Annotated in this window: 34 protein-coding genes and 1 pseudogene; 17 read left to right on the forward strand and 18 right to left on the reverse strand. The window is 70.9% G+C overall.

Annotation, left to right across the window (positions count from 1 at the left end; all coding sequences use genetic code 11):
- Nucleotides 1–547: 547 nt before the first annotated feature.
- The 3 genes from ACH5AC_RS13285 to ACH5AC_RS13295 all read left to right on the forward strand — a co-directional run bounded on the left by ACH5AC_RS13285 (nt 548) and on the right by ACH5AC_RS13295 (nt 5,240).
- Entirely contained in the window at nt 548–3,370 is a 2,823-nt protein-coding gene (locus ACH5AC_RS13285; RefSeq protein ID WP_398861860.1) for an ATP-binding protein, read from the forward strand.
- A gap of 256 nt (nt 3,371–3,626) precedes the next feature.
- The gene (locus ACH5AC_RS13290) at nt 3,627–4,418 is read left to right on the forward strand and encodes a S1 family peptidase (RefSeq protein ID WP_398861861.1); all 792 of its coding nucleotides are present in this window, start codon (nt 3,627–3,629) and stop codon (nt 4,416–4,418) included.
- Nucleotides 4,419–4,589: 171 nt separating this feature from the next.
- Nucleotides 4,590–5,240: a LysE family translocator gene (locus tag ACH5AC_RS13295; RefSeq protein WP_398862210.1), complete on the forward strand. Its 651-nt coding sequence runs from the start codon at nt 4,590–4,592 to the stop codon at nt 5,238–5,240.
- A 10-nt stretch (nt 5,241–5,250) separates the two neighbouring features.
- Here the strand turns inward: ACH5AC_RS13295 and ACH5AC_RS13300 are convergent, their stop codons facing one another.
- Nucleotides 5,251–6,363 (reverse strand): winged helix DNA-binding domain-containing protein, encoded by a 1,113-nt coding sequence (locus ACH5AC_RS13300; RefSeq protein ID WP_398861862.1) that lies wholly within the window; start codon nt 6,361–6,363, stop codon nt 5,251–5,253.
- Nucleotides 6,364–6,532: 169 nt separating this feature from the next.
- Between ACH5AC_RS13300 and ACH5AC_RS13305 the strand changes: the two genes are divergently transcribed.
- The 4 genes from ACH5AC_RS13305 (at nt 6,533) to ACH5AC_RS13320 (ending at nt 11,544) form a co-directional block, all read left to right on the forward strand.
- On the forward strand, nt 6,533–7,693 hold the full coding sequence (locus tag ACH5AC_RS13305; protein WP_398861863.1) for a magnesium and cobalt transport protein CorA: 1,161 nt from the start codon (nt 6,533–6,535) through the stop codon (nt 7,691–7,693).
- A gap of 351 nt (nt 7,694–8,044) precedes the next feature.
- Complete coding sequence (locus tag ACH5AC_RS13310; RefSeq protein WP_398861864.1) at nt 8,045–8,542, forward strand: hypothetical protein; 498 nt, start codon at nt 8,045–8,047, stop codon at nt 8,540–8,542.
- A 19-nt stretch (nt 8,543–8,561) separates the two neighbouring features.
- Nucleotides 8,562–8,774, forward strand: coding sequence for a response regulator transcription factor (locus ACH5AC_RS13315; RefSeq protein ID WP_398861865.1), 213 nt, complete (start codon nt 8,562–8,564; stop codon nt 8,772–8,774).
- A gap of 217 nt (nt 8,775–8,991) precedes the next feature.
- Nucleotides 8,992–11,544, forward strand: a complete 2,553-nt coding sequence (locus tag ACH5AC_RS13320) for a SpoIIE family protein phosphatase (protein ID WP_398861866.1) — start codon at nt 8,992–8,994, stop codon at nt 11,542–11,544.
- A gap of 15 nt (nt 11,545–11,559) precedes the next feature.
- Here the strand turns inward: ACH5AC_RS13320 and ACH5AC_RS13325 are convergent, their stop codons facing one another.
- From ACH5AC_RS13325 to ACH5AC_RS13345, 5 genes are all read right to left on the reverse strand, one after another.
- A complete protein-coding gene (locus ACH5AC_RS13325) occupies nt 11,560–12,723 on the reverse strand; it encodes a substrate-binding domain-containing protein (protein WP_398861867.1) in 1,164 nt (387 codons plus the stop codon).
- A 74-nt stretch (nt 12,724–12,797) separates the two neighbouring features.
- Entirely contained in the window at nt 12,798–13,934 is a 1,137-nt protein-coding gene (locus ACH5AC_RS13330; RefSeq protein WP_398861868.1) for an ABC transporter permease, read from the reverse strand.
- The gene (locus ACH5AC_RS13335) at nt 13,931–15,478 is read right to left on the reverse strand and encodes a sugar ABC transporter ATP-binding protein (protein WP_398861869.1); all 1,548 of its coding nucleotides are present in this window, start codon (nt 15,476–15,478) and stop codon (nt 13,931–13,933) included. The genes ACH5AC_RS13330 and ACH5AC_RS13335 overlap by 4 nt, the downstream gene beginning before the upstream one ends.
- Nucleotides 15,479–15,617: 139 nt before the next feature.
- Nucleotides 15,618–18,554 (reverse strand): SpoIIE family protein phosphatase, encoded by a 2,937-nt coding sequence (locus tag ACH5AC_RS13340; protein WP_398861870.1) that lies wholly within the window; start codon nt 18,552–18,554, stop codon nt 15,618–15,620.
- Nucleotides 18,555–18,639: 85 nt separating this feature from the next.
- Entirely contained in the window at nt 18,640–19,608 is a 969-nt protein-coding gene (locus ACH5AC_RS13345) for a cyclase family protein (RefSeq protein WP_398861871.1), read from the reverse strand.
- Between the two features lie 411 nt (nt 19,609–20,019).
- On the opposite strand from ACH5AC_RS13345, the pseudogene ACH5AC_RS13350 reads away from it, so the two are divergent.
- Nucleotides 20,020–20,235, forward strand: a pseudogene (locus tag ACH5AC_RS13350) (CorA family divalent cation transporter); the annotation flags it as partial.
- A gap of 14 nt (nt 20,236–20,249) precedes the next feature.
- Here the strand turns inward: ACH5AC_RS13350 and ACH5AC_RS13355 are convergent.
- From ACH5AC_RS13355 to ACH5AC_RS13385, 7 genes are all read right to left on the reverse strand, one after another.
- Nucleotides 20,250–23,186, reverse strand: a complete 2,937-nt coding sequence (locus ACH5AC_RS13355) for a discoidin domain-containing protein (protein WP_398861872.1) — start codon at nt 23,184–23,186, stop codon at nt 20,250–20,252.
- Entirely contained in the window at nt 23,183–24,652 is a 1,470-nt protein-coding gene (locus tag ACH5AC_RS13360; protein ID WP_398861873.1) for a glycoside hydrolase family 32 protein, read from the reverse strand. The genes ACH5AC_RS13355 and ACH5AC_RS13360 overlap by 4 nt, the downstream gene beginning before the upstream one ends.
- A gap of 52 nt (nt 24,653–24,704) precedes the next feature.
- A complete protein-coding gene (locus ACH5AC_RS13365; protein ID WP_398862211.1) occupies nt 24,705–27,002 on the reverse strand; it encodes a glycoside hydrolase family 3 N-terminal domain-containing protein in 2,298 nt (765 codons plus the stop codon).
- 88 nt (nt 27,003–27,090) lie between these two features.
- Complete coding sequence (locus ACH5AC_RS13370) at nt 27,091–27,978, reverse strand: carbohydrate ABC transporter permease (protein WP_398861874.1); 888 nt, start codon at nt 27,976–27,978, stop codon at nt 27,091–27,093.
- Between the two features lie 6 nt (nt 27,979–27,984).
- Nucleotides 27,985–28,962: a carbohydrate ABC transporter permease gene (locus ACH5AC_RS13375; protein ID WP_398861875.1), complete on the reverse strand. Its 978-nt coding sequence runs from the start codon at nt 28,960–28,962 to the stop codon at nt 27,985–27,987.
- Between the two features lie 42 nt (nt 28,963–29,004).
- Nucleotides 29,005–30,303, reverse strand: coding sequence for an extracellular solute-binding protein (locus ACH5AC_RS13380; protein WP_398861876.1), 1,299 nt, complete (start codon nt 30,301–30,303; stop codon nt 29,005–29,007).
- A gap of 309 nt (nt 30,304–30,612) precedes the next feature.
- A complete protein-coding gene (locus ACH5AC_RS13385; RefSeq protein WP_398861877.1) occupies nt 30,613–31,620 on the reverse strand; it encodes a LacI family DNA-binding transcriptional regulator in 1,008 nt (335 codons plus the stop codon).
- 444 nt (nt 31,621–32,064) lie between these two features.
- Between ACH5AC_RS13385 and ACH5AC_RS13390 the strand changes: the two genes are divergently transcribed.
- Nucleotides 32,065–34,626, forward strand: coding sequence for a GH32 C-terminal domain-containing protein (locus tag ACH5AC_RS13390; protein WP_398861878.1), 2,562 nt, complete (start codon nt 32,065–32,067; stop codon nt 34,624–34,626).
- A 7-nt stretch (nt 34,627–34,633) separates the two neighbouring features.
- Here ACH5AC_RS13390 and ACH5AC_RS13395 read toward each other — a convergent pair whose 3' ends face one another.
- Nucleotides 34,634–34,936 (reverse strand): putative quinol monooxygenase, encoded by a 303-nt coding sequence (locus ACH5AC_RS13395; protein ID WP_398861879.1) that lies wholly within the window; start codon nt 34,934–34,936, stop codon nt 34,634–34,636.
- A gap of 247 nt (nt 34,937–35,183) precedes the next feature.
- Here ACH5AC_RS13395 and ACH5AC_RS13400 point away from each other — a divergent pair, with 247 nt between their 5' ends.
- The 5 genes from ACH5AC_RS13400 to ACH5AC_RS13420 all read left to right on the forward strand — a co-directional run bounded on the left by ACH5AC_RS13400 (nt 35,184) and on the right by ACH5AC_RS13420 (nt 39,527).
- A complete protein-coding gene (locus tag ACH5AC_RS13400; RefSeq protein WP_398861880.1) occupies nt 35,184–36,200 on the forward strand; it encodes a sugar ABC transporter substrate-binding protein in 1,017 nt (338 codons plus the stop codon).
- Nucleotides 36,201–36,291: 91 nt separating this feature from the next.
- Nucleotides 36,292–37,305 (forward strand): ABC transporter permease, encoded by a 1,014-nt coding sequence (locus ACH5AC_RS13405; RefSeq protein ID WP_398861881.1) that lies wholly within the window; start codon nt 36,292–36,294, stop codon nt 37,303–37,305.
- Nucleotides 37,302–38,135, forward strand: a complete 834-nt coding sequence (locus ACH5AC_RS13410) for an ATP-binding cassette domain-containing protein (RefSeq protein WP_398861882.1) — start codon at nt 37,302–37,304, stop codon at nt 38,133–38,135. Before ACH5AC_RS13405 ends, ACH5AC_RS13410 begins: the two co-directional genes overlap by 4 nt.
- Nucleotides 38,136–38,213: 78 nt before the next feature.
- Nucleotides 38,214–39,236, forward strand: a complete 1,023-nt coding sequence (locus ACH5AC_RS13415; RefSeq protein WP_398861883.1) for a LacI family DNA-binding transcriptional regulator — start codon at nt 38,214–38,216, stop codon at nt 39,234–39,236.
- 63 nt (nt 39,237–39,299) lie between these two features.
- Nucleotides 39,300–39,527, forward strand: coding sequence for a DUF4333 domain-containing protein (locus ACH5AC_RS13420; protein ID WP_398861884.1), 228 nt, complete (start codon nt 39,300–39,302; stop codon nt 39,525–39,527).
- A 35-nt stretch (nt 39,528–39,562) separates the two neighbouring features.
- Here the strand turns inward: ACH5AC_RS13420 and ACH5AC_RS13425 are convergent, their stop codons facing one another.
- Nucleotides 39,563–40,789: an alpha/beta hydrolase gene (locus ACH5AC_RS13425; RefSeq protein ID WP_398861885.1), complete on the reverse strand. Its 1,227-nt coding sequence runs from the start codon at nt 40,787–40,789 to the stop codon at nt 39,563–39,565.
- 354 nt (nt 40,790–41,143) lie between these two features.
- Here ACH5AC_RS13425 and ACH5AC_RS13430 point away from each other — a divergent pair, with 354 nt between their 5' ends.
- The 3 genes from ACH5AC_RS13430 (at nt 41,144) to ACH5AC_RS13440 (ending at nt 43,194) form a co-directional block, all read left to right on the forward strand.
- Complete coding sequence (locus tag ACH5AC_RS13430; protein WP_398861886.1) at nt 41,144–42,046, forward strand: polysaccharide pyruvyl transferase family protein; 903 nt, start codon at nt 41,144–41,146, stop codon at nt 42,044–42,046.
- A 567-nt stretch (nt 42,047–42,613) separates the two neighbouring features.
- Complete coding sequence (locus ACH5AC_RS13435) at nt 42,614–42,940, forward strand: DUF3040 domain-containing protein (RefSeq protein ID WP_398861887.1); 327 nt, start codon at nt 42,614–42,616, stop codon at nt 42,938–42,940.
- A 50-nt stretch (nt 42,941–42,990) separates the two neighbouring features.
- Nucleotides 42,991–43,194: a hypothetical protein gene (locus ACH5AC_RS13440; RefSeq protein WP_398861888.1), complete on the forward strand. Its 204-nt coding sequence runs from the start codon at nt 42,991–42,993 to the stop codon at nt 43,192–43,194.
- A gap of 52 nt (nt 43,195–43,246) precedes the next feature.
- Here ACH5AC_RS13440 and ACH5AC_RS13445 read toward each other — a convergent pair whose 3' ends face one another.
- Genes ACH5AC_RS13445 through ACH5AC_RS13455 form a run of 3 tightly spaced genes read right to left on the reverse strand, consistent with a single transcriptional unit; the run spans nt 43,247 to nt 45,973 of the window.
- The gene (locus ACH5AC_RS13445) at nt 43,247–44,143 is read right to left on the reverse strand and encodes a glycosyltransferase family 2 protein (protein ID WP_398861889.1); all 897 of its coding nucleotides are present in this window, start codon (nt 44,141–44,143) and stop codon (nt 43,247–43,249) included.
- On the reverse strand, nt 44,140–45,006 hold the full coding sequence (locus tag ACH5AC_RS13450) for a glycosyltransferase family 2 protein (RefSeq protein ID WP_398861890.1): 867 nt from the start codon (nt 45,004–45,006) through the stop codon (nt 44,140–44,142). The genes ACH5AC_RS13445 and ACH5AC_RS13450 overlap by 4 nt, the downstream gene beginning before the upstream one ends.
- A 43-nt stretch (nt 45,007–45,049) precedes the next feature.
- Nucleotides 45,050–45,973, reverse strand: coding sequence for a glycosyltransferase family 9 protein (locus ACH5AC_RS13455; protein WP_398861891.1), 924 nt, complete (start codon nt 45,971–45,973; stop codon nt 45,050–45,052).
- Nucleotides 45,974–46,348 lie beyond the last annotated feature (375 nt).

Here is a 46,348-nt window from a genome sequence, read left to right on the forward strand (position 1 = left end):
CGACGGCGGCCAGGTCTTGCGGCGGTCGGGGTCGGACTGCTCGGGCGCCTGCGGGCGGATCTCCACAGCGCCCGCCACGGACTGGCTGTTCGCGTGGCGGCGGCGGGCGAACGAGCTGTATGGGAAGCCGCTGGTACATGCGCTGTGGCAGCCACGGGGCGGACTGCTCGGCGGCGGCCGAGGGGTCCCCGCACGGGGGCCCACGGTCGGGCCGTTCGTGGGGCGGCTGACGGTTCTCCCGACGCGGGTGCCATGGGCGGGACTGCTCGGGCGGCTGCGGGCGGGGCTGGGTGGGTGGAAGGTGCCGGCGCGTTCGTCGGGGTTGCCGGGGGTGGTGAGTTTTGGGTGGTTATGAGGGGATTCGGTGCAGGCGGTGCCGGTGGGTCGGCGGGGTCGTCACGGCGGGCGTCTCATTCATTGGACGGCGCCATGAATTGCTATATGCGGTCCCTCCTGTCACTTGTAATATCCCTCACCACGCCGCGTCGCCGAATTTCAAGTGACGTTGCCTAGAATTTGGCCCGGACACGACACACGGAGGGGAGCGGTGACCGTGCGACGGGACTTCCAGGAGCCTGCGAGAAGCCGCCCCGACCTGGTCATCGGCAGGGACGAGCTGTTCACGGCCGCGCGGGAGCAGCTCGTACGGGGCGGCAGTGTGCTCCTGCACGGCCCCGCCGGAATAGGAAAGTCGACGGTCCTGCGCGCTTTGGCCGCGGATTACGGCGACGCCGCCCGCACCGTGTTGCGCTGCTCGGCGACCGAGTCCGAATCCCACCTGCCCTTCCTGGCCCTCGCCGACCTGCTCGGCCTGGTCCTCGACGAGGTCTCCGGCAAGCTCCCCTCGGCCCAGCGCACCGCCCTGGAGTCGGCCCTCACCGGCCGCGGCGAGTCCACCCTCCAGCGAGACGGCCTCGCCCTGCGCCTGGCCGTGCTGTCGGCGCTGCGCGCGCTCGCCGCCGAAGGGCCCGTCCTCGTCGTCGCCGACGACCTGCAGTGGCTGGATCCGGCCAGCGCGGAACTCCTCGGCTTCGCCGCCCGCCGCCTCGGCGACACCCCGGTGCAACTGCTGTGCGCGGTCCGGGCCGAGGGTCAGGAGTACGACCGCCATCTACGCGCGTCCCCGCCGGACACCCTCGCCGCCCGCCTCACCCCCCTGTCCCGCGCCCAGGTCTCCGCGCTGCTCGACCGGCGCGGCTACACCGACCTGCCCCGCTCCACGGTCCGCGACATCCACCGCACAAGCGGCGGCAACCCCCTGTTCGCCCTGGAGCTGGGCCGCGCCCTCGGCGAGAATCCCACCCCGCCGCGCCCCGGCGAGCCGCTGCCGGTGCCGACCTCGCTGCGCGCCCTGGTGCTCAGCCGCCTCGACATGCTCTCGGCCGAAGCCCGCCGCACCCTGCTGGTGGCGAGCGCGGGCGCCCGCCCCACGCTGGCCCTGCTGCACGCGGCCGGCCGTGAGAACGCCGAGGCCGAGACCGCGCAGGCGGCCGCGCTGGGCCTGCTCGCGACCGAGCCCGAGGGTCCGGCCGTACGCTTCGCGCATCCGCTGATCTCCGCCGCCCTGTACGCCGAGGCTCCCGCGCAGGAGCGCCGGGCCGCGCACGCGGCGCTGTCCACCGCCGCCTCCGACCCCATCGAACGGGCCCGCCATCTGGCCCTGGCCACCACCGGCACCGACCCGGAGGTGGCCGCCCGGCTCGCCGAGGCCGCCGCGCTGGCCCGCGACCGCGGGGCCCCCTCGGTGGCGGCCACGCTCGGGCTGCTCGCGGCCCGGCACACCCCCGCCGACCACGCCCCCCGCCCGGACGAGCGGCGGCTGGAGGCCGCGGAGGACGCGATCACCGCCGGCGAGACCGACCTCGCCCGGGACATCGCCCACGACGTGCTGACCCGGGCGACCGCGCCGGCCGAGCGGGTGCGGGCGTGGATGGTGGTCGTCGAGTCGGCCGGGCAGGCGCTCGGCGACGTGGACACCGCCTTTCCCCAGATGCTCGCCGACGCCGGCGACGACCCCGAACTGCTCGGCCTGGTCCACTACCAGCTGTCCTGGCGCGCGCTGATCATGGAGGGCGACTTCGCCGTGGCCCGCCAGGAGGCCGCGCACGCCGCGGAGCTGGCCGCACGCGGCGGCGACCGCCGCACCGAGCTGATGGCGCTGTCCTTCCAGGCGTCCACCGAGACCCTGATGGGCCACCCGGACGCGCCCGCGACCATCAAGAAGGCCCTGAAGGAACCGCAGGACCCCTACGTGGCCTGCCACCACAACGGCGCCGGCATGGCCCGCTTCCGCTGGCTGCTGATGAGCGACCAGCTGCCCGAGGCGCGCACCACCATCACCGCGCTGCTGCGCGAGGTGCGCCGACGCGGCATGGTCGAGAGCGAGGTGCACTTCCAGCGCTTCCTCGCCGACATCGAGCTGCGCTCCGGGCACTGCGGCCGCGCCCTGGACCTCGCCCGCGAGAGCCTGCGCCTGGCCCGCGACTCCGGTATCGGCATGGGCGCCTCCGCCATGCTCACCTCCCTCGCCGAGGCGTCCGGCGGCGATGTCGACCGGGCGCTGGCGCTGGCCCGGGAGGCGGCCGAGCGCGCCGAGGAGGACGGCGACCAGATGTATCTCTCGCGGGCGCTGGCCTCCCTGGGCTACGCCCAGTTGGTGGCCGGGGACGCCGCGGGCGCGGTCGCCTCCCTGCGCCGGGTGCGGGAGCTGGAGCGGGGCCTGGGCATCACCGACCCGGCGCGCGGCCGCTGGCAGGGCGACCTCGCCGAGGCCCTGGTCCTGATCGGTGAGCCGGGCGAGGCGCAGGACGTCATCGACGTCACCCGCGAGCACGCGCTGCGGCTGGGCCGGGAGAGCGTGCTCGCCGTGCTCGACCGGTCGGAGGCGCTGGTGCGCGCGGCGCGCGGTGAGCACGAGGCGGCACTGGCCCAGCTGACGTCCGTGCAGGACCGGCTGGCCAAGCTGGGTTACGGCCTGGAGGAGGCGCGGGCCGCGTTCGCGCTGGCCCGGCTGCGCACCACCCGGCGGCCGGGGCCGACGTCGTACGACGAGGCGGCCCGGCTGTTCCGGCGCGGCCGCGCCCTGCCGTGGCTGCGGCACGTCGAGCGGGCCGCCGCGACGCCCCCGCCTAAGACCCCGTCCGTGCCGGTCGCGCCGGCGCCCGCCACGGACGCCCTGGAGGGGCTGGCGTCGATGGAGCGTCAGGTGGCCTCGCTGGTCATGGAGGGCGCCACCAACCGGGAGATAGCCGCCCGTCTGTTCATCAGCGTCAAGACGGTCGAGGCGACGCTGACCCGGGTCTACCGCAAGCTGGGCATCCGCTCCCGGGTGGACATCGTCCGCCTGGCGGCGGGGCGCCACGCGAAGTGAAGGTTCCGCGGGTTTACTGCCTTCACGGGTTTGCCTACGGGTCACCGAGGGTTTTCCCTGCCCAACTCCCCTAGGGGGTTCCCTCATTGGGAGGGCGGTGTACCGGGTCCTAGCGTTTGGGGCGTGCCGCTTCGCCCGGGCACACGGGTTCGGTAGGCCCTCGCCGGCTCGACGGAGAGCCGGAGGTCCCCGTCCCCGTGCCTCACCCCCACACCCGCGCGACCCCCCACCGGCAGATCCCCCCACGAGGAGACTGATGTTCGGGCTCACCCGTGCCAGAAAGACCGCCGCAGCAGTTGTCGCGACCGCCGCGGCAGCCACCACCGCGCTGCTCGGCGCGCCCTCGGCGACGGCCGCACCCCAGCCGATCGTCGGCGGCACGACGACCACCACGACGTCGTACCCGTTCATGATGCAGATCACGGACGCCTCGCAGAACCAGTTCTGCGGCGGCACGCTCGTGTCGCCGACCAAGGTGGTCACGGCCGCGCACTGCATGGTCGGCGAGACCACCAGCAGCATCCGCGTCGTCGGCGGCCGGACCTACCGCAACGGCACCAACGGCACGGTCAGCCGGGTGAGCAAGATCTGGATCCACCCGAACTACACGACCGCCACCAGGGGCGAGGACGTGGCCGTCCTGACCCTGTCGACGTCGATGCCGTACACCCCGGTGTCGTACGTCTCCTCCTCGGACACCTCGGTGTACGCGGCCGGCACCACGGCCCGCATCATCGGCTGGGGCACCACCTCCTCGGGTGGCAGCTCCTCCAACCAGCTGCGGACCGCGACCGTCCCGACCGTGTCCGACACGAGCTGCCGCAGCTCGTACGGCTCGTCCTACGTGGCGAGCGAGATGGTGTGCGCCGGATACACGTCCGGCGGCGTGGACACCTGCCAGGGCGACAGCGGCGGTCCCCTGCTCATCGGGGGCGTCCTGGCAGGGATCACTTCCTGGGGCGAGGGCTGCGCGTCGGCCGGTTATCCGGGGGTCTACACCCGGCTGACCACCTTCTCCAGCCTCGTCACGGCGCAGGTCGACTCGTAGACGTACGAGTGGCCCGGCGAAACTCCTGAGCACCCCTCAGGTGAAATACCAGGGGGCGCTGCGAGCCTCCACGAGCGGCCCGCAGCGCCCCCTCTCCATGTCCGTGCCCCCCCGATGCCTGCCCCGTTGTCGGTGGGACCTGTTTGAATGGCGGTGGAGGGGGTGATGGGCATGGTGTCCACCGACCGTTTTCTGGCGTTCGCGGCGATGTCCCTGCTGGTGATCGTGGTTCCGGGCCCGAGCGTGCTGTTCATCATCGGCCGTGCGCTCGCCCACGGCCGGCGGACCGCCGTGGCCACCGCGCTCGGCAATGTCCTCGGCTCGTATCTGCAGGTGGTGGCGGTCGCCGTCGGCATCGGCTCGCTGGTGGAGCGGTCGGCGACCGCGTTCCTGGTGGTCAAACTGGCCGGCGCGGGCTATCTGGTGTACCTGGGCGTGCAGGCGTACCGGCACCGCGGGGAGTTGAAGGCGTCCGCGATACGGACGCGGCCGGAGGGCAAGGGGCCGCGCGGCGACGGGCGGACGGCGCTCGACGGGGCCCTCGTCGGCATCACCAACCCCAAGGGCATCGTGTTCTTCGCGGCCGTGCTCCCCCAGTTCGTGGACCAGGCGGCGGGCCAGGTGCCGCTGCAGATGCTGCTGCTCGGCCTGGTCCCGATCTCCATCGGCCTGGTCACGGACACCCTGTGGGGCCTGACCGCGTCGGCGGCCCGCACCTGGTTCGCCGGCTCGGACCGACGGCTGTCGCTGATAGGCGGGGCGGGCGGCTTCACGATGATCGGGCTGGGCCTGACCGTGGCGGTGACGGGCCGCGCGGACTGAGCGGGATGCGCTAGTCCGTCCGTACGACGGCCCCGAACCGGATGTCGTACGTGTGGCCGGGGTGCAGGACGGCGAGCATGTGCTCGGCCTCGGCGGTGAGGTCGGACCGCTGGGCCTTGGTCAGCGAGGCGAAGGGCTCGATGACCAGGGCGTCGTCGGTCAGCTTCCACACGCCCGCGAGGAAACCGTCGAGCAGGAAGGTGCGGTGGACCTGGTTGCCCTGCCAGGCGCGGCCCCAGTGCTCGGCGGGGACGACGCGGGTGCGGTCGGCGTGGGAGAGGAGCAGGTTGTCGAACTCGGGGAGGAAGCGGGGCGGGGCCGGGGTGTCGGGGTCGGGGCGGGGCGCGTCCGGCAGGTCGAAGAGCTCGACTCCCTTGTCGTCGCGGAAGGTGACGAGCCGTGGGCGGAGCCGTTCGAAGGCGTCGCGCAGCCGGGTGAGACCGGCCCAGGTCTGCATGTCCTTGACGGAGGCGGGGCCGAAGGCGGCGAGGTAGCGCAGCACGACGGCGTCCGGCCGCGCGGCGGGTTCGGCGGGCCGGCCCAGCCAGTGCTCGGCGGTGGTGAGGGCGACCTGGCCGCTGCGGCCCCACAGTCCGCGCGGGGTGACCTGGACCAGGGGCAGCAGACAGCGTGCGGCGATTCCCAGGGCCTGGGGGTCGGCGTCCGGCCACTCGGCGAGGAGGGCCTCGCGGAGCTGCTTCATCGTGCGCGGCTGGGCCTCCACCAGGTCGCGGGCGAGGGCGGCGAGCCGGTCGAGGTCGACGCCGGCCAGGCCCTTGCGGAAGAGGCCGAGTTCGCGTTCCCGGGCGGGCTGGACGAACGGCCGCAGGGTGAGGCAGTCGTCGGCGGTGTGGGTGTGCAGGGTGGAGCGCAGGGTGACGAGACGGGCGACCTGGCGGTCGGCCATGAGCGCCGACAGCTGCTCGGGCGCGAAGCCGTCGAGGCGGGCGGCGAGGGCGACATACGGCGGCCTGACGTTCTGCGCCTGGAGACCGACGAGATGTGCCACCGCGTCCCGGGCGGACATCGGGGCGCGGCGCAGCAGCAGCTGGCGGTCGAGGGTGGCGCGGTTGAGGGCGCGGGCGGAGAGCACCGGGGCGGAGGCGGCCGTCTTCGTCTTCATGTCAGGCACGCTAGCGAGGCTTGCGGACAGTTCCGGTCCGCGACTCTCCCCGGCGTCGGGGCCGACGCGTACCCCCGATGCCCTTTGTCCGCTATATCCTGCCCATGCATCCCGTCCGATGATCACGTGGACGATCAGCCGGACGCCGTACCGACCCGGAGGAGCCGTGATGTCCGACCGGCGCGCTCGCCCCTCCTCGAAGAACTCCAGGCGCTCCGTCTGGCGCCGCGCCCTGACCCCGCCGCAGCCGCCCCGTACGGCGCCCCCTCCCCCGGCCGCTCCGCCGCCCACCGGGCCGGCGTCCGAGCCGGTGAGTGTGATCCAGGCGGCGCTGTACCGCGACGGTGTGCGCGTCTCCTCCCCCGCGACGCTCGCCGAGACCTTCCGTGAGCTGCGCGACCAGCCGTCCGGCATGGCGTGGATCGGCCTGGCACGCCCGACAGAGGCCGAACTGCTGTCGCTGGCCGTGGAGTTCGACCTGCATCCGCTGGCGGTCGAGGACGCGAAGGAGGCCCACCAGCGGCCCAAGCTGGAGCGCTACGGCGACACCCTGTTCGTCGTCCTGCGCGCCGCCCGCTATCTGGACGCACCGGAGGAGATCGACTTCGCCGAGCTGCACGTCTTCGTGGGCCCCGACTTCGTGATCACGGTCCGGCACGGGGCGGCCCCCGACCTGTCTGCCGTCCGCCACCGCATGGAGGAGTCACCGGAGCTGCTGAAGCTGGGCCCGGAGGCGGTCCTGTACGCGATCCTGGACGCGGTGGTCGACGGCTACGCGCCGGTGGTCGCGGGCGTCCAGAACGACATCGACGAGATCGAGACGGAAGTCTTCCGCGGCGACCCGGCCGTCTCCCGCCGCATCTACGAACTCTCCCGCGAGATGGTCGAGTTCCAGCGCGCCACCCGCCCCCTCGTGGGCATGCTGCACGGCCTGATGGCCGGCTTCTCCAAGTACGGCACCGACGAGGAACTCCAGCGCTACCTGCGCGACGTCGCCGACCACGTCACCCACACCAGCGAACGCGTCGACGGCTTCCGCCAGGCCCTCACCGAGATCCTCACCGTCAACGCGACCCTCGTCACGCAGCAGCAGAACGCGGAGATGCGGGCCCTGGCGGAGGCCGGCTTCGAGCAGAACGAGGAGATCAAGAAGATCTCGGCGTGGGCGGCGATCCTGTTCGCCCCGACGCTCGTGGGGACGATCTACGGGATGAACTTCGCACACATGCCGGAGCTGAACTGGAGCTTCGGATACCCCTTCGCGATCGGCTTGATGGGGGTCGTGTGCGTCAGTCTGTACGTGATCTTCAAGCGGCGGGACTGGCTCTGATTCCCCCCTTACCGAGCTCAGTTCTTCTGCGGCATTTGCTCTCGCACCGGTCACGGACCGGGCCAGAGTCGGCCCTGGGGAGCCCCTGGGGAGAAGTGATGCCGGTGATCTCGTCCACCTGCCTCCAGTAAGGCACTGACCAGGACTGTTACCCGCCTGCAGGCACCGGGGAGAATCCGGGGAGATCGGCTGACGACGCAGCTTCTGCGTCGTCGGCTTCGTCCCTACCCCGCTTCCTGCTCAACATCTCGCCGGTCACCTTTGTCGCTCCCTAACAATCACAGACAGTGACATTGGCTTCTGAGCGGAGCCGCACCACGTCCGTCCGCTCTGTGCGGCCTGTTGATTGTGGTGACGAGCGGTGTTCTGGTCAGCCGGGCGTCCACGCGTACCAGGTCTCATGCGCCAGCGGGCGACAACCCGGCCTCCTTCTCAGGGCAGGAACGGGCTGCGACAGCCGGCGCACCGCCGGGTTCACCCCTGCTCACTCCGGGCGCGGGCTCGCACATCACGGCCCGCTCCCGCTTCTGCGGCGCACCCGCGCCGAGGGACCTCTCGGGCGCGGACGCCCAGGACCTCGCGCTGTACCGGGAGAAGTTCCGGCGCGCATGGGCCTGTACCGCACCGTCCTGCACGAGGGCCTGCGCGACGATCTGCGTGTTCGCGGGCGCGGGCGGGGTCATGGTACGGATGGCCGACGACGGCGTGGGGCTTCCGGCCGCCGGGAGCACTTCGGAAGGACTGGGTATGCAGGCCATGTCCGAACGACTGGCACGCGTGGGCGGACGCCTGAGCGTGGGCAGCAACGAGGACGGCGGCGTCACGGTACAGGCGCGGGTCCCCGCATGAGCCAGGAGGAGTCGGGCGCATGGGCCAGGAAAGACCGGACCAGGAGAAGGTGAGCGTCCTGGTGGTCGACGACCACCCCATCGTCCTGGACGGCGTCACCGTGGCGCTCAGCAACACCCCCTGGATCACCGTCGCGGGATTCGCCCGCTCCGGGCGAGAAGCCGTCACCGCGGTCGGGCTCCTGCGCCCGGACATCGTCCTCCTCGACCTGCGCCTGCCGGACGCGGCCTGACCGCCGCGAGGCGGAATCCTCTAGATCTTGTCGTCACTCACCGTGCCGACTGCAGTGACGATTCCAAGCACCGCGTGCCACAAGTCGGTTCACTCACCTGTCCGGCAACCTGAACAGCCGGCGCCCATGCCGCTCGGTCCGTGGGTGCGGGACGGCCTTCCTGGCCCGCCACCTGCCCACAGGGGGCCATAAACCATCCTAAAATGGAAAATTATCCATGGTGATCGAGGGCAACGTGTCGGCCAACGGTGTGGCTTCGAGCTCGTACCCGTTCGGCGCCGCGAGTGTCGGCGAAGCGCCCGAGCGCGACGACGCGCTGGTCAGTGCCGTGGTCAGTGCCGTGGAGGTGACCGGAGCGCATGCCGGAAGCGTGTTTCTGCTCTCCGGTGACCATCGCTCGCTCGTAGTGGCCGCGTCGTGCGGGACGCCGCCCACCCTGGTCAGCGGATGGCGTCGGATCCCGGTGAACAGCGGTCTGCCGGTGGCGGAGGCGTACCGCTCCGGGCGCATGGTCCACCTGGCCGACGCGGAGGAGACGATGCGACGCTTCCCCCAGCTCGCGGTCGCCCTGCCCTACCCGTTCGGCTCTGCCTCGGTCCCCGTACGAGCGGGCGGGCGGACCTTCGGTGCCATAGCCGTGGTGTGGACGCCCAGGCCGGACGGGACCGGGCTGTCCAGGGCGCAGCGCCGGCAGCTGCGCTCCGTCGCCGACCGGCTGGGCACCACCCTCGCCGGACTGCGAGCCCTCGGCGCGCTCGGTGAGTACGACGAGCGGGCCGCTCCGATCGTGGTCCCGCTGCCCTCCGCTCCGGTGATCCGGGTGGGCCTCTTCGACTGGAACCTCGACAGCGGAGCACTCACGGCCGACGACGAGCTGTGCGCGATCTTCGGAATCCCGCCCCGCGAGTTCGACGGACGGGCCGCCACCCTCGCGGACATGATCGAGCCCGCCGATCTGCCCGGCTTCCGGTCCGCCGCCCGTGCCGCGGTCGCGGAAGGCCACGTACTGGCGCACTGCCTGCGCATCCGGGACGGCCGCGGGGGCCACCGCGCCGTCGAGCTGTGGGGCCGGGTGCCCGAGAGCCCCGACGGGCCGGACGCCTCGTCCCATCTGGTCGGCGCCGTACTCGACTCCGGAAGCGGCATGGCCGCCGTGGCAGCGATCGAGCGGCTCACGGACGGCTTCTTCGCCCTCTCGCCCGACGGACGCCTCTCCTACGCCAACCACAGCCTGGAGAATCTGCTGCGGGTCCGCCAGGACGAACTGCTCGGCCGGCGCCCCTGGGACGTCCTGCCCTGGCTGGCCGATCCCGTGTACGAGGACCGCTACCGGGCCGCCCTGATCTCCCAGCAACCGGTCTCCTTCCTGGTCCGCCGCCCACCGGACGAATGGCTGGTCTTCTCCCTCCACCCGGGCGCGCAGGGCATGACGGGGTGGGCGGCACCCGTGCGACAGCCCGTACCGGCCGGCACCGACCCCGGGGCACCCGTCGCCGAAGGCGGGCCGCCCGCACCCTTGTCGCCTCCGCCCGCGGCCCCGCGCGTGGGTTCCCTCTACCGGGTGCTCACGCTGGGCAGTGCGCTCACCGAGGCGGTCACCGCACACGAGGTGTTCGAGGCCGTCGCCGACCAGCTTCTGCCCGCTTTCGGCGGCCAGAAGCTGGCGATCTCCGTGGTGGAGGAGCGGCGCCTGCACCTGCTCGCTCAGCGCGGCTACTCGAAGCGCTTTCTCGCCCGGTTCGAAGGCACTCCGCTGCATGCCCGGCTGCCCGTGACGGACGCGCTGGCCTCCGGGGCCCCGCTGTTCGTCGAGTCCCGTGAGTCGCTCCTCGCGACCTACCCCGGGATCACGGTCAGTCACTCCAACTCCTGGGCGTTCCTGCCCTTGATCGCCTCGAATCGCCCGGTCGGCGTCTGCATGCTCGCCTTCGACGACGTCCACCGATTTCCCGACGAGGAGCGCGGAGTCCTCACCGCGCTGGGCGGCCTGATCGCCCAGGCCCTGGAACGCGCCAGGCTCTACGACGCCGAGTTCGCCCTCGCCCGCGGCCTGCAGAACGCGCTGCTGCCGCACCGGCTGCCCACATTGCCGGGCCTGCGTGTCGCCGGGCGCTATCTTCCGGGCACCAGAGGGATGGACATCGGCGGCGACTGGTACGACGTCATCCCCACCGGCGACGAGGTCGCGCTGATCGTCGGGGACGTCGAGGGGCACAACGTCGCCGCCGCGGCCGCCATGGGCCAGCTACGCAGCGCGGTGCGGGCCTTCGTCACCGCCGGCCACCGGCCGAGCGACGTCGTCGCCGGCACCAACCGGCTCCACATGGACCTCGATCCGGCGCTGCTCGCCAGCTGCTGCTACGCGCGCTTCCATCCTCGCTCGGGGGTCGTCCGCATCGTCCGTGCCGGCCACCTCCCGCCCTTGCTGCGCCTGCCCGACGGGCAGGCCGAAGTCCTGGATGTGCCCGGCGGCCCTCTGCTCGGCATCGACGCAGCGGCACGCTTCCCGGAGTCGGAGCTGCGCCTCGTACCCGGATCGGTCCTGGCCCTGTACACGGACGGGCTGATCGAGAGGCGCGACTCGGACATCGGTTCCGACGTCGACCGACTCCGGGCCGCGCTGGCGCGCAAGGGCGGGGGCCGACTGGAGGACCTGGCCGACGAGCTGCTGAGGGATGCCTGCCAGTCCTCCCCCGACAGGGCGGACGACATCGTGCTCCTGCTCACCGAGTACGCCCCGCCGCAGACGGCCGCAAAGGGAGCCGCTTAGCCCTCGACACCGCTGTCATTTACCCCAGATCTTCCGGTACGCCTCCTGGTAACCCGAGGGGTCCCAGGCCGTGGCACCGTCGCTGTTGTCGGCCGTGGTGATGTGGACGGGGGACACATATCCGCTGGCCGGACGACCGGAGAAGGCTCGGTTGAACTCGTCGACGATCTGCCAGCCCTGCTGGGACAGCGGCTCGGGCACGGTGGCCGACTGGTACTGCTCGCTGTTGATGCGCTGGAAGGCGGAGGGGTCACCGTCGCCGGCGCCGATGTTGAACGGCGGGCCGGAACCCTTCCTGCCGGCCGCACGGAATGCAGGGGCGGCATCGGCGAAGTAGAGGTCGTTGATGGCGACGGAGTACGTCCACCGGTCCTGGAAGCGGGAGAGAAGTGAGGAGACCTCCCGGGGCGTGCGGCTGCTCGCGTCCGGAATCGGGATGTTCTGGTACGCCAGCAGCTTCACGCCGGAGCAGGTGGCGAGTTCCTTCCGGATCAGCTCGGACTTGTTCTTGGCGAAGGGGATCGAGGCGTCGGTGAAGACCACGACCCCGGCGGTGCCGTTGGAGCGCGAGATGACCCATTGCGCGCTGACTCTGGCCACGTCCTCGACTTTGGTGGTGACGTTGGTGAAGAGCTCGGGCCGCCGGCTGGGGCCGGGGGCGGCGACCGCGTGCCAGCCGATGAGTGGGATACGTGCCGCGTTCGCCCGGGCCACCTGCCGCGAGGTCGAGTGGGGGTCGAAGCCTCCGATGACGATGCCCGCGGGCCTGAGGGCCACGGCATCGCTCATCGCCGCCTGGATGCCGGCGGGGGTACCACCGCCGTCGATCACCCGGACGTTCCAGCCGATGACCCGCGCGGCTCTCCGCACGCCGTCGGCGGCGCCCGCGACTCCGGGGTTGGTCATGGTCTGGGCGACGTAGACGATGGTCTTGCCGGCCACCGCCGTGGGGCCGCTGGTCGGTCCGTTCCAGGGGACGTCCGTCCGCTCCGCCCGCTGCACGGCCGCCTGGGCCCTGGCCTGGACCGAGGGGCAGCCGCTCGGGCCCGTGGTGGAGTCCCCGGGGTCATTCGACGAGCCGCGTTCGCACCCGGCCAGGAGGGTTGCCGCGGCCAGCAGGGCGGTGGCGGCGGACCTCGCCCTGAAGCCGCCGGGCGCGGCCTTGCGGTGGTCGTGCACGGAAGCTCCTCGCGCAGGGACGAGCAGTAGGGAGGATGGGGCCGGGTGCGGTCGTGACGGCCGCCGCGGCATGGTCATGGAGTGCTGCCCGACGTGCCGTCGTCCCGCGTCGGGGAGGACGGCGGCTGCGGCGTCACGGCGGGCGCGTCGCGGGCCGCGACGACACCGGTGCGCAGCCGGCGGCGAGCGGCGTAACCGGCCAGGCCGACGGCGACGAGCAGGGTGCCACCGTGGAACAAGGGGATCGTCCAGAAATCGGCGCCCATCTGCCCGATGCCGGTGAGGCCGACGGCGAGGACGGCCACAGCGACCACGGTCCCCATGGCGTTGGGGCGGCCGGGCTTGATCGCGGTGGAGCCGAGGAGGGCGCCGACGAAGGCGGGCAGCAGGTAGTCGAGGCCGACGCTCGGATTGCCGATCTGCTGCTGGGCCGCGAGCAGCACGCCGGCGAAGCCGACGATCAGCCCCGATGCGGCGAAGGCGTAGACGGTGTACTTGCGGATCGGGATGCCGACGAGGTCGGCGGCGCGCGGGTTGGACCCGACGACGTACAGGTACCGGCCGAGCGGCAGCCGCTCCAGCACCAGCCAGAGGGCGACCGCGAGCGCGAGCACGTAGAAGGCGGGGACCGGAAGGCCGAGGAACGTGGAGTCGTAGATGTCGGTGAAAGCGGCCGGGAGGCCCTGCGGGCCGGGAACGATCCGGCCGCCCGCGGTGATCCAGCCGGTCAGCGCGTACAGCATGCTGCCGGTCCCGAGCGTGGCGATGAACGAGTCGATCCGCCCGAACTCGACGATGACACCGTTGAGGACGCCCACGACGCCCCCTCCGACGATCACCGCGAGGCAGGCGAGCGGCCAGGGCCACCCGCTGTCCGCGACGAGTTGCATCACCATGACGTGCGCCAGGCCGAGGCCGTAGCCGATGGAGAGGTCGAACGCGCCGGTCACGATGGGGACCATGGCGGCGAGCGCGAGGATGGCCGGGATCGACTGGTTGGACAGGATCGAGTCGACGGTGTCCAGGGTGGGAAAGGTACGCGGCAGAGTGAGGGAGAAGATCAGGAAGAGCAGGGCGGTGAGGGCCAGGAGGCCGTATGCGCCGATGAGGTGCCCGCCGGGTCGGCCCGGCCCGGCCCGTCGGCCGAGTCGGCTCAGCAGGCCCGGTCCACGTGGTTGCCTCCGGGGCGAGGGCGGGGAGGGCGGGGTCACGGGTTCGTCGCGGTTCCGGAGGGGGGCATGGCCGAGGCCGCCCGGGTGAGCCCCGCAACCGTGAGGGCCGGACCGCTCAGCTCGGCCGTCACGGACCCGCGGACGAAGACGAGGGCACGTGGGCACACGCCCGCGACCTCCTCGAAGTCGGTGGAGATGAGGAGGACGGCGAGACCCGCGGCCAGCGCCTCGTCGAGCAGGCGGTGGATCGCGGCCTTGGCACCGATGTCCACGCTCGCCGTCGGTTCCTCGAGGATCAGCAGGCGCAGTTCCACCCGGAGCCACCGGCCGAGCATGACCTTCTGCTGGTTTCCGCCCGACAGGGTGGCGATGGGCGCCTCGCTGTCGCGGGGACGCACCGAGAACCGTTCGATCAAGGTGGCGGCCTCGCCGCGTTCGCGGCGGGGACTGATCCAGCGCGGCGCCGACCGGCCTCCCGCGCGGGGGTTGGCCAGGAGGTTCTCCCGTACGGTCAGCTCGGCGAGGCAGCCCTCACGCTGCCTGTCACCGGGCACGAAGGCGACACCGAGCCCGACGGCGTCGGCGACCGTACGCGGACGGTACGGGCGGTCGCCGAGGACGGCACGTCCGCCGATAAGGGGCCGGCAACCCGCGAGGGCTCGCCCCAGGTCCATGTGTCCGGCGCCGGAGAGGCCGACCAGACCGAGGACTTCTCCGACCCTGAGCTCCAGGTCCACCGGTCCGGCACCCGCTGTCCGTACGCCGTCGAGGGTCAGGACGGCCGGGCCGCCGGCCGGGGCCGTGGCGGGGCGGTGGTCGGGCAGTTCCTCGCCGATGATGTCGTGCACCAGGCGGGCCGGCGTGTGCTCGGTCAGCGAGCCGTGGCTGACGAGGTGGCCGTCGCGCAGGACGGCGAAGGTGTCGGCGACCTCGTACACCTCGTCCAGGCGGTGGCTGACGTAGAGGATGCCGTGCCCCCGGTCGCGCAGGGCGTGCAGGACGCGGAACAGCCGGGCGCAGTCGGCGGCCGGGAGGCGGGCGGTCGGTTCGTCGAGGACGATGAGCTGCGCCCGTGCCGCCAGGGCTCGTGCGATCGCGATCAGGGAACGCTCGGCCGGGGGAAGGCCGGCGATCGGGGCGTCGGGATCGAGATGTCCGGCGACGATCCGCAGTGCCTCGGTGGCCCGCTCTCGGGTCCGTCGCCAGGAGATCAGTCCGGCGCGGCGCGGATACCCTGTGCTCAGGGCGATGTTCTCGGCGACCGTCATCCATTCCACGAGGCCGAGGTCCTGGTGGATGAAGGACATGCTCGCGGAGGCGGCATGGCTGCCCAGCGGCTGCCCGGCCACGGTGATCTGCCCGGCGTCGGCGTGGTGGACGCCGGCGAGGACCTTGATGAGCGTGGACTTTCCGGCTCCGTTGGGACCGAGGAGGGCGAGGACGCCAGCGGTGTGGATGTCGAGGTCGACCCCGGCCAGCGCGAGGGTCCCGCCGAACCGCTTGGAGAGCCCGCGGATACGGACCAGGGGCTCCGCCCCGTTGGGTGGGACCGCCTGCGCAGAGGTGTCGTGAGCGTCGTGCACGGACATCTCCGGGGGTCGGACTGGTGAGTTACTCCCGACTTGCGTCAGCGATCCTAACCGGGCACATCACAGCATTTCAGGCATTTTGCCGCTCTCTGTGACTCCAACGGGTCAGTGGGCCACCCTGCTCTTCCGCCCCTCAGGCGGCGTCGAGCCCGCATTCGGCCCAGATGACCTTGCCCTCCGGGGTGTAGCGCGTGCCCCAGCTCTCTGCCAGCTGGGCGACGAGGAACAGGCCGCGACCGCCCTCATCGGTGGTGGCTGCCCTGCGCAGATGTGGGGCGGTGTTGCTGGTGTCGGAGACCTCGCAGACCAGGGTGCGGTCGTGGAGCAGCCGTACCCGGATGGGCCCGGCGCCGTGACGGATGGCGTTCGTGACCAGCTCGCTGAGCATCAGTTCAGCGGCGAACGCGACCTCGTCAAGCCCCCAGTCGGCCAGTTTCCGGGTGGCCGAGGAGCGGACCTCGCTGACGAGGGCCGGATCCGCGGGCAGATCCCAGGTGGCGATCCGCCCCGGGTCCAGGGCGTGGGTGCGGGCCACGAGCAGGGCTATGTCGTCGTAGGGGTGGGCCGGCGCCACGGTGTCGAGGACCGCCCGGCAGGTCTCGTCGGGTCCGCGCTCCGGGTGGGCCAGGACCCCGCGCAGCTGATCGAGGACCATGTCGACGTCGCGGTGCCGGTCCTCGATGAGTCCGTCGGTGTAGAGGACCAGCTGACTGCCTTCGGGGAGGTGGATCTCGACGGCTTCGAAGGGCAGACCTCCGAGGCCGAGCGGGGGCCCGGCGGGCAGGTCGGGGAACGACACGGTGCCGTCGGGGCGGACCAGGGCGGGCGGGGGGTGGCCGGCGCGGGCCATGGTGCACTGCTGCGAGGTCGGGTCGTAGATCGCGTACAGACAGGTCGCGCCGATGATGCCGGCGCCCTCGGCGGCGGACTCCTCCCGGTCCAGGCGTCCCACGAGGTTGTCGAGGTGGGTGAGGACCTCGTCCGGGGGGAAGTCGAGCTCGGCGAAGCTGCGTGCGGCGGTTCGCACCCGGCCCATGGTGGCGGCGGACAACAGACCGTGGCCGACGACGTCACCGACGAAGAGGCCGACGCGGGTGCCGGACAGGGGGATGACGTCGTACCAGTCTCCCCCGACGTCGGATTCGGCGGGCAGGTAACGATGGGCGACCTCGACGGCGTCCTGGTCGGGCAGGCCGCGCGGGAGCAGGCTGCGCTGCAGGGCCAGGACCATGGCGCGTTCGCGCGTGTAGCGGCGGGCGTTGTCGATGGACAGCGCGGCGCGGGTGGCGAGCTCTTGCGCCAGTGAGCGGTCGTCGTCTCCGAATGGGGCGGGATCCTCCGCCCGATAGAAACCGGCGACCCCCAGCACGACGCCGCGGGCGACCAGGGGCACCGCGATGAGGGAGTGGACGTGGCTCAGCAGCTGTTCGGAGTGCTCGGGGTCCTGTGCGAGCCAGCCCGCGGCGCTCTGCAGGTCCGGTTCCAGCACTGCCTGCCCACTGGTCAGACACCGCATCTGCGGCGTCGTCGGGCCGTAGTCGATGCGCTTGTCCACCGGGCTGAAGGGACAGCCGTCGCGAATGCCGTGAACCACCGCACGGCGCAGGTCACTGCGGGGATCGGCGGACTCCTCGCCGCGCAGTACGGCCTCGGGCAGGTCGATGGTGACGAAGTCGGCCAGTCGCGGCACCGCAGTCTCGGCGAGTTCCCGGGCCGTGCGGCGCACGTCCAGGGTGGTGCCTATGCGGGCGCTTGCCTCGGACAGCAACTCCAGACGGCGTCGCGCGGCCAGGGCGTACGTCCCCACGTGCGGCTCCCCCACCATCACGAGCCCTCCGGCGGAGGGCGGGGAGTCGGGGTGCTCGTCCGTCACGTCGTCGATGCCGGCGGTCGCGATGCCCTCGCCGCCCACGGCGAGCCGGCCGGGTGCCGTCCCGGGAGGATGCTGCCCGGACGGTGGGATGAGGGACAGATGCCCGGGTGCCACGGTGACGGGAACGGCCCCGGAGAGCGGAAGGAGAGAGGCGACAGCAGGCTCGGCGGGGAAGCCCAGCGGCTCGCCGACCTGATGCGGGATGGCGAGAGGCTCGCGCGGTGCGGGGCCGGGGACAACGGCCTCGACGGCGATGCCCTCCACTCCGGAGACACTCGTCATCGGGCGGCTCACGAGCGTGACCCGTCGGCCGTCGGACAGGGGCACGTCGACGGCGGCCCGCTGTGCGTGGGAGATCAACTCGGCGGCCTTCTCCATGAGGATCGCCCGGTCGCGGGGGTGCAGCTCCAGGGCCAGTTCCTCCACCCCGATGCGGTGCTGAAGGCTTGCATCGGCCTCGGCTCCGGTGGCCAGGTAGGCCCGCAGCAGAGCGCGCTCTCGTGCGGAATTCTGCCCCAGCAGCCGCCGCTCGATGGCCTCGGCCGCCTTGCGTATCACGGCGTCCAGTGCCGGATTCTCGGCGCTGCGGGGATAGCCGAAGCACAGAACGCCCTCGATGCGGCCACTGAGGGGATCGCGGACGGGAAGCGCGCGACAGGCGCTGTGTTGGGAGCGCTCGGCGAAGTGCTCAGCACCGTAGACCCGGATGAGCTGCCGCTCCGCCAGGGCGAGACCGATGCCGTTGGTACCGGCGACCTGCTCGGCGAACACGAACCCTGGGACGCTCTGAATGGCGGGGAGAGTTCTGGCCAGCGACGCTTCTCCGAAACGGCGCAGGAGCACCGTCCCGCTCGCATCGGCGACGGAGATGTTCATCGCGCTGCCGGCGAATGTGGACTGCAGGCGGTCGAGGACCGGCACGGCTGCGTGGACCATCCGTCCGTCTGGATCGAAATCCTCCCGGTAGGGAAGGTCGGACTGGTCCGGCGACAACCCCAGGGTCCGGCAACGCTGCCAGGAACTCAGGATCGACGTTCGCACACCCGCCCCGACCGGATCACCCTGCAGAAACCGCTCGCGGAAACGGGCGGGCCCCGTGCCGCCTGCCGCACGCCCCGTCGGTATCGGTTCGCCGCCGGACCGATCCACGCTTCGCCTCACGCCTTCGACAATCCACTCTTCGGAAATATCTGACATTGACGAGAATACGGGCATTTGTGGCACCAGGGACACTAATCATGATTCGCAAGGTTCCTCACGCACGGTAACCGGACCAGGTCTGTCACAGGACCGCGACCGGGTTGACGGGCGAGCCCGTCCCTCCCGGCACGTTCAGCGGCGCCACGACGAGCAGGAACTCATGGCGCCCTGCCTCGGCAGTGGCGGCGGAGAGCTCCTCCAGGTCCAGGTTGTCCAGCAGCGGCACCCCCATCGCGGCCAAGGCCAGGGCATGGACCGGCGAGTGCACACCCTCCACGGGCGAGGGCCGTACATCGCTGTCGCCGTCTCCACCGAGCAGCGCGATGCCACGCTCGGCCAGCAGCGGCACGGCGTCCACGTGAAATCCCGCGCTCGCCGTGTCGGGGTCCCAGGCACCGAGCTCCTCGCGGCGGCGCACGTGCCCGGAACGCAGCAGTACCGCGTCACCCTCGCCGATCGTCACATCGAGCGCCTTCTCCGCAGCGACGATGTCCTTGGCGTGCACTGCTCGCCCCGGCTCCAGCCAGCGGATCCCGAGCACAGCGGGGAGGTCGAGGAGCACACCCCTCGTGACGAGAGGCCCGAGCGTCGACACCGCGCCGAAGCGGGCGCCTGCGGCATCGACGACCTCGTGTGCTGTCCGCCCGTCGTAGAGCTGCCCCCGGTAGGCGATGTGGCACAGTGCGTCGAGATGCGTGATGCCCTTGCCGTGGTAGTCGGCGGCGATGAAGTCCTTGTGGGTGGAGGGTTCCGGCGCCTCCACGTCACCGAGGTCGGTCATGTGGTGCAGGGCGGGCTTGCGGTTGCCGGGACCGGGTCGGGTGTTCCAGGGCAGCGCCAGCGGGACGACGGTCCCTGACCGCACGCCGGCCGCGGCCTCCCGCACACGGTCTGCGGTGACACGGTTCCAGGCGCCACGGTCGGCCGGGGACCAGCGACCCCATGCGCGAACCGCGTCGAAGAGCGCGTCGAACTCCCGGCGGGAGACGGCCGGCCCGTTGCCGACACCGGTCGGCTTGGGGTTCGGGGGATCGACGGAGCTCAAGCCCATCTGCACTCACCGCTCCCAGCTCCGGAACGGCGCCGACGGCAGGACGTCACCGGGCGCGACACAGATCGGGCTTCCGGGGCGTGCACCCGGCTGACGTCGTGGCCTCCACGCCGTAACGCGGAAGAGCTTCTTCCTCGTGATCAGAAAGCCAGCTTCGCACATTCACGGGGTGGTCTTGGGGCGGCTCTGAAAGTCCATCCAGGAAGTCATACCCGCGTTCCTCTGAGCCGAGGCCGTCACCCAAACCTCGACGCGACCGTGGCGCGCAGGATTAGCCGGATTGGCCGGAAGAGGCTGACATCAAAGGCATGCGACCACGCGCAGGCAGGCTATCGTCCGGGTAACGCGACGTCAGCCTGAAAGGCACTGAAAGAAGCATCGGCACTGGCCAGAGCCGTTGATAGCCGCAACGAGGCAGGTCAGCACCACCAGGCAGACAACTTCAAGAAGATCTCGGCGTGGGCGGCGATCCTGTTCGCCCCGACGCTCGTGGAGACGATCTACGGGATGAACTTCGCACACATGCCGGAGCTGAACTGGAGCTTCGGATACCCCTTCGCGATCGGCTTGATGGGGGTCGTGTGCGTCAGTCCGTACGTGATCTTCAAGCGGCGGGGCTGGCTCTGAGATCCTGCCCAAGGTCAGTTGTAGACGTTGAATTCTGCGACTGACCACCAGCTACGCGCGACGTTGTCGGTATTGACGACCTTGATGTGGCGAGCCGTCTGCGTCGGGAAGGAGATCAGGTGGACTCGTTGGCCGTCCGTCACGGAAGAAACCTTGGTCCAGTCGGTTCCCTCCGCAGATACGTAGACGTCCGCGCTTCGCGCATAGTCGCCGACACTGCCCCCGACATCCAGCACAATCTTGTTGAACGTCTGCGTCTCCCCCATGTCCACTTGGATCCAGAGACCGTCGTACTGCCCCCTTCCGGAGCTGTACCGCGTGTCGGAATTGCCATCCAGCATGTTTCCGGGCGCATCCCACTGACTGGCATCCGAAGCCTTCGCGGTCCAACCCGTCCGCGGCAGCGCTGGACCTGGATCCATGACGTGGAAGGAAGATCCGCCCGCGTCTGTTCCGCCGGCTCCCTTGACAGAAACCGCGACCTTCCCCGCCGGAAGCCCCTTCAGAACATAAGCGCTGATACTCGTGTCCGACCAGCTGTCTATTTCGGCGTAGCTTGATCCGAAATACACCGTACCCAGCCCCTGAGCGTCGCCGAAGCCAGAGCCGCGAATCGTGAACTTGGAGCGCGGCATGCCCTGGTCCGGCGTCAGACTGCTGAAGACCGGCGTCGGGAAGCTCGACAGCTTCTTGGTCGTGAACATCGCCGAGGTCCCGCTCGGCAGCGTATAAGTGTACGAGCCGTCGGTGGACATCTTGAAACTCCGACTGCCGGAGGTCCCGTTGAACACCACGGTGACCTGCGATCCCTCCTTGCTGATCCAGGTCTTCGACTGGAGACCGTTCGACACCGCTGTCGGCGCTTTGATCGAACCGGTTCCACGCGAGGACCCGTACACTTCGATGTCACCGATGGCCCACCAGAAACCGGATGCCGCGGTACTGACGACGCGAACGTACTGCGCCGTCCGGGTCGGCAGCGTGATGGCCACCTTTCCTATGCCCCCGCTGCCGCTCGCGATCGCGCTGCCCCAATCGACACCGTCGTTCGAAACGTAAATCTGATACCTGGTGACGTAGTCGAACGAATTGTCCACGCCGGTGTCGAGGACGATTTTGTTGAAGCTCGTGGGGCTCCCCAGATCGATCTGGAACCAGTCGCCGCTCGTCGTCCCGTGCCCGAGACTCCACTTGGTGTCGATGTCGCCGTCGATCGCGTTCGCGGCCACACCCCAATCCGGCTGGGACGAAGCCGTGGCGGTCCACTTGCTGCGGCTCAGTGCACTTCCCGTCGTCTGGATGGAAGCTCCGATCGGAAGGGAATAGGTGAGCAGGTTGTCTCCGGTGCGGATGGCATTCTGGAAGGGCAGAAGTGCCGGGTCGTAGGTGATGGTGACCGGACCGGACGGCGACTTGAACGTGAAGTCGTGTGTCGGATCCGAGACCTTGGTCGCCGCGGGAGTACGGCCGCTCTGCGTAGGCCCGGAGTACGTGAAGGTGACGGCGTCGCCGGCATTCAGGGTGTAGTCGAACGACTGCGTCCCGTCCGCAACGCTGAAGGTTCTCGCGGCGCTCCCCGAGTTGTACGCGATCAGAACCTTCGAGCCGTCCGGGTTCTGGAACGCGACGTTCTCCATGCTTCCTTCCCCGAAGGTGTTCGAGTAGATCCGACGCGCCCCGGGCTTGACGAACTTGCTGGCGTGAGCGAGGGCGTAGTAGTCCACGTTGTAGGACACTCGTCCGTCGGTCGGGTCGATCGTGAGCAAGCCCCGGCACATCGGTATACCGCCCGTGTCGCTGTTGAGCGGACCCAGATCGGGGTCGAGTGCGATGTTCCACAGCATCACCCCGTTCGCCCAGTTGCGCATACCTTTGATGATCCAGGTACCAAGCGCCTCAGTGAACGCCGCCTGCTTGCTGTCCTGCCACACACCTCCTGTGGCTTCCGTGATGTAGTTTTCCTTGCCCGGATAGTCGTTGTGGACCAGAGTCTGGGAGGTCGGGTTGCCGCTGTAGATGTGCCATCCGGTTCCCGCCGTGTACTTGGCGGCGGCGGGTTCGCTGAAAATCGTCTCGGGGTACGAGGGAACATCCCAGTTGTGGTCCCACGCCAGGATCTTCGTGGAAATGCGGTTGGCCTCGAAAGCCTTGCCGATCTCCTGGATCAACTCGGATTCCTGGTAAGCGGACAGGAACATGCCGGGCCAGGAGGGAGCACCCATGGGCTCGTTCTGCGGCGAAATGTACGAGACCGGCACGCCGGCTTTGTCGTATGCCTGTATGAACTTGACGAAGTAGTTCGCCAGCGCAGAGGTGTACTCGCTTTTCAGGGTGCCTCCGATCATGGAATCGGAGGTCTTCATCCAGCCCGGTGGGCTCCATGGGTTCGCCATGATCTTGAGGGACGGATTGAGCGAGAGGGCCTGCCGCAGTGCCGGAATGATGTACGGCACATCATGCTGGATGGAGAAGTTGGACAGCGTCGGATCCGTCTGTCCCGCCGGCATGTCGTTGTAGGAGTAGTTCCCGGACGCGTTGAAATCCGTGGCGCCCATCGGAGAGCGGAGCAGGCTGAGGCCGATGCCCTGCGAGGGATCGAACAGCTTCTTCATCAGCTTGGTCCGCTCACCAGTGGACAGCTTGTCGATGAGCCAGGCGGCGGAGTCGGTCATTGCCGCACCGAAACCCTGGACCTTTTGATACTTGACGCTGTCGTCGATCTTGATCGTAATCGGGTTGGCCGTTTTCTCCGTCCTGAACAGCACGTCGCTCTGGCCGGCAACCCACGTGTCGGCCGACACGTCCGTCAGCCAGACTTGCACGGAGTTGCCGGGTGCGGCTTGCTTCGGCCGCGGGGCGGCGATGGCGTTTCCGGAAACCTGGGTCCACGTGGCGGCGACACCGACGGCGGTGGCCAGGAACCGGCGTCGTCCAAGACCGTACGAGCTCATTGAAGATCCTCCTTCGGACCTGTTTGTTCAGTGCTTTCCTTGATCACGAGCGGGTGCAGCTCCCACGTGTCGATCGCGTAGCCGAGGCGCGTACCCGGTGCGGTGCGGGCCTGAAGTCGCCACGGGCCCTGCCCTGTGGGGTAGAAGCGCAAGGTGAGGACCTGGCCAGTGGTGGTCAGGAAGACTTCGGCGATGGAGTGGTCGACGACCACGCGCAGGTCGACGGGCCGATCGGCGGGGCAGGGCATCCGGTAGGACCCGCCGCGGGCGCGGGTGTCCAGCGAGGCGTGGTCGCGGTCGACGACCAGTTCACCCGCGTCGGCATCGAGGCGGATGTCGAGGTACTCGGAGCCGTCCGGGGTGGTGAGCAACCGGAGACCGACGTCTCCGGTCGGTTCCAGACGGGCCGACAGGTCGAAGGCGTGGCCCGCGCTGCCGAGGTCCACCGGCTGCGGGCCGTGCGTCTCTCCCTCGGCGTGGAGGGTGTGCCTGCCACGCAGGGCGAGCAGTTCGGTGGCGGGCTGCTGGCGCAGTGTGCCGTCGCCGCCGACGCTGATCTCCCGGGGCGCGGTCAGGACACCGGCCCATCCGTCCGCGACGGCCCAGTCTTCGTCGCGGGCTTCCCATGACCAGCCCCACAGCAGCCATCGGTTGTCCGGTGCGCGCAGCAGGGCGGGTGCGTAGCAGTCGGGGCCGTGGTCGGCGGGTACCGCTGGGCCGGCCCTGAAGTGGCCGTCGTGCTCCTCGCCGATCAGGGCTGCGGGGCTCTGCGGGCCGGTGGGTTCGTTCCACGCGCTGACGATGAGGGCGCCGCGTCCGTCGGCTGCCGGGAGGTACTGGGGGCATTCCCAACCCTCGCCGGTGTCCAGGTCGGTGCCGCTGATCGGCTCCTTCTCGCGGGCCGCGAAGGGCCCCCGGTAGGTCCAGGTCTCCAGGTCGGGTGAGTCGTACAGCAGGGCGGCGGCGCGGCCGTCCGCGAGGGCGGCGCCGACAAGCATCCGCCAGCCGTCGCCGTGCTGCCAGACGTACGGGTCGCGGTACATGGTGCAGCCCTCGGGCAGCTCGGGGATGAGCAGTTCGCCCCGCGGGTGGAAGCTTCTGCCGCCGTCGTCGGAGACCGCGCAGGTGACCGGCTGGTGCTGGAACGAGCGGTCTTCGCGGTGCGCGGAGTAGAAGGCGACGAGCCGGTCGCCGTGGGAGACGACGTTGCCGGAGAAGCAGCCGTCGGCGTCCGGGCCACCCGGGGTCGGGGACAGGGCGATCGGCAGCGGCTCCCAGGTCAGCAGGTCGGGGCTGCGGAAGTGGCCCCAGTGCAGGTGCGCGTGGGTCGCCCCGTACGGGTTGTACTGGTAGCACACGTGGTAGTGGCCGTCGTGGAAGACCAGCCCGTTGGGGTCGTTGATCCAGTTGCGGGGTGGGCGCAGGTGCGCGACGGGGTGGTGCGGGTCGCGGGATGGGGTGGACACACGCGTGCCTTTCGGTATGTCTGAAGGGGTCTTCAAGCCCGCATGCGGGTCTTCAGGCCCGGATGCGGAACCCTGCGCTCAGCTGGTGCTCCCGCCGTGAGCTGGGGCCGACTCGGAGCTCGAACTCACCTGGTTCGACCACTCGGCGGTTGTCGGCCGTGACGAGCGAGCACCGCGCGGCGGGGATGCTGATGGTGGCGTCCAGGGTTTCGCCGGGAGGGACTTCGACCTGGGTGAACGCCTTCAGCTCCTGCTCGGCCCAGGTGACGCTGGTGGTCAGGTCGCTGATGTATGCCTGGACCGTTTCCAGGGCCGGACGGCTGCCGCTGTTGGTGAGTCGTACCGTGGCGTCGACGGTGCCGTCGGCGGGGACGTCCGGGTCGCGCACGACGAGGTCGGAGTAGGTGACGGTGGTGTAGGTGAGGCCCTCGCCGAACGCGAACAGGGGGTCCTGGGTGAGATCCGCGTAGCGGTTCCCGTGCTGGCCTCGCACCTGGTTGTAGAAGACCGGTTGCTGTCCGACGTGGCGTGCGAAGGAGACGGGGAGCCGGCCGCTCGGTTCGATGAGTCCGAGGAGGAGTTCGGCGACGGCGCGGCCGCCGCGCATGCCCGGGTTGAACGCCTCGATGAGTGCTGCCGCGTTCAGTGCCGAGTCCGGGAGGGTGCTCGGCTTGGACTGGGCGAGTACGACGATCATCGGTGTGCCGGTGGCGGCGACCGCGTCCAGCAGAGCGATCTGGCCTCCCTGGAGGTCGAGGGTGGCCGTGGAGCGGACCTCGCCGGTCAGGGCGATGGTGTCCCCCACGACCACGACGGCGTAGTCGGCGGCCTCCGCGGCAGCGGTGGCCGCCCGAAGTTGTGCCCGGTCGACCGGGGCGGGGGTGAAAACGGTCGGCTGTGGTTGGCCGTCGGGCCCCGTGGACCACCCCGTGTCCTGGTCGGGGCTTTCGATGTCGGCTCCTCGGGCGTGCGTGATGGTCCAGTCGGCGGGTGCGACGGCACGAAGGCCGTCGAGCACCGTCTCCACCGACTCCCGTGGATGTCCTTCGGGCATCCACGGGACCTGGCCGGTGGCACCCGCCCAGTCGCCGAGCATGGCTTCCGTACTGTCGGCGTTCGGGCCGATGACAGCGATCGTCCGCGGTGCGCCCCGGCTCGCGGCGCGGCCGGTTCCGTCGGAGCTCAACCCGCCTTCCAGGGGCAGGATCCCGTCGTTGCGCAGCAGCACCAGGGAGCGTCGGGCGGTGTCCAGGTTGAGGTCGGCGTGTGCGCGGCAGCCGATCACCCGCGCCTGCCGCTCGGGGTCGGGGGTGCGGGGGTCCTCGAAGAGCCCGAGCTCGAACTTCAGGCGCAGAACCCGCCGTACCGCGTCATCGATCTGCTTCTCTTCGACCAGGCCGCGGGCGACCGCTTCCTGCACGCCCTCGAAGAACGCGGGCGTGGCCATGATGAGGTCGTTGCCCGCGTTGACGGCGACCGCCGCCGCCTCGGCGTAGTCCGCGCAGGTCCGCTGGTCGTAGACCATCCGGCCGACGTTGTCCCAGTCGGTCACCAGCGTCCCGGTGAAGCTCCATTCGCCCTTGAGCACATCGTTGATCAGCCACTCGTTCGCGGTGATGGGCACACCGTCGATCGACTGGTACCCCAGCATGACGGCGCGGCAGCCGGCCCGAACCGCCTGCTCGAACGGGGGCAGGAACCACGAGCGCAGCTTGCGCGGACTGAGATCGGCTTCGCTCGCGTCGCGCCCGCCCAGGGTCTCGGAGTAGCCCGCGAAGTGCTTGGCGTACGCCAGCACGGCTGTCGGGTCGCTGAGGCCCTCACCCTGATAGCCGCGCACCATCGCCGCCCCCAACTCACCGATCAGGAAGGGGTCCTCGCCGAACGTCTCGTCGATCCGGCCCCAGCGCAGGTCGCGGGTGATGCACAGCACCGGGGAGAACGTCCCGTGGATGCCGGTCGCCGCGATCTCGGTCGCGGCCGCACGGGCCACCCGGTGGAGCAGGGAGGGGTCCCAGGTGCAGGCCATGGCCAGCTGGGTCGGGAAGATCGTCGCGCCCGGCCAGAAGGAGTGGCCGTGGATGCCGTCGTCGGCCGTCAGCAGCGGAATGCCGAGCCGTGTCCGTCCGGCCAGGTCCATGGCCTGCGCCATCTGGTCGGGAGACACGTGCAGGACCGATCCGGCCAGCCTGGCCGACACGATGTCCGCCAGGTCCCCGTGTTGTGCGTCGAGCATCAGCAACTGCCCGGCCTTCTCCGGCAGGGTCATCCGTGACAGCAGGTCCTCGATTCTCGCTTCCACGGTCGCTTCCGGATCCAGGTACGCGGCAGGGCGGACCGGCTGTCCCACTGTGTTCTCCAAGTGATGAGTCGTACGGGGTCAGAGAGTTGATCGGCGATGGCGTGCGCCTGGTCACGGGGAGGCTGCCGCCCGGGTGTCACTTCAGGCCGGTGGTGGCGATGCCGGCCACGAACTGGCGCTGGAAGAGCAGGAAGACGATCATCACCGGCAGCAGGACGACCACGGCACCGGCGAGCAGGATGCCGAAGCGGGTGAAGGACTGTCCGCTGCTCGCCAGGGCGAGGCCGACGGGGAGGGTGTACTGGCTCTCGTTCTGGGCCACGACCAGGGGCCACAGGAAGTTGTTCCAGGAGCCGAGGAAGGTGATGATCCCCAGGGTGGCGAGGGCCGGCTTGGTCAGCGGAAGGATGATCCTCGCGAAGATGGCCAGTTCGCGGCAGCCGTCGACGCGGGCGGCGTCGATCAGCTCGTCCGGCAGGGTCGAGATGAACTGCCGCATCAGGAACACCCCGAAGGGGCCGGCCAGGAACGGCAGGATCAACCCGACCAGGGAGCCGGTCAGTTGCAGGTTGGACACCAGCACGTACAGCGGTACGAAGGTGACCAGGCCCGGGATCATGAGTGTCCCCATGACCAGCAGGAAGACGGCGCGCTGTCCGCGGAACTCCAACTTGGCCAGGGCGTATCCGAGCATCGAGCAGAAGAGGAGATTGCCCGCGGTGACCGCGAGGGCCACGATCACGGAGTTGGCGAACATGCTCGTGAAGTCGAGCCTGCTGAACAGCTCACCGTAGTTGGCGGTCGTGGGCTCCGTGGGGAGCAGGACGGGCGGGACCCTGCGGATGTCGGCCTCGGGTTTGAAGGAGCCGGACAGCATCCACAGGAACGGCGCGATCATCAGCAGCAGGGCGCCGGCGAGCGGTATGTACAGCCAGGGTCGGCCCCAGGTCTGCCTGGTGCGGCGGCGCCTGAGGGTGCGGTCCGTGCCCGGGTGTGCCGCCGGAAGGGTGGAGAGGGTACTCATGGGGCATCAGTCCTTGTCTCGCAGCAGCCGGAACTGCAGTGCGGTCAGCGCCACGATGAGGACGAAGATGACGTAGCTCGCGGCCGACGCCATGTCGTAGTTGCCGTTGCCGAACTGGTTGTAGGCGTACAACGTGGCCGACAGGGTCGAGTCCAGCGGCCCGCCGCCCGTCATCACGAACGGCTCGTCGAAGAACTGCAGATAGCCGATGCCGGTGGTCACGGCGGTGAGCAGCAGGGCGGGGCGCAGAAGCGGGAAGGTGACCCGCCAGAACCGCTGCCAGGGCCCGGCGCCGTCGAGTTCGGCCGCCTCCATCAGGGACTGGGGGACGGACTGCAGACCCGCCAGCATGATGATCATCACGGTGCCGAGGTTGCGCCACACCGCCATCACGATCATGACGGGCAGGGCGAAGCGGGTGTCCGCCAGCCAGGCCGGACCGTCGATCCCGAACCAGCCCAGGACGAGGTTCACCAGTCCCGCGCGGGGTTCGAGGAGCGTCTTCCACACCACGGCGACGGCCACGATGCTGGTGATCACCGGCAGGTAGAAGCCGACCCGGAAGACGGCCCGGAAGCGGCGGATGCCCCGGTCGAGGGCAACCGCCGCCGCGAGCCCGGCGGCCAGCGTCAGGGGCAGGGCCGCCAAGACGAACACGGCCGTGTTGCGCAGGGCCGTGAAGAACTGGTCGTCCTGGAAGAGCCGCGTGTAGGTGTCGAGGCCGGTGAACGACACGTTCAGGGGTGTGCGCAGGTCGGCGCTCTTGGTGTCGGTCAGGCTCATCAGCAGCGACCACACCACCGGCAGCAGCATGAAGGTCGCGAACAGCGCGAGGAAGGGGGTGGCGAGGAGCCAGGCGGCCCGGGCCTGCCTGCCCCGCGCCGCGCCCCGGCGCGCGGAGCGCCGGCGATCGGCGCTCCGTTCCGGGCCGGCGCCGCTCTGTTCGTGGGTGTCGCCGCGCCCGGGGAGGGTTTTCGTGGACATGGATGTCATCCGTCCGTACGAGGGGTGCTCACGGGGCGGTGGTCAGCGGCCGGTGCCGATGCTGGTGGCCTTGGACTGCAGAGCCTTCTGCACCTCGGCGACGGTGGCCCTGCCGAGGGCCAGCTTCTCCAGTTCGGAGTCGATGGTGTCGGCGATCTGCTGCCAGGTGGTGATGGCGGGCGGCGCCTTGCTGACCTTGAGCTGCGCGTCGAACGCCTTCATGTTCTCGTCCTCGCTCAGCTTCCCCTCCGCCCACGCCTGGGGCGACGGGGGCAGGCCGCCGGTGGCCTTGGCATAGGCCGCGAGGTTGGCGGGCTCGGTCAGGAACTGCGCGAACTTCCAGGCCGCGTCGGGGTTCTTGGCCTCCTTGAACACCGCCAGGTCGGTGCCGCCGGCGAACCCGGCGGGCTGCTCGGAGTACGGCACCGGCATCGTCTTCCACTTGTCGTCCAGCTCCGGGGCGTCCTTGTGGAAGGTGGCACCGGCCCACGGGGCCTCCTGGTAGACGGCGATCAGCCCGTCCCGGAAGCCCTGGATGTTGTCCGCCCTGTCGGTCGGCGCCAGGCCCTGCTGCGGAACGCTCGCGTAGTACTCCAGCGACTTGGCGACCTCGGGCGAGTCGAAGGTGAACTTCCCGGTCTCGGCGTCGTAGATGTCACCGCCCTGCTGCCAGACCATCGGCAGCCAGGAGATCCAGGCGTTGAAACCCATCACCAGCCCGGTGGCATGGCGCAGCTCGGGGTTCTGCTTGCCGGCGGTGGCCTGGATGGCCTTGAGGTCCTTGATGTATCCGTCCCGGTCACCGGCCAGGGCGCCCTCGACACCGGCCTTCGTGGTGAGGTCGGTCCGGTAGTAGACCACCGAGGTGTCGGCGGTGAACGGGACACTGTAGGAGGTGCCCTTGTACTTGGTGGTGTCCCACTGGCCGGGGTAGAAGTCCGACGACTTGATCGACGTCGGGGTGGCCTGGAAGGCGTTCATGGCGGCCATCTCGGCCATCCAGGTGGTTCCGATCATGGACATGTCCGGTGTGTTGCCGCCGGCGATCGCGGTGGTCAGCTTGTCGTGGGCGGCGTCCCACGGGACCGCGGTGATCTTGATGTCGACGTCCGGGTTCTCCTGCTCGAACTTCTTGGCCATGTCCTTCAGGGCGGGTTCGATGTCGCCCAGGTTCCACATGACCACCGTCCCCGTGGCCTTGCCCGCGCCGATCTCGGCGGGGGCGTCGTTGCCGGGGCCGGAATCCTCGCTCCGGCCGCAGCCGGTGGCCACCAGGGCTGCCGTGACGGTGACGCACAGGGTCTGGACGGTTCTGACGGTGTGACGGGTGGTGATGCGCATGGTGCGGCTCCTTGCCGTTGAGCGATACGGAGGCGGGGGGCGGCGAAGGGTGACGCTGAGTGGGCAGCGGCCGGGCGGGGGTGTGCCGGGCCTACCGTTCGGCGTCCCGGATCGGGAACGCGAGGGCCGAAGGGTACGTGTGGACAGGGCGGCGCGAACGCGGGTGCAGCCGCAGGGAGTTGCGAGGAGGGCGAGGCCGCCGAAGGGGTTCGCCGAGGTGTCGGGGAGACAGGGGCGGTGCGTCACTCACCGGCGACACACCGCCCGCCTGCGATGCGCCACCGCGGTGCGCAACGCGAGGATGCCTCGTCAGTTCACGCTCGGGTCCGACGTCGAGTCGCGGATCACGAGGCTGGTGGGAATGATGCGCGAGGGGGCGGCCTCGGGCGACCTGCGCACATGGTCGAGGAGCAGACGGGCCGCAGCCTCACCCATTTCCCGCATCGGCTGACGGATGGTGGTCAGTGCCGGATAGGTGTACGACGCCAGCTCGATGTCGTCGAACCCCACCACGGCGACGTCCTGCGGAATCCGAAGGCCGGCCTCGTGCAGGGCGGCGAGCGCGCCGGCCGCCGTGGGGTCGTTGTGCCCGAAGACCGCGTCGAACTCCACGCCGTCCGCGAGAGCCCCCGCGATCGCGCCCCGGGCGCTGTCGAACATGAAGTCACTTCCGATGATGCTGCGCGGGTCGAGCTGGATGCCGGCCTGCGCATAGACGTCGACGAAGCCGCCCAGCCGTTCCTGAGTACAGCCGTACTCCTCGGGCCCGGTCACCACCAGAGGTCGACGGCGGCCGAGGTCCAGCAGGTGGCGTGCCGCCTGCTCACCGCCCTCCCGGTTGGTGGTGGCCACGTAGGGGAATCCCGGCCGGTGGAAACGGTCGTCGATCAGCACCACGGGCAGCCCCGCTTCGTGCAGTTCCGTGATGTACCCCAGGGCACCTTCGGGCTCTATCACCAGCAGACCGTCGAACGACTTGGCGGCGACCTGCAGGCCCAGCCTGCGCAGTGACTCCTCACCGCGGTTCCAGGTCAGCATGCGCAGCCCGAAGCCCTCGGTCTCCAGCGTCTCGACGACCGCCTGCACGATGCCGGCCCAGGCCCAGGCCATGTCGGGGACCAGCATGCCGATCATCTGGGTCGTGCCGCGTGCGAGCCCCACTGCCCCGGCGCTCGGCACATAGCCGAGCTCCGAGATCGCCTGGCGGACCTTCAAGACGGTGTTCTCGTTGATCTCGCCCTTGCCGTTCAGCACCCGCGAGACCGTCGTCTTGCTGACCCCGGCCCGCGCGGCCACGTCGGCGATAGTGACTCCCATGTCACCTCCCCTCCCTTCCTGCAGAGGCGGAAGACGTCCTCCCGCACCGAAGAGCCGATCGTACAGAGGCTCGTGGAACCGGTACCGGAATCGGTACCGGAACCGGTTTCGGTACCGGTTCCGGAAGTGAAGCACCGAGAGGGCCGACCGGTCAACACACCGGAAACGACTCGTTTACAGACCTCGACGGCACCATGGCGGCCCGCCGGGTTCGCCACCCGCCCTGACCTGCCCGGCTGCCGCCCGTTGCGCCCGCACCGTTGACGCAGCGGGCGGATTGCGCCTCATAATCGGGCACTCGATGTCATCGCTGACACAAGTCAACGATGACACCTCCTGGCCGGCGTCGTGGACGTCGGCGCCGGCCGGGGTCGTCACTTTTCGGCCCGTTCGCGCCAGGGCTTCAGTCACCGCTGCGCGGACGGCCGCGGACTAGGAGACACCATGAGCTCTGTACGTGTACCCCGGCATGCCCGCGTGCGGTTGATGGCGGCGGTGGCGACGGTCTGCGCCCTGTCCGCCGCGCCACTCGCCCCCCGGGCCGTCGCCGCCGACACCCCGGCGTACACCGAGACCCACCGACCCCAGTTCCACTTCACTCCGGAGCAGAACTGGATGAACGACCCCAACGGCCTCGTGTACCACAAGGGCGAGTACCACCTCTTCTACCAGTACAACCCGAACGGCAACTCCTGGGGCGACATGTCCTGGGGGCACGCGGTGAGCAGGGACCTCGTGCACTGGGAGGAACTGCCGCTCGCCCTGTCGCACGACGACGAGGAGATGGTCTTCTCCGGCAGCGCGGTCGTCGACTGGAACAACACCACCGGGTTCGGCACGAAGAGGAACCCGCCCATGGTGGCGATCTACACCAGCGCCTACAAGAGCGGTGGCAAGCAGGCCCAGTCGCTCGCCTACAGCACCGACCGCGGCCGCACCTGGACCAAGTACCAGGGCAATCCCGTCATCGACATCGGCTCCACCGACTTCCGCGACCCCAAGGTCCAGTGGTACGCGCCGACGAAGAGCTGGCTGATGACGGTGTCCCTGTCCGCCGAGCACAAGGTGCGGTTCTACTCGTCCAAGAACCTCAAGGACTGGGATCTGCTGAGCGAGTTCGGGCCGGAGGGCGCCACGGGTGGCGTGTGGGAGTGCCCCGACCTGTTCCCCCTCGCGGTCGACGGCGACCCGGACAACATCAAGTGGGTCCTGGTCGTCAACATCAACCCCGGTGGCATCGCGGGCGGTTCGGCCGCCCAGTACTTCATCGGCGACTTCGACGGCACGAAGTTCACCGCCGAGGACAAGGGCACGTACACGCCGCCCACCGGCACGGTGTTGCAGGGCTTCGAGGACACCGGTTTCGGTGAGTGGACGACCACCGGAACCGCGTTCGGCCAGGGACCGGCAGCCGGAACGGTGGACTGGCAGGGGACCGTCACCGGGTTCGACGGCAAGGGCCTCGCCAACAGCTTCCACGGCGGTGACGGCACCACCGGCACCCTGACCTCGCCCGAATTCACCGTCGACAGCCCCTACTTGAACTTCAAGATCGGCGGAGGGCGGCATCCGCACGAGGCCGGAACCGTCATGGACGGGACTCCGCCCGAGGGCACGGTCCTCGCCGACTTCGAAGGCGGCACCTACGGCGACTGGACGGCGACGGGGGACGCCTTCGGCACCGCACCGGCCACGGGCACGCTCCCCCACCAGAACCAGGTTTCCGGCTACCTGGGAGCCGGACTGGTCAACACCTTCCTGAACGGCGACTCCACCACCGGCACCCTCACGTCGCCCGAATTCACCATCGCCAAGAAGCACATCAACTTCCTCGTCGGCGGCGGCAACCACCCGGCCGGCTCCGACAACCCCACCGCCGTCGAGCTCCTCGTGGACGGCCAGGTCGTCCGCAGCGCCACGGGAATGGACGCCGAGGCGCTCAACTGGGCGTCCTGGGACGTCAACGACCTCGCCGGCAAGACGGCGCGCATCAGGATCGTCGACGACAACACCGGTGGCTGGGGCCATATCAACGTCGACCACATCGTGCTGTCCGACACCCGGGCCCAGCGTGTCTCCCAGGAGACGTCCGTCAATCTGCTCGTCGACGGCGAGGTCGTCCGCAGCGCGACCGGCGCCGACAGCGAGATCCTGGACTGGGCGTCCTTCGACATGCGCCCGTATGCCGGCAAGCAGGCGCGGATACAGGTCGTCGACATGAACACCGGCGGCTGGGGCCACATCCTGGCCGACCAGTTCACCACCGCGGACAAGCCGGCCAAATCCGTCGTACAGCGCGCGGACTGGGCCGACTACGGCAAGGACTACTACGCGGCGGTGTCCTGGGAGAACGCGCCGGGCGGCAAGCGGTACATGATCGGCTGGATGAGCAACTGGGACTACGCCGGCTCCACCCCCACCTCCCCCTGGCGCGGCGCCCAGAGCATCCCCCGCGAGATGGCCCTGCGCACCGTCGACGGCCGCGTCATGCTGACCAGCGAGCCGGTGAACAGCGTGAAGTCCCTGCGTGAGAAGCGCCCGACGACCGCGACCGGCGTCACGGTCAAGAGCACCTCCAAGCCCTTGATCGCCCCGGCGGCCAAGGGCGAGGCGCTCGACATCGAGGCGACCTTCTCCCTCAGCGACGCCGAACGCTTCGGCCTGAAGGTGCGTACCGGCGCAGGCGGCGAGGAGACCGTCATCGGATACGACGCCACGACGCAGGAGCTGTACGTCGACCGCACCCGCTCCGGCGCCGTGGACTTCCACAACGCCTTCTCCACCGGCGTCCAGACCGCACCCCTGAAGCCCAGGAACGGCAAGGTCAAGCTGCGCATCCTCGTCGACCGGTCGTCCGTCGAGGTCTTCGGCGGCGGCGGCGAGGCCGTGATCACCGACCAGATCTTCCCCGACCCCTCCAGCACCGGCGTCGAGGTCTTCGCCGAAGGAGGCACCGCCACCCTCGACCGCATGCAGGCGTGGCAGCTGACGTCCATCTGGCCGTGACCTGTTCCTAGGGACGCGCGGCCAGCGGGTCGAGGAACGTCAGCACGGAGGCGTCCTCCTCGATCAGCGGGGTGAGGGCGGCGTTGAACGGGGCGCCGTACGGGGCGGCCAGGTGCGCCTGGAAGGCGCCCTCGTCCCGGTAGACCTCGAAGATCCAGTAGGCGCGCGGGGCGGCCGCCTTGGTGTAGACGTCGAAGGCCAGATTGCCTTCCTCTTCGCGCACCTTGGCGGCGTAGTCCCGGACCAGGCGTGCGACCTCGTCCTCCGCTCCCTCCCGGGCGGTGAACTCGGCGAGCAGGGTCTTGTTCATCGGGTTGCCCTTCTCTTGGAACGTACGGACCGGACGGACGTCGTGCGGGCAGCCACTCAGCGGCTTCGGGCGGGCGACGGCCGCGGGCGTTGCCGATTCGTGACGGGTGCAAGGCATTGACGTTGCCCGGAGCCGGAGTCCATCATCCTCGCCAAGCAGTGTCAACGATGACATAAGTCAACGATGGCACCCCGGGACGGCATGCCCCGATGCCGGCCGCTCACCCGCGAACCCGCAGGAGTTGTCCATGTCTCGCATCTCTCGTCTGCCCTCCTCCCTGCTCAGAGCCGCCGCGTGCACGGGCATCGCGGCCCTCACCCTGACCGCCTGTGGATCCGGATCCGGTTCGGACACCGCGAGCTCCGGATCGGGCAGCGTCAAGGTCGGTCTGATCACCAAGACCGACACCAACCCGTTCTTCGTCAAGATGAAGGAGGGCGCGGAGGCGTCCGCCAAGGAGAACGGCGTCGAACTGGTCACCGCGGCCGGCAAGTTCGACGGGGACAACGCCGGTCAGATCACCGCCATGGAGAACATGGTCGCCTCCGGAGTGAAGGGCATCCTGATCACGCCGAGCGACTCCAAGGCGATCGTGCCCGCGATCGAGAAGGCCAAGGCCAAGGGCGTCCTGGTCATCGCCCTGGACACCCCGACCGAGCCGGAGAGCGCGGTCGACGCCCTGTTCGCCACCGACAACTTCAAGGCGGGTGAGCTGATCGGCCAGTACGCCAAGGCCGCCATGCAGGGCAAGGAGGCGAAGATAGCCACGCTCGACCTCGCGCCCGGCGTCTCCGTCGGCGTCCAGCGCCACGACGGTTTCCTGAAGGGCTTCGGCGCCACCGACAAGGACGTCGTCTGCGCCCAGGACACCGGCGGCGACCAGGCCAAGGGCCAGACCGCGATGGAGAACTGCCTGCAGAAGTCGCCCGGCATCAATGTCGTCTACACCATCAACGAACCGGCCGCGCTGGGCGCGTACACCGCGCTGAAGGCCAAGGGCCGGGAGAAGGACGTCCTGATCGTCTCCGTCGACGGCGGCTGCACCGGCACCCAGGCCGTCAAGGACGGCAAGATCGCCGCGACCTCGCAGCAGTACCCGCTGAAGATGGCCGCCGAGGGCGTCAAGGCCGTCGCGACGTACGCCAAGGACGGCCAGAAGGCGTCGGGTTACACCGACACCGGCGTCACCCTGATCACCGACAAGGCCCAGGACGGGGTCGCGGCCAAGGACACGGCCTACGGCCTGGAGAACTGCTGGGGCTGAGCCGCCGGCCCCCGGTTCACCGGGACCGACCAGGACCGACCAGGACCGACAAGAACTGACAAGGACTTATGTCTTTCGACAAGGACCTCGCATGACTGCCACGTCCACGCCACCCTCCACGTCCACGCCGTACGCCGAGCTCAAGGCACCGACCACGGTCCGCAGGCTGCTCACCCAGCCGACCACCGGCCCGCTGGCCGCCCTCCTTCTGGCCTGCGTCTTCTTCTCCGTCTCGACCGACCAGTTCCTCAGCGGCGGGAACTTCTCGCTGATCGTGCAGCAGGTCATGGTCGTCGGCACCCTCGCCATCGGCCAGACGCTGATCATCCTCACCGCGGGCATCGACCTGTCCTGCGGGGCCGTGATGGCGTTCGGCAGCATCGTGATCGCCAAGATGGCCGCCGAGGGCTCCCTGCCGCCACTCGCCGCGATCGCGCTGGGCCTGGTCGTCTGCGGCGGCTTCGGCCTCCTCAACGGGGCGCTGGTGCAGAAGATCCCGCTGCCGCCGTTCATCGTCACCCTCGGCATGCTCAACGTGGCGTTCGCGCTGACCCACATCTACTCCGAGGAGCAGACGGTCACCAATCTGCCCGGCCCTCTGACGGCCCTCGGCGAGACCTTCCCGCTCGGCAACACCGACGTCACCTACGGCTCCCTGGTGACCATCGCCCTGTTCCTCCTCTTCGCCTACGCGCTCAGCAGCACCAGCTGGGGCCGCCATGTGTACGCCCTGGGCAACAGCCCGGAAGCGGCCCGGCTGAACGGCATCCGCACCTCCCGCCTGACCATCGGCGTCTACACCGTGGCCGGCCTGCTGTACGGCGTCGCCGCCCTGCTGCTCATCTCCCGTACCGGAGTGGGTGACCCGCAGGCCGGGCAGACCGACAACCTGGACAGCATCACCGCCGTGGTCCTCGGCGGGACCAGCCTCTTCGGTGGACGCGGATCGGTCCTGGGCACGTTCATCGGCGTCCTCATCGTCGGTGTCTTCCGCAACGGCCTGCAGCTGATGGGCGTCGCCTCGATCTACCAGACCCTCATCACCGGAGTCCTGGTGATCCTCGCGGTGACCGTCGACCAGATCTCCCGGAGGAAGGCCCGATGACCACCAGCACTCCGACCCCCGTTCTGCAGGCGCGCGGTCTGGTCAAGCGCTACGGCCACGTCACCGCGATCGACGGTGCCGACTTCGATCTGCTGCCCGGCGAGGTCCTGGCCGTCATCGGCGACAACGGCGCCGGAAAGACCAGCCTCATCAAGGCCCTCACCGGCGCGGTGGTTCCCGACGCGGGCGAGATCCGCCTGGGCGGCGAACCCATCACCTTCTCCGGCCCGCAGAACGCACGCGCCCACGGCATCGAGACGGTCTACCAGGACCTCGCCGTGGCCGCCTCCATGGACATCGCCTCCAACATGTTCCTCGGCCGCGAACTACGCCGCCCCGGGGTCCTCGGCAGTGTCTTCCGCATGCTCGACAAGAAGCGCATGCGCCAGGAGGCGGCCGAGCACATGGCCGACCTGAAGATCGGCCTGCGCTCGCTCACGCAGGCGGTCGAGACCCTGTCCGGCGGACAGCGGCAGGCCGTCGCGGTCGCCCGCGCCGTCGCCTGGGCCCGCAGTGTCGTCGTCATGGACGAACCCACCGCCGCCCTCGGCGTCAAGGAGTCCGGCCAGGTCCTCGACCTCATCCGCCGCGTCCGCGACAAGGGCATGCCGGTCGTCCTGATCAGCCACAACATGCCGCACGTCTTCGAGATCGCCGACCGCATCCACGTCCACCGCCTCGGCCGGCGCGCCGCCCTGATCAAGCCCTCCGACTACTCCATGGCGGAGGTCGTCGCCATCATGACCGGCGCGCTCAGCATCGACGAGGCCGGAGATACTGTCGTAGCGGACTCCGAGGCCGCGAAGGCCGCGGGAGTCCAGGCCACCTGACAACACGACACCGCTCCCGCATGTTCCGGCCGAGGCCGCGGCCGGAACCCGAGAGCACCCAGGAAGACGGTTTCCTCCATGGCAGCGAACCGCCGCCCCACTTTGGCCGACGTCGCCCGAGAAGTAGGTGTCAGCGCCAAGACGGTCTCCCGTGTCCTCAACGAGGACGGACCCGTCTCGGCACAGACGCGGGAACAGGTACTCGCCGCGGTTGCCAAGCTGGGCTTCCAGCCGAACCTCATGGCACGCAACATCCGCGTCGGCGGTCCGGACACCACCATTGGGCTGGTCGTCCCCGACCTCGGCAACCCCTTCTTCGGAGCCGTGGCCCGCGGCATCGAGGACACGGTCCGAGACCGCGGACTGACCCTGCTCATGGGCTCCTCCGCAGACGACCCCGACCGCGAACGCACCCTGACGGCCAAGTTCCTCGCCCGGCGCGTCAGCATCCTGATCGTCGTGCCCTCCGTCGGCGCCGACCACTCCCACCTCAGGTCGCACCGTACGGCGGGGCTGCCCGTCGTCTTCCTCGACCGGCCAGGGGTCGGTCTGTCCACGGACAGCATCGTCAGCTCCAACCGGGCGGGAGCTCGGGACGGCGTGGCCCATCTGATCGCCCACGGGCACCGCCGCATCGGGTTCGTCGGCGACCTGCCGGTCAGGCTGTACACCCGCCGTGAACGCCTCGCCGGATACCGCGCGGCCCTGGACGAAGCCGGCATCCCCTACGACCGCTCGCTCGTCGTCAGCGCCCACGACCAGCAGGGGGCCGAGGCCGCGACCTCCCAACTCCTCGAACTGGCCGATCCCCCCACCGCCCTGTTCGCCGGAAACAACATCATGGCGCTCGGAGTCGTCGCGGAACTCGCCCGCGGCAAGCGCAAGGACGTCGCCGTCGTCGCCTTCGACGACGTGGCCCTCGCCGAGGCACTCGAACCCGCCCTGACCGCCGTCGCCCAGGACCCCGAGGAGATCGGCCGCAGCGCCGCGGCCACCGCCCTGGCCCGCCTCGACGGCGACCGGTCCCGAGCGCGCACCATCACCGTTGCCACCCGGCTGATCGTCCGGGGCTCGGGCGAGCAACCCGCGCCGCGGCCGTAGCCGGCCCGGCTCCGTCGGACGCCGCATCGCCCGGTCCGACCAGCGGCGCAACGCTCGCTGTGTGTGACGGTGGACGGTCACCCGGCGATCGCCGGCTCCTTCCTGGAGACCCGGATCCAGGGCTGGTACCACCCGCTTCCGTGGGTCGGCCGGGACATCCACGACGTGTCCTGCCCGGACCCGCTGAAGGCGGTGGTCGGTGTGACCGGAACGTGCACGGCGCGGGCCCGCGGCGAGCGGGTCGTGATTCCGGTCCAGGTGACCGGGGTCGGGGGAGACCCGGAGGCGTGACCCCGGCCGCGGCCTGCCCCGCGCGGGTGGAAGGGTCATCGCGGCGGTTCTGGGTTGCGCGTCGGCATCGTAGGGGTGCCCGCCGCCGTCCCGCGCGGTTCCTGACTCTTCCGCGTGGCCCGGACCCATGCGGCGAAGGACTCGGCGGCGTCCACGACGGCCTCGAAGCGCAGGGAGTGGAAGAGGTCGAAGGAGTGCTGGGCACCGGGAAGTTCGGCGTACACGACGGGGGCGGTGGAGGTGTCGCGCAGGGCGGTGGCGAAGGCGCGGGCGTTCTCGACGGGGACGAGGGCGTCCTTGTCGCCGTGGACGAGGAGGACCGGCGGGGTGTCGGGGCGCAGATAGGCGGCGGGTGTGGAGGGCGGCGGTTCCTCGGCGACCGCGCTGCCGTAGTAGCCGGAGAGGGAGATGACGGCGGTGACCGAGGTGTCGGCCTGCTCGAACCCGGGCTGGAACGCGGGGTCGTTGGCGGTGAGGGCCGCGGTGCAGGCCAGGTGGCCGCCGGCGGAGCAGCCGGCGAGGAACAGCACCGACGGGTCCGCGCCGTGGGCGAGGCCCTGCTCGCGCACCCAGGCGATGACCCTCTTGGCGTCGACGAGGGGATCCGGGAAGCGCCCGTCGGGCTTGAGGCGGTAGTTCGCGCTGACGCACGTCCAGCCCTGGCCCGCGAGCCGGTACAGGAGAGGGCGGGCCTCGCGGTCCTTGCGGCCGCTGCGGTAGCCGCCGCCGTGGAAGTGGATCAGCACGGGGGCGCCCTCGGGGTGGGAGCGGTGGCGGTAGACGTCGAGCAGGTGGTACCGCCCCGCGTCGCCGTAGGGGATGTCCGGGATCCGTTCGACGTCGCGGCGGCGCACCAGGAACGGCCGGAGCAGGATCCGGGCGAGCGGCGGCCGACGGCGCAGCCCTGCCGCGGTGGCGGGGTCGAGGGCGGAGCGCCAGTCGGCGCCGAGGCCGTCGTGCAGCGCCTCCGCCAGCACGCGCCGGGCCCGCGCGCCCCGCTGGGTGACGACCACCAGCCCGGCCAGGGAGGCGGCGGCCATGGCGAGCCCGGCCAGACCGCCGGGCGAGGCGAGGTCGCCCTGGGCGAGGGCGAGGGAGGTGGAGGCGGCGATCCAGTACATGCCGAGGAAGGGCAATTCGCTCGCGGCGAGGCCGAATCGGAAACTCAGCGTGGCCGGCAGTCCGGGCCGGCGCGGGGCGACGGCGGCGAAGAAGGTGCACCATGTGACGAGCGCCATCGCCACCAGGTATCCGATCGGCATGTTTCGAACTGTAGCGACTTGGTTGTTTTTACAGGCTAGTTGTCACCCCAGACGTGGCTGTTTCGGCCACCGTGGACGCGTCGCGCGGGACTGGGCTCCTGCCGACAAACGTGAATTCGGGCCGGCATCCGCGGGGCCTCGCCGAGGCGATGGAGGGGTTCGGCGTCGCCGAGGCCGAATGCGTTCGAGAGGCTCGCCCCGGTCCTGCGCGGCCCGGTCGAAGCGATTACGACTACCTGCTGTACGTCCAGGCGCCGAGCACGGCCGCCGACCGGGCGGACGCGACCTTCCACGCGCAGTAGACCGCCCCGGCGGGTGATTGCCGCCCGGTCGGCCGGGGCACCCGTCCGCCCCATGGACGGGGTGCGACGGATCCTGCTGACCGGGTGGTTCAGCTTCCCGGACGGGGAGGCGACCGCCGGGGACGTGCTCGCCCTGGAGCGGGTGAGGGGCGTGCTGGAGGGCGCCCGGATACCGTACGACATCGCCTGGAGCCCCGGCTTCCGGCCCGGCGCGCTGTCCCTGGCGGACGCCCGGCCGGAGACGTACTCGCACCTGGTGTTCGTGTGCGGTCCGCTGCACGGGCCGCAGGTCGAGGGGCTGCACCGGAGGTTCGCCGGGTGTGTGCGGATCGCCGTCGGAGTCTCCGTCGTCGACCCGGTCGGCGCGGCCGTCACGGGGTTCCACCGGGTACTGGCCCGCGACACGCCCGCCAGCGAGCCGACGGTGGACCTGGCCGCTCGGGCGCCCGCCACGCCGGGTGTGCCCGTGGTCGGGGTGGTCCTCACCCACGGGCAGCACGAGTACGGCCCCCGGCGCCGCCACGACCAGGTCGCCGACCGGATCACCCGCTGGCTGGCCGGACGGAACTGTGCCCGGCTGGAGCTGGAGACCCGGCTCGACATCCACGACTGGCGGCTCGCCGCGACCCCCGCCCAGCTGGAGTCCGTACTGGCCCGGCTGGACCTCCTCGTCACCGACCGGCTGCACGGGCTGGTGCTCGCACTGCGGGCCGGGGTGCCCGTGCTGGCCGTGGACCCGGTCGCCGGCGGCGCCAAGGTGACCGCCCAGGCCCGCGCCTGCGGCTGGCCCGCGCTGCTGGACGCGGAGCGGCTCGACACCGAGTCGCTGGAACGCTGGTGGAACTGGTGCCTGACCTCCGGCCGCCCCACCGCCCGCACCCACCTGCGCGCCACCCCCTGCCAAGACAGCGCGGACACCCTCCTGACGGCCCTGCTGCCGCCGCACGCCGGGTAGGCACACGTGCCACCACGCACCGGTCAGGCACACGCAGGCCAAGTACGTCGCGCGGATCCGCGCGGCGCGGATCCGCAAGGCAGGTGCGCCGGAGGTCCCACCTCCACCTCCGACCGCCCCGCCGTCCACCCCGCGCCCCAACCACCACCCACCTCCGACCACGCCCGCCGTCCGACCCCTGTCCCGACCACCGCCCGCCGTATCCGACCCACGCCCCGACCACCGCGCGCCTCCCACCGACCTCCCAACCGCCCCGCCCCAACCGCCCTGCCTCCAACCGATCCCCGACCACCACCCACATCCGAACACCCCACCGACCGACCAGTCCTTCCAATCGGCCCGCCTCCGACCCCCCAGCCCCCAACCGACTCCCGACCACCGCCCGCACCAGAACACCCCACCCACCGACCCGCCTTTCCAATCGGCCCGCCTCCGGCCGGCCCTCCGGCCTCCCCGCCTCCGGCTGACCTCCGGCTCCGGCCGGTCGTCGGCCCGTTCGCGTTAGTCCCGGTGTCGGTCGGGCACCCGGGGCGGGTCCAATGGATCGGCGTCAGCGAGGAGGTTTCCGTGTCGACCGGCCGGCTCCCCGACCGTGAACAGCGCATGCTGGACGAGATGGAGCGCGCCCTGCGCCGCGACCGCCGTCTGGACCGGCGCCTGAGCACCCTGAGCCGGTATCCGGCCCTGGCCCGGTTCGCGGCCTACGCGCCCGGCCGGGGGACCGTGGCGCTGCTGCTGGCCGTCTCCGTCGGCCTCATGGTGGCCGGCATCATCACCTCCGCACCGGCCGTGATCTGGACCTTCGCCGCGTTCTGGCCGGCGACGCTGTACGCGGCGTTCCGGCGGCTGTGTCGTTGGGCTGAGCCGGGGAGCGGCCCGCGGGCCGCGTCCTGAGCGGTTTGCCCGCCGGGCCGGCGGGGACCCGGAGGCCGGAGGTGATCGTGGTGCCCGAGCCCGGAAGCAAGAAGTACGACACCCGGCGGGCGCGGCTGCGCAAGGAAGCGGAACGGTCGGGGGTCTCCGACCGGGACGCGAACGCCACCGCGAACGAGGCGCTGCAGGAGGACCCGCAGTGGCGCGGCCGGGGCCCGCGCACGGAACGCGGCCGGGGCCCGAAGAGCGAGCGCCCCGAGGGCGAACGCGAGTAGGACCCGAGCCCACCCCCGAAGCGGGGCCGCGCCCGAGCGGACGCGGCCCCGCTCACCCTGTGTACCTTCGCGCCCTCGACCTGCTCTGGCGCTCCTCCAGCAGCCGGAACCGGGCCTCCACCTCCGCGGGCAGCACCCGCCGCTCCCGCAGCACCCACGGCAGCGCGGCGGCGGCCTCGGCGAAGGCCCTCAGGGAGACGGTGTCGCGCGGGACGGTGCGGGCCAGGTGCAGGGTGCGGCGCAGGGCGGGCCCGGCCGGGCGGCGCAGCCAGGTGAACCACAGGGTGTTGCGGATGCCGTGCTCGCGGCGCAGGCGGGGATCCCGTACCTCGGACGCCTGGTGATGGACCGTCAGATGTTCGGCGTACGTCAGCCACCAGCCGCTCGCCGCCAGGTCGGCCGCGAGCAGTTCCTCCTCACCGCCCAGCCACAGCCGGGGACTGAAGCCCCCCGCGGCGCGGAACGCGTCGGTGCGCAGGACGGTCGCGGCGGCGAGGAAGGAGCCGAGGGCCGGGCCGGGCAGCCAGTCCGGCCCGGGGACGGGTGAGTCGCGCAGTTCCTCGACGATCGGGTCCTCCGCGCCGTCCGGTTCGACGACGATCCGCGCGGTGACCCCGGCGAGCCCAGGATGCCGGTCGAGGAGTTCCGCCGCGCCAGCGAGGGATCCCGGCGCCCACCAGGAGTCGTCGTCGCAGAACGCCACGTAGGGCGTACGGACCTGACGCACCGCCAGGTTACGGCCGACCGCACCGAGGTTGCGGCCGGGGCGCAGCAGCCGCACCCGGGGATGGAGGCGGGCGACGGCCGCGGCGGTGCCGTCGGTGCAGGCGTTGTCGGTGACGATCACCTGCGGCTGCTCGGGGAGTTCCGCCAACCGGTCGAGGGTGCGCAGGAGTTCGGGGCGGCGGTTGTGCGTGATGACGACGACGGTGGTGCGCGGGTCGGTCATACGGGCGCTCCGTCCAGGGTGCGGGCGGCCCGCTCGACATGCGGGGGCAGCGGGCGGCGGGCCCGCAGGGCGGCGGGCAGCCGGGCCAGGGTCCCCCGCAGGGCGCGGCGGGCCTGCGGGTCGTGGCGGGCGTCGGCGGCCAGGTCGCGGGTGCGGGCGAGGGCGTACGGCAGGGGGCGGCGCAGCCAGGCGGTCAGCAGGGCGTTGCGGCGCTGGACGGCCGGGCGGTCGGTGCGGGGTGCGGGGTCCGGGTGGTGGTGGGCGACGACGTCCGGGCAGTGCACGACGCCCCAGCCGCGGGCGGCGAGGTCGTAGGCGAGGAGGGTCTCCTCCCCGCCGAAGAACAGCAGCGGGTCGAAACCGCCGGCGTCGAGGTACGCGCTGCGGCGGACCACGGCGGCGCAGGCGAGGAAGCCGAGCACCTGGGTACCGGGCAGGTCGGTGGCCGGGCCCAGCGGGGAGCCGGCGAGGACGTCGTCGAGGGGGTCGGGGCGGTCGTCGGGGCCGACCAGGGTGCGGCCGGCGATCAGCCCGAGCCGCCCATGCTCGTCGAACAGCCGGGCCGCGCGGTCCAGGGCCCCCGGCGCCCACCAGGAGTCGTCGTCGCTGAACGCGACGTAGGGGGTGCGCAGGGCCCGCACACCATGCGTACGGGCCGGCGCCCCGCGGTTCGACGGCAGCCGCACCACACGCACCTGCGGGTACCGGCGGGCGACCATCTCCCGGGTGCCGTCGCTGGAGGCGTTGTCGGCGACCACGATCTCCGGCCGTTCGGGGAGGTCGAGCAGATGGTCCAGCGTCCGGGCGAGGCCGGCCGCGCGATCACGGGTGGCGATGACGACGCCGACACGGGGGTCGGTCATGGCAGCGGTTCCTGGGCGTTGAGGGGCACGGAGGAGAAGTCGGTCATGGCAGGCCGTCCAGGGCGTGCAGGACGTCTTCGGGGTGGATCCGGAGCAGGGCGGGATCGGGGCGGTGGCCGTGGGGGTCGCCGTCCGGGCCGGGGTGCCACAGGGCGCGGTGGCGTGGGCCGGCGGGCGGGCCCCAGCGGCTGGGCGGGACGGGGCCGAAGAGGGTCACGGAGGGGGTGGCGTGGGCGACGGCCAGATGGGCGATGCCGGTGTCGCCGCTGACGACGGCACGGGCGCCGGCGACCAGGGCGGACAGCCGGGGGAAGGGCGGGCCGCCGCCGTGGACGTCCGCGTCCGGCAGCCCGGCCCGCTCCGCCAGCCGCGCCACGAGGTCGTCCTCATCGGGACCACCGGTGACCACGACCCGCAGGCCGCGGTCCCGCAGCACATCTGCCACGGCGGCGTACCGCTCGACCGGCCAGCAGCGGGCGGGCGCCCCCGCCCCCGGGTGCAGTACGACGGCGCCGGGTGCCGGGGACGGCTCCGTCGGCCGGGGCAGCCGTAGGTCGGTGGGCTCGGCCGGGATGCCGTAGGCCGCCAGGAACCGGCACCAGCGGGCGCGTTCATGCTCCTCGGGGTACCAGGGCGGGCCGTCCGGACCGGCGAAGGCGAGCAGTCTGCGCGGACGCAGGGACAGCAGCAGACGCCGGCTGGGCGGCCCGTTGCCGTGCAGGTCGACGGCGACCTCGGGCGGCGGGCCGGTCCAGTCGAGGCGGTCCGGCACGGCCCGGCCGGGCGCGGAGGCGGGCAGCAGCCGGTCCACGGCACCGATCGCGGCGACGGCCTGACCGAGCTCGGCGGGCGCGGCAAGCACCACCTCGTGCCGGGGAAACGCCCGCCGCACCCCCCGCAGCGCGGGCACCCCGGCCAGCAGATCCCCCAGCCCCAACGCCCGCAGCACCACCACCCGCTCCCTCACCACACCCTCCCCACCCCACCACGGCCCCGCGAAGCCTCCTCGGCGCCCATCCGATCACCGCCCGCGTCCGAACCCCTCGCCTCCGCACGCCCGGCGGCACCGTCTGCGGCCGGGACGGCTGTTCCGGCTGTCTCGGCGTTGCCGCCCGACGCGCTCTCCACCACCCGTGACCCCGCACCCCCGTCGGCAGCGACCTGCGCCTTCCCGCGCCCCGGCGCGCCCGCCGCAGGCCGCGCCGTCCCCGGCCGCCCACCTCGCGACGGGCCCTCCGCACGCCCCGCGGCACCGTCTGCGGCCGGGACGGCTGTTCCGGCTGTCTCGGCGTTGCCGCCCGACGCGCTCTCCACCACCCGTGACCCCGCACCCCCGTCGGCG

Origin of the sequence: Streptomyces sp. NPDC018693 (assembly GCF_044391385.1) — a bacterium.
Lineage (GTDB): Bacteria > Actinomycetota > Actinomycetes > Streptomycetales > Streptomycetaceae > Streptomyces.

Bases quoted from the DNA above. Each gene is read 5' to 3' on its own strand.
- ACH5AC_RS13290 (WP_398861861.1), top strand. From the start codon at position 3,627: ATGTTCGGGCTCACCCGTGCCAGAAAGACCGCCGCAGCAGTTGTCGCG.
- ACH5AC_RS13315 (WP_398861865.1), top strand. From the start codon at position 8,562: ATGGGCCAGGAAAGACCGGACCAGGAGAAGGTGAGCGTCCTGGTGGTC.
- ACH5AC_RS13355 (WP_398861872.1), bottom strand. From the start codon at position 23,186: ATGAGCTCGTACGGTCTTGGACGACGCCGGTTCCTGGCCACCGCCGTC.
- ACH5AC_RS13320 (WP_398861866.1), top strand. From the start codon at position 8,992: ATGGTGATCGAGGGCAACGTGTCGGCCAACGGTGTGGCTTCGAGCTCG.
- ACH5AC_RS13375 (WP_398861875.1), bottom strand. From the start codon at position 28,962: ATGTCCACGAAAACCCTCCCCGGGCGCGGCGACACCCACGAACAGAGC.
- ACH5AC_RS13340 (WP_398861870.1), bottom strand. From the start codon at position 18,554: ATGTCAGATATTTCCGAAGAGTGGATTGTCGAAGGCGTGAGGCGAAGC.
- ACH5AC_RS13380 (WP_398861876.1), bottom strand. From the start codon at position 30,303: ATGCGCATCACCACCCGTCACACCGTCAGAACCGTCCAGACCCTGTGC.
- ACH5AC_RS13450 (WP_398861890.1), bottom strand. From the start codon at position 45,006: ATGACCGACCCCCGTGTCGGCGTCGTCATCGCCACCCGTGATCGCGCG.
- ACH5AC_RS13445 (WP_398861889.1), bottom strand. From the start codon at position 44,143: ATGACCGACCCGCGCACCACCGTCGTCGTCATCACGCACAACCGCCGC.
- ACH5AC_RS13300 (WP_398861862.1), bottom strand. From the start codon at position 6,363: ATGAAGACGAAGACGGCCGCCTCCGCCCCGGTGCTCTCCGCCCGCGCC.
- ACH5AC_RS13295 (WP_398862210.1), top strand. From the start codon at position 4,590: ATGGTGTCCACCGACCGTTTTCTGGCGTTCGCGGCGATGTCCCTGCTG.
- ACH5AC_RS13395 (WP_398861879.1), bottom strand. From the start codon at position 34,936: ATGAACAAGACCCTGCTCGCCGAGTTCACCGCCCGGGAGGGAGCGGAG.
- ACH5AC_RS13385 (WP_398861877.1), bottom strand. From the start codon at position 31,620: ATGGGAGTCACTATCGCCGACGTGGCCGCGCGGGCCGGGGTCAGCAAG.
- ACH5AC_RS13405 (WP_398861881.1), top strand. From the start codon at position 36,292: ATGACTGCCACGTCCACGCCACCCTCCACGTCCACGCCGTACGCCGAG.
- ACH5AC_RS13410 (WP_398861882.1), top strand. From the start codon at position 37,302: ATGACCACCAGCACTCCGACCCCCGTTCTGCAGGCGCGCGGTCTGGTC.
- ACH5AC_RS13390 (WP_398861878.1), top strand. From the start codon at position 32,065: ATGAGCTCTGTACGTGTACCCCGGCATGCCCGCGTGCGGTTGATGGCG.
- ACH5AC_RS13370 (WP_398861874.1), bottom strand. From the start codon at position 27,978: ATGAGTACCCTCTCCACCCTTCCGGCGGCACACCCGGGCACGGACCGC.
- ACH5AC_RS13400 (WP_398861880.1), top strand. From the start codon at position 35,184: ATGTCTCGCATCTCTCGTCTGCCCTCCTCCCTGCTCAGAGCCGCCGCG.
- ACH5AC_RS13305 (WP_398861863.1), top strand. From the start codon at position 6,533: ATGTCCGACCGGCGCGCTCGCCCCTCCTCGAAGAACTCCAGGCGCTCC.
- ACH5AC_RS13415 (WP_398861883.1), top strand. From the start codon at position 38,214: ATGGCAGCGAACCGCCGCCCCACTTTGGCCGACGTCGCCCGAGAAGTA.
- ACH5AC_RS13430 (WP_398861886.1), top strand. From the start codon at position 41,144: ATGGACGGGGTGCGACGGATCCTGCTGACCGGGTGGTTCAGCTTCCCG.
- ACH5AC_RS13425 (WP_398861885.1), bottom strand. From the start codon at position 40,789: ATGCCGATCGGATACCTGGTGGCGATGGCGCTCGTCACATGGTGCACC.
- ACH5AC_RS13345 (WP_398861871.1), bottom strand. From the start codon at position 19,608: ATGGGCTTGAGCTCCGTCGATCCCCCGAACCCCAAGCCGACCGGTGTC.